Origin of the sequence: Arenibacter palladensis, from assembly GCF_900129275.1 — a bacterium.
Classification (GTDB): Bacteria; Bacteroidota; Bacteroidia; order Flavobacteriales; family Flavobacteriaceae; genus Arenibacter; species Arenibacter palladensis.
In genome coordinates, this window is sequence record NZ_FQUX01000004.1 from 288358 (window position 1) to 346028 (window position 57671).

Genomic DNA, 57671 nt, shown 5'->3' on the forward strand with positions numbered 1-57671 from the left:
CTTTAAAAATAGTAAATCTATATCAATCTATGGCAAATACTATACCTAATATTCGTTAAACGTGTTCGATTTGCCGAAATAAGCCATTATTTGCGAAAAAATTAACAATCAAATCGTTATCCGTAGCTCATATTTGAAGTGTTAATAAATTCTTCACAAAAGTATGTCTTAAGTACTTGTATAGTATCGATTTTACGTATATTGTCCTGCTTTTTTAACTAAAAATAAATAGAAGATTTTAAATGGCAGAAGGAGAAAAATTAATTCCGATTAACATTGAAGATGAAATGAAATCTGCCTACATTGATTATTCAATGTCGGTCATTGTGTCACGTGCCCTGCCAGATGTTAGGGATGGTTTAAAGCCAGTGCATAGAAGGGTTTTGTTCGGAATGCATGAGTTAGGTGTTAGATCTAATAGTGCCCATAAGAAATCCGCGCGTATAGTCGGGGAAGTATTAGGTAAGTATCATCCACACGGAGATACTTCTGTTTATGATTCCATGGTCCGTATGGCCCAGGAATGGAGTTTAAGGTATATGCTGGTCGATGGCCAGGGAAACTTTGGTTCCGTTGATGGTGACAGTCCTGCAGCGATGCGTTATACGGAGGCCCGTATGCGTAAAATTGCAGATGATATGTTGGCCGATATAGATAAGGATACTGTAGATCATCAGCTCAATTTTGATGATTCCTTGCAGGAGCCAACCGTACTGCCTACCAGGATACCTAATTTATTGATCAATGGGGCTTCCGGTATTGCGGTAGGTATGGCAACGAATATGCCGCCACATAACCTTTCTGAAGTAGTGGACGGTACCGTAGCCTATATTGACAATAACGATATTGAAATCGATGAGCTTATTACCCATATCAAGGCTCCTGATTTTCCAACAGGTGGTATAATCTATGGTTATGACGGGGTTAAGGAGGCTTTCCATACCGGACGTGGTCGTGTGGTAATGAGGGCAAAAGCCAGTTTTGAAGAGGTTCAGGGACGGGAGAGTATCGTTGTGACTGAAATTCCATATCAGATCAATAAGGCGGACATGATCAAGAAGACTGCCGATTTGATCAATGAGAAAAAGATAGATGGTATTTCTACCATTAGGGATGAGTCCGATAGGAACGGTATGCGTATCGTATATATCCTGAAAAGGGACGCTATTCCAAATATCGTCCTAAATACATTGTATAAATACACTTCGTTACAGTCTTCGTTTAGTGTCAATAATATAGCCTTGGTAAAAGGAAGGCCACAATTGTTGAACGTTAAGGAGATGATCCACTATTTTGTGGAGCACCGTCATGAAGTGGTTGTAAGGCGTACGGAGTTTGAGCTTAAGAAAGCCGAAGACAGGGCGCACATCCTAGAAGGACTTATAATAGCTTCGGATAATATAGACGAGGTAATTGCGATCATAAGAGCTTCTTCCAATGCAGATGAGGCAAGGGAAAAGCTTATGGAGCGCTTTAAACTTAGTGAAATTCAAGCCAAGGCCATTGTTGAAATGCGTTTACGCCAATTGACAGGTCTGGAGCAGGATAAATTAAGGTCGGAATACGAGGAAATAATCTTGACCATTGCCGATTTAAAGGATATCCTGGCCAAGAAAGAGCGAAGGATGCAGATCATTAAGGATGAGTTACTGGAGGTTAAGGACAAATACGGTGATAACCGGCGTTCCGAAATAAATTTTGCCGGTGGAGACCTAAGTATGGAGGATATGATTCCGGATGAGCAGGTGGTAATTACCATTTCCCATGCCGGTTATATCAAAAGAACACCACTTACCGAATATAAGACCCAAAACAGGGGAGGTGTGGGTCAAAAAGCATCTTCCACCAGAAATGAAGATTTCTTGGAACATCTATTCGTGGGTACCAACCACCAATATATGTTGTTCTTTACCCAGAAGGGTAAATGTTTCTGGATGCGTGTCTATGAAATTCCAGAGGGAACCAAAACTTCCAAAGGACGTGCTATCCAAAACTTGATCAATATTGAGAATGATGATATGGTGAAAGCCTTCATCTGTACCCAGGATCTAAAGGATGAGGAATATGTAAACAGCCATTATGTTATTATGGCCACTAAAAAGGGTATCGTTAAAAAGACCTCATTGGAGCAATACTCAAGACCAAGACAGAATGGTATCAATGCGATTAGTGTTCGTGAGGACGATGAACTTTTGGAAGCTAAACTTACCACTGGTTCAAGTCAGATATTCCTAGGTTTAAAATCTGGTAAGGCCATTAGGTTCGAAGAGGTGAAGACTAGACCAATGGGTAGAAATGCCTCCGGTGTTCGCGGCATTACTTTGGCGCATGATAAGGATGAGGTAATCGGTATGGTGGCCGTACATAATTTTGAAGAGGAAATATTGGTGGTCTCCGAGAATGGATATGGTAAACGTTCCAGTATTGAAGACTATAGAATTACCAATAGAGGAGGTAAAGGGGTGAAGACCATTTCCATTACCGACAAAACTGGTGGATTGGTAGCCATTAAAAATGTTTCGGACTCTGATGACTTAATGATAATCAATAAATCCGGTATTGCAATTAGGATGAGTGTTGAGGATTTAAGGGTAATGGGTAGGGCAACTCAGGGTGTTCGACTCATTAATATTAAAGGCAACGATTCTATTGCCGCAGTGGCCAAAGTGATGAAGGACGAGGATGAATTGGATGATATTAAAACCTTGGAGGTAGATGCCAAAGAAGAAGATGGCACGGCTCTTGATAATGATAGTGCGGAAACCAAAGAATAACATTTAAACACTAATAAGTAAATTTAATTTGAAATGAAAACAAATATTTTAATACTCTCGGCTATGTTCTTTTCGGTGGTCGGAATTGCTCAAAAGGATGAGATAAAAACGGCTGATAAGGCGTTAAAGTCGGGCGATGCCATGGCTGCTAAAACAGCATTGGACGGTGCGTCTTCACTAATTGCTAGTGCGGATGAAAAAATGCAGGCCCAATATTACTTTTTAAGGGGAAGTGCTTATGCCGAATTGGCTAAAAAAGGTACTGCCGGTGCTTTTGATGAAGCTATTTCTTCCTTTAAAAAAGTAAGTGAAGTAGAAGAGAAAAGTGGAAAGTCCAAATACGGACCGGATGCCAAGGAAAGACTTTCTGGTATGACTGCCGATCTTATCAACTCCGCTGTGGAAGATAACAACAACAAGAAATACGATGAAGCGGCCGATAAACTGTATATGGGTTATCAATTAAGTCCTCAGGATACTGTTTACCTTTATTACGCAGCCAGTAGTGCTGTAAATGGAGGGCATTATGAGAAAGCCCTTAAATTTTACAACGAGTTAAAGGATTTGGGTTATGATGGAGGCGGAATGGTCTACAAGGCCACCAATGTTTCTACCGGAGAGGTAGAGGAAATGGAGAAAACCCAAAGAGAGCTAATGGTTAAATCCGGAGCTTACAAAGATCCAGTAGACGAGAAGACACCTTCAAAAACTACAGAGATCGTTAAAAATATTGCTTTGATTTATACTCAATTGGGTCAGGATGATAAAGCCTTGGATGCCTATAAGGATGCTAGGGCAAAAGATCCAAAGGATGTGAACTTGATTCTGAACGAGGCCAATCTTTACTATAAGATGGGGGATAAGGAGAAATTCAAGGCTTTAATGGCAGAAGCTTCCGAGGTTGCTCCGGATAACCCCGATTTGTTCTACAATGTTGGTGTTATCAATATGGAACAAGGAAATATCGAAGATGCCAGAAAGGCTTATAAGAGAGCTATCGAAATTAACCCAGGCTATGTGAATGCGCAATTGAATCTTTCTACCACCTATGTTAATGAGGGTAATGGCTTGATAGATGAAATGAATTCGCTTGGGAATTCTAAAAAGGATATCGCAAGATATGATGAATTGAAGGAGAAAAAGGATAGTTTGTTCCGTGATGGGGCCATAATCTTGGAAGATGCCTTAAAACTGAACCCGGACAATCAAAGTATTCTTTCCCAATTAAAGAATATTTATGGTGCCTTAGGGGATAATGAAAACTTCTTGCGCCTTAAAAAGCTTAGTGGGGAGTAATACCATATTGCAACAAAATTCTAAAAGGGCTATCAAAATTGATAGCCCTTTTTTTATATGATTTTTTTGATTACCCTTAGTTTATGGGTGTAGGTATTTGTTTCGGTGTTGAAAATTCCAGTATGGTCTATCCGGTCTATTCTTACCTTGCCAAAGGAATGGATAACATAGTTGTTTTCCATGATTATCCCTACATGATCTATAATACCGTCATTATTGTCGAAAAAGGCCAGATCCCCGGGTTCACTTTCTTCAATAAAACTCAAAGCCTCACCTTGGGTAGATTGTTGTTGGGCTCCCCTGAGTAATCGATAACCATTTGTTTTGTAGGCCATTTGGGTAAATCCCGGACCGTCAATTCCAAAAGTGGTTTTTCCTCCCCATAGGTAAGGTGCGTTTAAATAGAGAAGGGCTTTGTTTAGGACTTGGTCTTTGTCTTGTTTTCCTATTGTAAATGAGCCGTCGAATTTGTGGTTTAAGGGGCAGTTTTGCGGTATGCTGGAACCTAAAACAATAGGGAGCAGTACGTTGTGTTCTGTTTCTATAAATGAAATTAGTTCGGAAGATACTTTTGTGGATTCCACACTTTCCATTTCCTTATATAGTTCTTCATCGATAAGGGTAAACTGCTGATTGCTGACCCAGCCTTCAAAATTATCAAAAGCATTGCGGATCTTGCTCCATTTTTTTCTTTGGTCCAATACCTTGAAATGTTCCCCGTACAAAAGCTGGGAAACCATTTCGCTGGTGTCGTCTGCAACGGAACGTATTGGGACAATACTAAGGTGGCAAATACCGTATTGCATGGGCTTGCTTTACAAGAACTTATTAATTTCTTTCTATAATTATTGCAGAAGCGCCACCGCCACCATTACATATGGCCGCTGCTCCTATTTTTGCTTTATTTTGATCCAGTACGTTGAGTAATGTAATAATGATTCTTGCTCCCGAACAACCCAAGGGGTGACCCAAAGAAACGGCACCGCCATTCACATTTACATTCTTATCGGTAAGGCCAAGGATTTTCATGTTGGCCAAGCCAACCACGGAAAAGGCTTCGTTAAATTCAAAATAATCCACATCTTCCATGTCTATGCCGGCTTTGGTCAGTGCTTTAGGAAGGGCTTTTGCCGGTGCCGTTGTGAACCATTTGGGTTCCTGGGCCGCATCTGCATAGCTTTTTATGGTGGCCAAAGGCTTCAACCCTAATTCTTTCGCTTTTTCACTGCTCATTAGTACCAAAGCCGCTGCACCATCATTAATAGTTGAAGCATTGGCTGCCGTTACCGTACCATCCTTGGAAAATGCGGGACGCAAACCTGGGATCTTGTCCAGTTTAACATTTTTAAATTCTTCATCTTCGGTTACCAGTATGGGTTCGCCTCTTCTTTGTGGAACTTCCACGGGTACAACTTCATTGGCAAATTTTCCACTTGCCCATGCATCTGCAGATCTCTGGTAGGATTGTATAGCAAATCGATCTTGGTCTTCCCTGCTAAATTTGTATTCAGTGGCGCAGGCGTCCGCACATGTACCCATAGCCTGTTGGTCATAAGCGTCCACAAGCCCATCTTTTTGCATGCCGTCGATCATTGTGGCAGGACCAAATTTTTGGCCACTCCTTAAATGAATATAATGGGGTATTAGGCTCATATTTTCCATACCCCCGGCAACAACGATATGGTTGTCTCCCAAGGCTATGGACTGGGCTGCCATCATTACCGATTTCATTCCCGAGGCACAGACCTTGTTGACTGTGGTACAGGGGACCGTATTGGGTATGCCGGCATAAATGGCTGCTTGTCTTGCTGGTGCCTGACCGGTTCCTGCCTGAACAACATTACCCATGAGAACCTCCTCCACTTTGGAAGGGTCCAATTTAATTTTACGCAATGCACCCTTAATGGCAATAGCGCCAAGTTCAGGTGCCGGAATGGTGGACAATGCTCCCATAAAACTTCCTATGGGTGTTCTAACTGCGGAAACGATCACAACATCTTTCATCAAGTTCATTTTTATTATCTGCGAATTTAATAAATTAATGCGCAATGAGATGTGCAACGGTAGAATATTCCATGTTATTTATGAATTTACAATTGCATTTTAGGCATAGGTAGAAGGCGAAATATAGCCTATGCTTATTGGTGAAAATTGATAAGTTGGTTTCAAATATGGTGTTATTTGGGTAAAGTATCATTTTAAGTTTATATTTTTCTATTTTTGACTATATAACTTTCCGTATGCGCACTTTTTTGGACAGCCTTTATAAAAACCATTCCCTGGTTTATAAGTATCTCTTATATTTCTCTGCTGTTTTTTTTATTGTATTCTTTTTTCCACGCGGCGGAAAGTTTAAGTACGAATACCAAAAAGGAAAGCCTTGGCAATACAATAATTTCTATGCTCCTTTTGATTTTTCCATAAATAAGGGCGAGGAGGAAATAACTAAGGAAAAGGCGAAAATAGAAAGCAATCATATAGACTACTATTATTATGATTCCAGTATTGTAGCGGAAGTGGACAGTACCATTAGGAAGGAGTTGGGCAATGTTTTCAATTCCTCCAGTCTTGACAAAAATGAACAGGAAAGGATTCAAAGGGTTGCCAACGACGTTTTGGAGGAGCTGTATACCAATGGTATTCTATCTAAAATTGAAAGGAGGAGCACTAAGAATAGTCTATACGTTGTCAAGAATAATGAAGCCACAAAATTAAATTTTGATGATGTCTATAGTTTATCGGAGGTAGAGGGTGTTATTAGGAAAAAACTGGCCCAAAACAACTTGTCGGTTTATGAGCCTTCCTTTCAGGAAGTGTTCTTCAATTTTATAAAGCCCAATGTTAGTTTTGATGCCGATTTGTCCAATAAGGAGCTGGAGTCCGAATATTCAAAGATTTCCTATACGTTGGGGAATGTAGACGAGGGCAAGCTCATCATTGCCAAAGGGGAGGTAGTGGAGCAGGATGATGTTAGGGTGTTGGATTCGTTGAAAAGTGAGTTTGAGTCGGAATTATGGGAAGAAAATAATCAATATTATATACTGTTCGGCTATACCGTGTTGGTCGCCATGGTGTTGATGATGTTTTTTCTATTTCTTAAAAAATATCGACCGGAAATCTTTAGGGACAATACAAAGGTAACCTTCATTATTGTCAATATTCTCATCATGGTATTTTTGACCACCATGGTAGTGAAATATGATGTTGAGTATGTTTTTGTGGTTCCTTTATGTATTCTACCCTTGGTACTCAAGACATTTTTTGATGCACGTTTGGGGCTCTTTGTGCATGTTCTTACCGTCCTAATATTAGGTTTTGTGGTGCCCAACAGTTTTGAATACATTTTTCTCCAAACTTTGGCAGGAATTGTTACCATCTTGTCCGTATCCGAACTATATAAAAGGGCTAATTTGTTTATTTCCGTAGGCCAGATAACCCTGATCTATATAATTGGTTATTTTGCTTTTCATATGATTCATGAGGGTAACCTGGAAGATGTACACTGGATGGCATTTGGGTATTTTTTCTTGAATGGTATGATTACGCTGTTTGTTCAGCCATTGATTTATATTCATGAAAAAATATTTGGGTTGGTATCCGATGTTTCCTTGTTGGAATTGTCCGATACCAATTCCAAATTATTAAAGGAGTTGTCCAATAAGGCTCCGGGGACTTTTCATCATTCCCTTCAGGTAGCTAATTTGGCGGAAGCGGCAGCGAACGAAATAGGGGCTAATGCCATGCTGGTTAGGGTAGGGGCGCTGTACCATGATATTGGGAAAATGAACAATCCTACCTATTTCACGGAAAACCAGGTAACCAATGTAAACCCACACGATGACCTTGAGCCCATAGATGCCGCGGCAATAATTATTAACCATGTCATTGAAGGTATAGAAATAGCAAGGAAGAATAAGGTACCGGATCGTGTAATAGATTTTATTCGTACCCATCATGGAACTTCATTGGTCTTTTATTTTTACAAAAAACAGGAGGCCTTGGAAGGGGAGGTAAATGAAGAAGATTTTAGATATCCCGGACCGATTCCTTTTTCGAAGGAAACCGCTATTTTAATGATGGCCGATTCTGTGGAAGCAGCTTCCAAGAGTCTAAAGAATCCTACTTTTTTGATAATCGATGAATTCGTGGAAAGGATCATTGAAGGCCAAATCAAGGCCGGCCAGTTTTTAAATGCCAATATTACCTTCAAGGAAATAGAAGCTGTTAAGAAGATTTTAAAACAGAAATTGGTGAATATTTATCATTTACGGGTAGAATATCCAGAGTAGTTGGTTTTTTGGAATAGTTTGAAGCTTAATTAGATAAGTAGAATAAATGGCCAATTAGGAAGAACGTGTAAAAAAAAATTGAAAAATTGTTGCGTTCTTATGAATGAAAAAGTACATTTGCAACCGCATTTTTAATGCGTGAGCTTTAAAATTATTGGAGAGGTGCCGGAGTGGTAACGGAGCAGATTGCTAATCTGTCGACGGGTAACTGTCGCCAGGGTTCGAGTCCCTGTCTCTCCGCTTTTTTTTAGAGTGGTATTATTGAGGTGGTTTTAACCATTCTCGGGGTGTAGCGTAGCCCGGTTATCGCGCCGCGTTTGGGACGCGGAGGTCGCAGGTTCGAATCCTGCCACCCCGACCAAGAAAATCCGATCATGTAAATGATCGGATTTTTTGTTTTTAACGGTATAGTGCCAAGGGCACTTAAACCGAGAAAAACAAAAAAGACGTACAGGCGCCAGCCTGTCTCGGAATATCTTGAGCACCGCCCCCCAAACAGGATCACCGAACGCAGTGAGGTAATCTTGCATTGGGATTCTAATTTTTCCTTTTGCCACTGGGCACTTAAACCGAGAAAAACAAAAAAGACGTACAGCCACTGGGCTGCATCGGATTATCTTGAGTACTGCCCACCTAACAGGTTCACCGAGCACAGCGAGGTAATCCTGCAAGCAACTGGACGTATAGCTGTAATTCTTTTTGGTGAGATGGATATGAAATGTTGAAAAACCTATATGGTACGTTTTATTGTAGCATTTTACGATAGTAACAGTAAAACCACTTATATTCGCAGCTCGAAGATGAAATTCATAAGGACACATATCAACTTAAAATTGTTTTGGTTTTTGATGGCACTGCACATCTTGAACCTTAGTGTGGATGTGCAAGATCCTCAACCTGAAGGTGTTCCTGAAGATTTGAGTTACAACGATATGGAAAGTGTCGTAGAGATTATATTGGAACAAGTCTTGGGTATTGAAAATGCCATTCCTGAATATGAAGAAGATGATTCTGGTCACAATGTAATAGTCAAGAGCAATTTTCAACCTATATTTTATCAACAGCAACTAGCAATGGATTTTATGTTGGATAATGGCGATATTGCTATTAAGCACAACATGTTTTTATATTTCGACAATTATTCTGAACAATTTCATCCCGAAATAGTTCCTCCTCCGCCCAAGGCATAATTCTTCATTTTTATTGGTAAACTTAGGACTGATTCCTTAGGTGAATACTGTGTTTTACAGTTCTCGCCCTTAAGGTGATTACCGTTTGCCTATTCCTACATTTAGGAAAAACTTCCTGATTACATTTTATTTATTCCATAAAATCTATTAACAATGAAGAATTTTATATTGTTTTTGGGTATGGCTGCTATTGTAATATTGGCATCCTGCTCATCAAAAAACAAAGAAACCAGTAAAGAGCAAACGTTTTTAACAATAATGCCTTTAGTAAAGGATACTGTTTATACGCACGAACATATTGCGGAAATTAATGCCTTTCAAAATGTGGCACTACGCTCACGCGTTGGCGGGATTATCGAATCCCTACAGGTAGACGAAGGGCATACGGTGAATAAAGGACAAATACTTTTTACTATTAACAACAGGCAATTTTTGCAAGACTTGCAAAGGGCAAAAGCGATCGTAAAAAAGGTGCAATCAGAGCTCAATGCTTCAGAAATAGAGTTGAAAGGCTCTGCGAAGTTATTGGAAAAGGATTACATTTCGCAGCCGGAATATGACCTTGCAGTTGCTAAAGTTGATGCCCTAAAAGCTGAATTGGAAGAAACACAATCAGAGGAGGCACAAGCACAGCTCAACTTCTCTTTTACTCAGATAAAAGCTCCCTTTGATGGCATTATTAACCGCATTCCCAACAGAGAGGGCAGTGTTTTGGATGAAGGTACTTTGCTGACAACAATATCCAATAACAAGAATGTCTTTGCTTATTTCAATGTTTCAGAAATTGATTATTTGAAATACATAATGTCTAAAGACAATGGGGAAACTAAAGAAGTTTCTTTGATATTAGCTGACGGAACTCCATATCCTTATACAGGAATCATCGAAACTATCGAAAGTGAATTTAACAAAAATACGGGAACCATTGCATTTAGAGCTATATTTCCAAATCCAGATAATATCCTAAAACACGGTGCGACAGGAAAAGTACAAATAAACAGCAGCCTTAAGAATGCACTACTTATTCCACAGAAAGCTACTTTCAACCGTCAGGATGAACTTTGCGTTTTTGTGGTAGATGATACGAATACAATTCAAGTTCGAAAAATTACTCCCTCGCTTCGGTTACCAAATCTTTTTGCCATTAAAAAGGGCTTGTCTCCCAAAGACAAAATCCTTTTTGAAGGCATCCAGCACGTCAAAGAAGGAGACAAGGTAATTCCAGAAGTGGTTTCATTTTCAAACATAGTAACTAACCTATAAAATTTAAAACTATGAAAATGAATATCATAAATCGCCCCATACTGGCGATAGTCATCTCATTGATTATACTTTTTCTGGGCATACTATCGCTTTTCCAATTACCTATGGCACTATATCCCTCGGTGGCTCCGCCAGAAGTAAACGTTGAAGTAGAATACCAAGGTGCCAATGCCGAAACCGTAGCAAAGTCTGCCATAGAACCACTGGAACGAGCCATTAACGGTGTGCCCAATATGAAATATATGAGCAGTAATATTGGTAGTGACGGTGTAGGTATCGTTCAAATAATTTTTGAAACTGGAACCGACATCAATGATGCGGCCGTAAATGTTCAAAACCGAATAACGGACGTAATGGGGGAACTTCCGCCAGAAGTCATAGAACGAGGTGTTTTGATCGGGAAAGAAACCAATGCCATTTTAATGTACATCAACATATTTAGTGAGGACACTGAAATGACGGAAAAATTCATCCATAATTTTGCCGATTTAAATATTCTAACAGAATTAAAACGAGTTAAAGGCGTTGGTTTTGCCAATATTTTGGGAGCAAAGGAATACGCTATGCGTATTTGGGTAAAACCTGATAGAATGCTGGCCTATAACATTACTACAGACGACATATTGGATGCCTTGGAGGAGCAAAATTTAGAAGCATCTCCTGGTAAAATTGGTGAGAATTCCGATAAATCAGAAGATTCTGACCTTCAGTATATCTTACGTTACTCAGGGAGATTCAACTCTGAAGAACAATATGAGAACATTCCGATAAAATCAACCGAAGAAGGTGAAATTTTACGAATGAAAGATGTTGCGGACATAGAGTTCGGTACAGAATATTTTGATGTTGAAGCCAAATTCAATGGCAAACCAGCGGCCTCGATTATTCTTAAACAATTACCGGGAACCAATGCTAGGGAAGTTATAGACGATGTCAAAAAACGTATGGAAGAACTAAAGGAAACCATGTTTCTTGAAAAGATGGACTATGAAGTAAGTTACGACATATCCCGATTTATGGATGCTTCGATACATGAAGTTATTAAAACCTTCATTGAAGCCTTGCTTCTTGTTACCCTAGTCGTTTTTCTTTTTCTACAAAATTGGAGAGCAACTTTAATTCCTATTCTTGCCGTACCCGTTTCCATTGTCGGTACTTTTTTCTTTATGCAATTTTTCGGTTTTTCCCTTAACCTGATTACGCTCTTTGCTTTGGTTATGGTAATTGGTATTGTGGTGGATGATTCAATTGTAGTAGTAGAAGCCGTGCACGCCAAAATGGAACGCTATAAGGTGAGTGCCAAGGATGCTACTAAATCTGCTATGAAAGAAATTAGCGGGGCTATTATATCTATAACTTTGGTAATGTCGGCCGTATTTGTTCCCGTAGCTTTTATGAGTGGGCCTACAGGTGTTTTCTTCCGTCAGTTTTCGCTGACTATGGCCATTGCGATTGTGTTATCCGGTATTGTAGCACTTACATTGGCTCCTGCCCTGTGCTCTCTATTGTTGAAACATCCGAGCGCAGAAAAGAAAACACTTTTTAGTAATTTCTTTTTAAAATTCAACCACTTATATGAAAGTTTGGAAGTTAAATACAAAAACCTTCTGAATAGAATTATCAATAGGAAAGTAATGACTTGGGGTATTTTGGTGGCCTTTGTTATAGGCACGGGTATTTTTGGAAACATTCTTCGAACTGGGTTTATTCCGAATGAAGACCAAGGAATGTTTTATGTAAATATTTTAACACCCCCCGGTTCTACCTTGGAACGCACAAAAAAGGTGGTTAACGAATTTGCTGCAGAAGTCGAAAACATTGAAGAAATAGAGAGTATTTCTTCTTTGGCCGGTGTCAACATACTCTCTGATGGTACAGGTGCAACTTATGGCAGTTTCCTCATCAACTTAAAAGAATGGAGTGAACGCAATGCTACGGTTACGGTGATAATAGCCCATCTTAAAGAAAAAACAGCCCACATTAAAGACGCTGAGATAGAGTTTTTTCCACCTCCTCCTGTCCCAGGATATGGAAATGCTAGTGGTTTTGAGGTAAAACTGCTTGATAAAGCAGGTAGAAACGACCTGAAAGCTATGAAAACTGTTACACAACAGTTTATTGAAGACCTGAACAATCGACCTGAAATAGGCAATAGTTTTACTATTTTCAATGCAAACATACCTCATTACGACTTAAATGTTGATTATGATAAAGCCGCCCAAAAAGGAGTTACGGTCAACAATGCTATGAGTACGCTTTCGACTCTTGTAGGAAGTGAATACGCTTCTAACTTTGTTAAATTTGGTAAGACCTACAAGGTAATGGTCCAAGCTCTACCGGAATATCGGGCAAACCCTGAAGACATTTTAAATTTCAGAGTCAAGAATGATAGAGATGAAATGGTACCGCTTTCAAATTTTATAACACTTGAAAAATCCTTTGGTGTAGATCAAATAAATCGTCACAATATGTATTTTGCGGCTGCGCTAAATGGCGAGGAAGCTCCTGGATATAGTAGTGGTGATGCTTTAAAGGCCATACAAGAGGTTGCCGATGAAAAATTGCCAAGAGGTTATGATATTGCTTGGTCAGGAATTTCTTATGACGAGGCCAATGCAGGAAACCAAGGCCTTGTAATTTTCTTTATCTGTTTGTTCTTTATATACCTGATTTTGTCAGGACAATATGAAAGTTTTTTGCTTCCATTACCTGTAATTCTATCGCTACCAACGGGAATTTTCGGAGCATTTTTTATGCTCACCATATTAGGGTTGGAAAACAATATCTATGCTCAAATCGCCATGGTTATGCTCATAGGTCTATTGGGTAAAAACGCCATTTTAATTGTGGAGTTTGCAGCTCAAAAACACAGTGAAGGATCAACAGCACTACAGGCCGCCATTGAAGGTGCTAAACTGCGGTTACGCCCTATTTTAATGACATCACTTGCTTTCATGGCTGGGTTACTGCCTTTGGTACTGGCCTCTGGAGCAGGAGCCATTGGTAATAGAACCATTGGAACAGCTGCTTTTGGAGGTATGTTGTTCGGTACCGTTTTCGGAGTAATCGTCATACCGGGGCTGTTTTTCGTTTTTGCCAAAATATCCGAAAAATTCAACGGAAACAGAAAGGATGGAAATCCTATTAAGGAAACATTATAAAAATAAAAAAATGAAACTATTTAAAATAATATATTTTGGGTTACTACTGATAGTTTGCAGTTGTAAAACTCTTAACACTAACTTGTCCATTCCGGAGAGGGAAGCGCCAACAAGTTTCAGTAAAACTTCAACCGATACTACCAGTATTGCAAAAATAAACTGGAAAGATTACTTTGCCGACGAACATTTGATCAGTTTGATCGACACGGCATTGGTAAATAATTATGATTTACAAATGGCCTTACAGCGCATCGAAATTGCACGTTCAGGGGTTCGGTTTTCTAGCGGTGAATTATTTCCGAAAATTGACGGAAACATTGCTGCCGGCTCCACCAAATATGCCAAATACACCGAAAGCTTTGCAGGTAACTCCACCACCGAGTTTGAAGGCAAAGGTATTCCCAATCCTGTTGAAGATTATTTTTTAGGACTTACAGCCACTTGGGAAGTTGATATTTGGGGGAAATTGAGAAACAGCCGTAAAGCGGCCATATCCAATTATTTGGCAAGTATTGAGGGAAATCGTTTTGTCATGTCGAACCTAATAGCAGCTACAGCCATTGCTTACTATGACCTACTCGCCTTGGACAATGAATTGGAAACCCTTGAGCAAACCATAAAAATGCAACATGAAGCTTTGGAAGTGGTACAATTGCAAAAAGAAGTGGGCAAAGCCAATGAATTGGCCGTTCAACAATTTCAAGCCCAACTGCTCAATACCCAGGCCCTTAAAAAGAATACTCTTCAGCAAATAGTGGAAACGGAAAATAGAGTAAACTTTTTATTGGGAAGGTATCCACAACCCATTGAAAGAACAAAAGAAAAATTATTTCGGGAAGTACCCCAACAAATTGCATTTGGAGTGCCATCACAATTGCTATTAAACCGCCCTGATATTCGCGAGGCAGAATTTCAAGTGCAGGCCAGCAAGTTTGATTTGAAAGCTGCTAAAGCTGCCTTTTTTCCAAGCTTTAATATTGGTGCTGCAATTGGTTTTCAGGCGTTTAACCTAAAGTATATATTTCAATCCCGGGCATCTATTGGTTATGCAGCCTCCGGCGGATTGATTGCTCCCTTGGTGAATAGAAATGCCTTAAAAGCAGAATTCAATAGGGCAAAAGCTAACCAATTGACAGTAATGTACAATTATCAAAAAACGATTTTGAACGGCTATGTAGAAGTAGCCAACGAACTTTCGAACATTCAGCAATTAAGGGACATTATTTCTCTTAAAAGCCAAGAAAACGAAGTACTTGAAAATGCTATTGTGGCCTCAAAAGAATTTTACCGAATGGCAAAAGCCAATTACTTAGAAGTTTTAATGGCTCAACAAAACTCATTACAAACCAAATTGGAATTGATCGATGTGAATAAGCAACAACAAATCGCAACTGTAAATATTTACAAAGTATTGGGGGGAGGTTGGTAAAATACCCAAAAATAAAGGCGTACACTTAGTAAGTCTATCCGAATCCGGATAAATTATGACTTAGTAATGTGTATGCCTTTTCTAAAGCAATGACTTGTTCATATCGAGAATATATCTTTGGCAATGTATTTACAGCAGGTATGAGCGGTTGCTTTGCCGGTAGAATAATTATTGCTCCTTATCTATCTCGATCAAAGAAAGATAATAAGAGGTGAAAGTGCAATAATGAAGACTCCTATAAGAAATGATTAATCTGTACCTGAAGTTCTTGTAACAGGATTGAAAGAAAATTATTTTATTTAAGGGAGTAGGTGTTTTTCTAGGTATGGCTATGAAAGGGTATTACTATTTATACGGTTCAAAAACTTTACTGGCTACCTGAAAATATAAAAAGCTTACGGGTGTTAATTGTTTAAATTGGAATTGTAGTATCCTAATGGCAATAACCGTTTAGAATTCCGTTTAGTTTTTACTGTTAATAGATCATATATACGCATAGGTATGTATTTTCAGGAAAACTATTTCTTGTTCAAAATAGCAGGTGTTAGTTAACTATATGTTGCAATTTTAGTCCCCAAGTTAGAAAGTAGTGGGCTCATTTCAATTGATAAATAGCTGACTTTGCTATTTAATATTAATTCTTTAAATTAAATTCATTCAAACTAAGCATGAATTGAACTTTAAAGAATCACATATTCTAATACTTAATAATGTCGCAAGGTTTATTGATTTAACCGAGCTTGAAAAACAGAAGTATATTTCTTTGCTTGCAGAAGTAAAAGTGAAAAAGAAAGCATATTTAATGCAAGCAGGTGAAATTGCTCAATATGAGTATTTTATAGCTAAAGGCTGCTTAAAAGTATATACTTTGGATGAAGATGGTGCACCTCACATATCCATGTTTGCAATAGAGGATTATTGGACTGGTGATATGGCAAGTTTTATGACCAAGGAACCAACTCGTTATTTTATTAAGGCTACTGAAGATTCGGAATTATTAGGTATCTCTAGGGCCAATTATGATTTGCTTTTTCAAGAAATACCAAAATTCGAAAGGTTTTATCGCAAATTATATCAAAGGTCGCTCATAAGTTACATAAGGCGTTCCAATCATGGCATATCCTTAGACGCTGTGGAAAGATATATTGCCTTCAAAAAGAAATACCCAAAAATTGTCAATAGAATTACCCAAAGAGACTTAGCGGCTTATATTGGCATTACGCCAGAATTTATGAGCAAAATTATTTCGAAGGTCAACAGAATGTAAAAGTCTTAAACTAGTTCATTTTTTTTCATGTGTTCCTATCGGAATTTTGAAGCATGAAAAAAATAATAATCATTACATCTTTTTTAACAATTGGATTTGCAAACTATTTGCAAGCGCAATTTACCCAAGTGGAACTGTTTTCTGGTTTTGATAAAACAGATTTTACATTATACTCAAGTTATACTCTTAACAAGAGCAAGACTTTAAGCATCAATAACTTGGCCTTCTTTCAAAAATTCAAAGATACAGATAGCCAAGTCTTTGATGAAGCAGGTGTACAACCAGCGTTATTCTGGAATCTTAATAAGCATATTGCTATTGGTCCATCTTTATATTACAACAGTGTTGCTGGGTATTCTGAACGCTTTTCAGCAAAATTCACTCTAAAAAATTCACGAGTATTATTTGTAATTATTCCTACTGTTGCCCATACTGAGCAAACGGGCGCTAGCTATGCTGAAGCCTTTGCTCAGTTTCAGTTTAACACAGCAATAAATGAAAAAGTTTCTCTTTGGTTAAACGGACAGTTCTTAACTATATGGGATGCATTCGAGAAGCAATCAAGAAGTTTTCAGCAACTACGTGCAGGTGTGTCATACAACGGACATCAGTTTGGCGTTGGTGTAGACTTTGACCAGTACGGGCAGAAACCTATAGAAAAATCATCTTTCGGCTTGTATATCCGAAAAACTTTATAGACAACTTTAAATCTTAAACATTATGAAACATTTAGTACAAAAACTTTTAAGAACGCATCCAAGTATTGGATTTAGCATTGCACGATTAACCCTTGGTTTGGTGATATTTCCGCATGGCGCACAAAAATTATTAGGACTCTTTGGTGGGTATGGTTATGCAGCAACTATGGAATCATTTACAAGTCAAATGGGATTGCCGAGTATTGTACCCTTTTCCGTAATAATGATTGAATTTTTCGGCTCTATTTGCTTAATTCTAGGACTCTTCAGTAGGTTTTGGGCACTATCGCTTACGGGAATGTTTGTGGGTATCATTTTTACTACCCAGTTAGAACATGGCTTTTTTATGAATTGGTTTGGAAATCAAACGGGTGAAGGTTATGAATATTCACTTCTTGTTATCGGCCTAGCATTAACCACAATAGTTAATGGTAGTGGAAAATGGTCAATAGATCAACTAATCTCTAAAAAACAGTAATCATGAAAAAAATAATCACAATAGCAGGGAGCAATAGTCAAAAATCTATCAATGCAAGTTTAATAACCTATACCAATAATTTATTGGAAAATGTTGATATTGTTTCTATCGACTTAAACGATTATGTTTTACCAATTTATGGTGCTGATTTTGAAGCTGAAAATGGTATTCCCACTGCAGTTAAAAGACTAGACGAGTTATTCAATACTGCGGATGGATTTATAGTATCTCTTGCCGAACATAATGGGTCTTATGCAGCTGTATTCAAAAATACTATAGACTGGTTATCCCGTGTAAACACTAAAATATGGAGAGAGAAGCCTATGCTGTTAATGGCAACCTCGCCAGGTGGTAGAGGCGGAGCTACTGTATTACAATCAGCTAGTGCCTACTTCCCGTTTATGGGAGCCAACATCACGGATACTTTTTCATTGCCCTCATTCCATAATAATTTCAAAAACGGAGAAATTAATGATGAGTATTTGAAAGAGGACATTCATTCCAAGGTAAATAAATTTCAAATAATAATTAATTAAATACAATTATGCCACATTTTATAATAGACTGTTCAAAACAAATTGTAGAAAAGAAGTTGCCAGAAAATATCATGCAAAAAGTATATGATGCCGCAGAATCGATCAAATTATTTCAGCTAGAAGAAATAAAAGTACGTATTAGTCCCTTTCAATATTACAATACAGGAAACACAAACGACGACTTCATCCATGTTTTTGCCAATATAATGGAAGAAATTCGGTACAAAAAGCTAATCTGTCTAAACAAATTATAGCAGAGCTAAAAGAAATGTTTCCAAAAGTTCCCAGTATTTCCATAAACATTGGAGATTTTGATAAAGCTGCGTATTGTAACAGGGAAATGTATTAAATCCTAATTCAGTATTAATGAAAAAATAATATTCTTAGCTATTGTTTTACTTCTATGCAATGAGAACATATTGGCCTATGTCAGTACCATAGGAAATCTTCCAGGAATTAAAAAAAATGTTATTATGGAAGTGTTGCCAAGAAGCAGCGTTGTATAGCAAGCAAATTGCAATCTGCAAGTGCCTAAGTCTTGTTTGCAGGAGCCAGCATCTTTTAAATACTTTTTAGAAAATTTTTATTCTATCGGCGCTCTTTCATAAGAGGTTGCGATTTAATTGTAATTTAACTTGAAAGTAATTAATTCTGAGTATTTACCGTAAGGGGAATGGATGGTGTTGGAGGGTAGTGTTACCTTTTAAAGTTTATTGTATTGGTCTGTTTATTAGTGGTTTGGTTTAATTTCAACCAAGATAATATTGTCATTATGTTAATTGTATTGGCGCAAAATTCCTTACCTTTAAAGGACTTGTTTGCCACTTACCATTTAAATTTTAATGTTTAAAGCAATTATATTATGAAACAGATAAAAGGACTTAAGTACTTCACTTTGGTAATGCTCTTGTTTATTTTTATTGCAGTGAGTTCTTTAGGCTCGTGCAGGGAGCAGAAAAAGCAAGAAAACACTGAACAGCAGGGAGAACACCCAGAAAGCGATGAAAAATCCGCTAAGGAAGAGCATCCAACCAATGCCAGCGATGAACACCCTACCAACACGGGAGATGAGCATCCTGCAAAAGAGGAGGAGCATCCTACAAAAGAGGAATAGAGATATTTCAAGGCCACACTATAACGGTGGCTTTACTGGATTTCATAGGGTTTGTTTACCTGATTTTCTTTGAAATGAAAAAAATGTTTTTGGAAACGCGGGATTATTCCCAATTTCCATAACGGGGTATGCCAGAAAGTTGATAGGACCGGAATTAGGTCCGGGTTCTATTTGAAGGTCCCGTCCTCTTGTGAATTCAATACGATTTGCTGGATGTCTACCAAAGTAATAGGTTGCCAAAGCGGTGTACTTATTGGCCTCGCTAATATCTACGGGCCACCATTTACCTTCGGCATAAAATTCTGCCCAACAGTGATAACCATCTATGCCGCCATCATCCCGTTCTGACGGAATTGCGGCCCCTACAGCAAAGCGTGCAGGTATTCCGGCAGATCTAGCCAGGGAAATAAATAGGGAATGGAATTCGGTGCAATTACCGGTAAGGGCGTCACATGCGTAAACCGCATCTCCCGTTCCATATTTGCCCGCCTTTATGTAACGCATATTGTCTATGACATAGTCGTATAGTGCCCTTGCCCCCATAATGGTACTTTCGCTGCCTTTAGATCCTATAATGGAGTCGGCAAGTATCTTAAATCGATCGCTTACAGGGAGTAATATATTGGCATCCAGATAGACTGTTGGCGACGAATTTTCTTCATATGGCTCCTTCTCCTGTCGCTCAACATCGAATATAAGTTGCACTTTCTTACCACTATGCTCCGGTGACAGTTCCATATACAATATAGTGTTACCGTATTTTTTTTCTTTTAGTATTTGATGCTCAACTGGGGCTTCAAGTGCTTTCATTTGGACGGTTTGAAAGCGATCGCTCTGTGGCACGGGAATCCATATTTTTGCAGATTCATTTATTTCCGGAAGGGTTACCTCGTACTTAAATTCAAAACTGTCCTCCCCTTCAATGACACCAAGCAAGTCGGATGTGGCATTTTGGACAGGCAGCCTATACCACGTCTTGTCCTTACGTTGTTTCCAAGTATAAAAGGGTTTGCCATTAAGCTTGTGCAGGGTGGTTTCTGTAACGCTCATGTTGCCCGGATCTCCGTCCAGGAAAAAATCCACATCGTATACATCGCCATTTACATCGGCCAGATCAACACAGGCAAAATGGCGGTTGGGACCTAAATTGGAAAGGTATTCCGTATGTACGCGTACCAATTGCAGGCGCAGATCTTTTTCGTCAGTACTCATATTGAAATACCCGCCTCCTTCCTCTACTTTTTTTGCAATATTGGCTTTAATACCAGTTTCTATATCGGCGGTAACTACCTTTGGGATATTCTTGCTGCCGAGCATTTTTTCTTTTTCTTTCTGCTTTGTGTTTGTATTACAGGCCGAGATCAGAGCAAGCATTAAAACATAAATAAGCCGAAAGTCTTTCATTTATATGCGGGATTATTGGTTGTCTTAATTTACAATAATTCTTTCGTTATCCCAACAGGAATATTGTATACGGTAGTTGATGATATATCCGAAACCTCATTTATCCAACCTAAACCTTTTTTTTCAAAAACACTATGGCATTAAAACATGGAAGCGGGTGAAGGTTTTAGGCTTGATGTTGATCTTTGTTTCCATTTTATTTGGATCTACAAATTGGAAAGGTATGGGAGGTTATTCTTGGTTCTGTTTCAATGCCAACTTGTAGGATCTTGGTTTTTCATGGACCAGTTACCATATGTGAAGATTATATGTGACTTTTTTCAATATCTAAACTATAGGGGATTTTGGTTAACCTATGGCCCACAAATGTTGTGTATGCCTGATGATCTGTAAAATAAATGGAAATCACAGGGCTATAATAATAAGTAAGTCTGAGGTTTTCATACCTTAGCAGCTTTAGGTCAATGGATATTACCGTTGGAGAAACAACAACGCTGTTTTGTTAGATATTAAATGGAGTAAATCTTCCGGATTGGATTTTAAAAAAGCGGTGCTTTTTATGACCATCAGCACCTTTTCATTTGCGTTGATGAATGTTTCCGTAAAATATTTGGACCGAATCCCAACTTTTCAAATTGTATTTTTTAGATGTTTTGGTTCCTTGGTACTGGCAACTACCTATATTTTGCTCAAGGGGATCCCAATATTTGGTATTAAGAGAAGACTTATGTTGTTGAGGGCTGTCTTGGGCTTAACGGCTATGAGTCTGTTCTTTTTCTCCTTAAAATACTTGAACGTAGGTACGGCAGTTTCATTAAGGTATATTGCTCCTATTTTTGCAGCGGTTTTTGCAGTTTTCTTTTTAAGGGAGAAGTTGAAAAAAATTCAATGGCTTTTCTTTCTAACAGCATTTGCTGGGGTACTGGTTTTAAAGGGATTTGATGGTAATATTAATACCGTTGGCCTGGCCCTCATCTTAACGGCCTCTGTTTTTAGTGGTATGGTCTATGTGGTTATTAGAAAAATAGGGGTTTCAGATCATCCTGCCGTTGTAGTCAATTATTTTATGTTCGTAGGTACTGTAATTGGTGGACTTTTGGCCATTTCTGTTTGGGTAAGACCTCTCGGTTTCGAATGGATGTTTTTACTGCTGTTGGGCGTCTTTGGTTTTATGGGACAATTATATATGACCAAGGCGTTTCAAATTGCCAAAACAAACCTTGTGGCCCCGTTAAAATACATTGAGGTCATTTTTACCATTTCCATTGGTGTTATATGGTTCCAAGAAGCCTATACTATCTACAGTTTTATAGGACTGTTAATGATTATTTCTGCCTTGGTTTTAAATACTTTGGTTAAAAAGGATTGAAACCTTTATAACTTCACTTCAGTACAAATTTGGGATATGAATACTGAACCTTTTTATGAAATTCGAATATCCATTGTGGGTTTTATTAGTGAAACTCAATTTTGAGAAGTCAGTAAGACGCACTGAAAATTGCAAGTTGAACTAATCCCGCCTTTTTCGGCGGGATCTAGGTTCAATACCTCGACCCTTGGGTCGATTCCTATGATTGGGTGCAGGGCTTGCCCTGAGGTTTAATACTTTTTATTTTTTAAAATTGTCTAAAATTCAACATCAAATCACAAAATAGTTTTAGCTTTGTTTTTGAAATGGGGTGCTTGCCATTTAAGGCAGGCTGAGATGATACCCAAGAGTTTTAGCTCTGAACCTGATCCGGATAATGCCGGCGTAGGGATTTTGGTTCGATGTTGCACCATTGCATGTCGTTACTTTCTTCATCTTCCCATTTCATAAATATAATTAGGGAATAGATGGAGAATTTTTTTACACACCTTACATGGTTGCAGGCAATGGGAACAGTCCTTGGGGTAGCACAAGTGCTTTTGGCAAGGAACAATAATATCCACAACTATTTGTTTGGAATCGTTTCTATCCTGATTGGCATGTGGGTACTGTACCAGACAAAACTGTATGCGGATATTGTACTCCATCTATACTATTTGTTTATGAGTATCTACGGCTGGATTTTTTGGAAGTATGGTAAACATAAAGAAGAAACCCCTATTACCTATTCGGATAAATCGGAACATATAAAGGCTCTAGGTATTGTGATAGCCTGTTTTACGCTGATGGTCTACTGGCTAAGGTTTTATACAAATTCAGATGTCCCAATCTGGGATGCGGCAGTAAGTGCCTTTGCTTGGGCCGGAATGTGGCTCATGGCCAAAAGAAAAATGGAAAATTGGATCTACCTTAATATTAGTAATGTTATTTCCATTCCCTTACTCTTTTACAAAGAACTGTACATATATGCGGGCTTGACCATTTTCTTGTTTATAGTGGGAACCTCGGGATATTTTAAATGGAAAAAAATAATTTTGGATGACACTAGTAGACAACCTGTACAAGCTTAGAAAACTACAATTGGGAGCCGACGTATTTACACAAGATGTTTTGGATTGGATCAACAATGAAAACCTCTGGAACCTATGGGTCCCTAAAACTTATGGAGGATTGGAATTATCCCTAACCGGGGGTTTGTCCAAGCTTAGGGAATTGGCCAAGGTTGATGCCAGCCTGGGATGGACCATAACCCTGTGCAGTGGAGCCAACTATTTTATAGGCAATTTACAACCAAGTAAGGCCCATGAAATTTTTAGAATGGCCGGATCCGCCCCTTGTTTAGGAGGAAGTGGTGGGGTGTTCGGTAGGGCGGAAATTATTGATGATAGCTACAGGATTTCGGGAAAATGGCGCTATGCTACCGGTGCTCCCTACCTCACACATTTTACTTTAAATGCGGAAATTTGGGAGAATGGGGTTCATTTGCTAAATGATGATGGGGAGCCAAGGGTGCAGTCTTTTGTAATTCCAAAAGAGGCGGTACAAGTAATTCAAGACTGGAATACTATGGGCCTTAAGGCTACCGCTACCCATTCTTTTGCTGTTCATGGTTATATGGCCCATGAGAGCTGTAGCTTCAGTTATAATGATTGCCATCTGCCTCACTCTATTTTTAAAATTCCTTTTGCCCTTTTTGCCGATTTAACACTATGGATAAATTATATTGGTATAGCCGAACATTTGTTGGAAGAGGCCGGTGTTGTTTTAGGGGAAGGAAGGTTGGACGCTTTGGAAAATGCAATTCTAGAGTCGGATCGTAAAATATTCCTATACGCTAATGAAATTGAGAAAAGGATCCAGGAAAACAAAGCTTTTGATGCTGATTATATGAAAGAAATACATGAAGGGGCTGTGCAATCCGTGAAGGGAATTTCTAGGAACATCATAGAAATTTACCCAAGTTTGGGAGTTAAGGCGAGTACCAAGGGCCATACCTTAAACCAAATTTTCAGTGATTATTTTACGGCTACCCAACATCATATTTTTACAAGAAAATAATAGAAACCGTAAACAGGAAGCTTAAAGATTTATCCAATAGGTAAGTTTAAATACCAAAGCCCTATTCTTGCTCGTAAAATTGGAAGGAAAATAATTTTCAGTATAAACAATGTAGAAATCGGAAGCGGGTTTATACCGCCATTGAAACCTAGCATTCAAGTTCATGTTGTCCGTTAAATTATTGTACTGGTAATAACCAGTAAAGAACAGCTTATCCGTAAAGGTAACATCCAATTTTGGTCCTAGAAGAAATAACTCTGCCTCACCGTAATCTTCATCCAATTTGAGATTGTTATAGTCAAAACGCATGGCAATATTTACGTAGGGTTGAAAGCGCATATCCAGCTGCCCCGATATATTTAGATTGGTGCCATTGTAAAATCCGCCATAAGTGGAATTTAATAGAAAGTTCATTTTCTTGACCGTATTACTTTGATAAGATGCGGAAACGGTATTCCAACGATATTCCTCGCCTATCAAAAATTTTCTAGAATCCCTATTGTTTACTGGATTAAAGTCAAAGGTCAATTCTTGAAAAATATGGGCCAAATCGAAGGTTAGGTTTGCAGAATTTTTAAAATCGAATACGTATCCTATGGCAAATTCCCTATCTACCAAGTTACCGTTAGGTAAATAGGTGTCATTTATTCTAGCTTGGGGCCCAGAATACAGTAAACTGTTGTTCTCCGGGTAAATTTTGTAGGCCACTTCTGAATAATAGCCCATTTGTCCAGGGTAGACCATACTTCCAGGTACATAACCAACTTCGGCATTAAAGTTTTTGTCAACGAAGAAGGTTCCCAAATTGGCCAAAAGACTACGGTCCGAATACTGAAAAAAGGCTGAACCGGACATTGTCTTTGCATTGTTTCTTTTGTCGAAGGATTTAGCAAGGAATGAACTGTGGTACCACCTGTTATCCTTACTTCTCAGTACTAAATCGGCATCAAGGACCCTGTTGTAAGTGTTTGGTTTAATGCGATCTTCCAAAGTAGGTCTTCCAAAAATACTGGGGTGGTAATATTTCAAGGAATCACTTTCCGCAACCCCCAAACTCTCTTTGTTTACAAAGGTTATGGAAAAACTGGATTGTTCATGAAACATTCTTTGAACCGTTGCCACGGTATAGTTTTGGGCAGGTAATCCCAATTCCAACATTTTCTTTGTGTGCATATTCATGACTCCCAGGCGCCATTTTTCGTTAATAGTGCCACTAAGTCTAGCCCCGTACATTATAGGTACTTTCTGGGGGATTCCGGTAGAATCCTGGATAATACCGATACGTCTGGAGAAAAACGGCCTGGCCGAATCAAAACCGGCATTGTCAAAAAGGTCACTATTTTCGAGAAAAAATTGTCTTCGTTCCGGAAACCTAAATTCAAACCTTGATAAATTTAGTATTTGCTCATCAACTTCTATTTGGGAGAAATCCGGATTTACCGTGAGGTCTAAATTCATGGAAGGGCTTATGCTTACTTTGGCATCGAATCCGGTCTGTAGTTCTGTTGAGGATTCTTTGGGATCCACCTCCCGATCTTCGAATGCACCTCCAGAAATATATGGGATAAGTGAAATGTTGGAACTTGCTTCTGGAATGGGACCCTCCCAAACAAGTTGCCCCGCATACGCAAAGGTACCAGTGTAGAATTGTCTTGGTGTACGCACCCAAGCGGACTTTATATTCCGTTTTTTGTCCAGACGATCAAAAGTGACATTCCATTCTTTTACATCGCTCTTGTATTTGAAACTCTTAAAGGGGATAGCTAATTCGGCAATCCATTTGTCCTTGTATCTAACTACTTTGGAGTACCATTTATTATCCCAATATATATTGAAGGCATTTTCTCCATTTCCGCCACTGGACACCGTTCCCTCTCTTTGCGCTCCTATGGCAGTTACATTAAAGAAATAACCGTTCAAACGGTCATTGTACGGTCCAAATATAAAGGAAACATTATCGTTGATGGCATAACTAAAATCCCTTCTAAGGGTGCTCACTACATCTGGGGTGTCATCGTCATAACACACAAAAGATACATAAAGAAACTCGTCGTTGTAAGTCATCCGGGCCTCAGTTTGAAAAGGGGACGGCAAGCTGTCTACTGGAAAGTTTTGGTACCAATTGTCGGCTACGTCGGCCTCTTTCCAGGCACTTTCGTCCAGAACTCCGTCCAGCACAATGTCACCTTGGAATTTTTTAATCTTCAATTTAGTGCCAGGTAGATTTTGGGCATAGACGATTGAGGATAAATAAAGTAAGGTCAAATGTAAGTAACACTTCATTTGTTCCCGTTTTCATGGTTGGTTTTGGTCTATAATGTATTAAAGATAAACTATTTATGGCTATTATTTCTATAGATGTCCTATCCAATTTAAATTGGATCTACCTTGATAAGTTGGGAAATGCACGGATATTTTTAGGACTATGTGAGTTTTATTGGAAGGAATAATCTTAATTGTTCTTTTGCGATTGTAGAAATTCATATTTACCCTGGAAATATGAAAACTTATTCCGGAAATAGGCAATCTAAAACTGGTTTATAGTATTATAATCAAAAATGGGTTGAAGTCCCATTGGCGAATGTTCAAGGTATGGAAGCTAATTACCGGAAGGAAGATATTATGAGTTCCGCAAAGTAGAGTATTCACATGCTTTAAAGTCGAGGAGAAGATAGCTGGCGAATAATTCTACCCGCTATGTTGGAATTGAATGCGCTGGCGCCTGCCCGCATTACCGGAACGGGAAGAGGTATCATTTAGAAAAGCTGGGTCCTGAAATGTCACCAGCAGTTATCTTCCAGTGCCCACGGAGCTGCCTTGGTTTGCAGACAGGCTTGCACTATGGTGATTTTTAATTCTTTTGCAAGGCTACGAGTTCCTCTAAGACTTCCTGTGCCTCGGCATATTTTTCGTCGCTTTTAGATCTATTGATGCTGGAAAGTGTATGCCACTCCTTCATCAGTCCGTTGTATTTTTCTTGGAGTTTTTCTTCCTTGGATTTGTTTTTGAATATTCCGAACATAACTATATTTTTAAGTGTTGGGTTATTTTGGAACTCATGGGATTGGTGTTGGAAAAGTAATAATCCACTAATTCTCCTTTACCGTCCACGAGATATTTTTGAAAATTCCATTTTACAGTTGAACTTTTAAGACCATTTACGGCTTTGTTTGTAAGCCATCTGTATAGAGGATGTTGGTTTTTTCCTTTAACATTGATCTTTTCGGTTATTAGAAATTTTACACCATAATTAACTTCACAAAATGTTTCAATCTCCGAGGCACTACCAGGTTCTTGACCTCCAAATTGATTACAGGGTAATCCTATGACCACTACACTGTTTTTGTAAGAATCTTGGAGTTCTTGCAATTGCTTGTATTGGGGGGTAAAGCCGCATTTTGAAGCCACATTTACAAATAGGATATGTTTGCCCTCAAAGTCTTTCAAATTAATGGGAGTATCGCTTAGACTATTTATTTTAATATCATATAAGGATTGTAATTCCATCTTTTCCTTGGGATGTGAACTAGTAAATATGGTTGCGGCAAACGTTTTGAAGGGATTCATACATTAAATTTTAAAAGTTACAATTCCATAGTCCATTTCAAATATTTGGCCCGAGATGGAGGCTGCTTTTTCAGACAATAGAAATTGGGCCATTTCCGCTACTTCCTTGGGATTGAGGAATTTTTTTAATGGATGGCGCTCTTTTATATTGTCGATCATTTTTTCATTGCGCAGAAGTTTAGAAGCCAATTGGGTATCTGTCACCGTGGGTGCAATGGCATTAATACGTATGGTGGGCGCCAATTCGGCGCCAAGGGATTTTACCAAACCTTCTACACCGGATTTGGCCGAGGCAATACTGGCATGGTAGGGCATTCCCAATTTTGAGGCCACTGTGCTAAAAAGTAAAATAGAGGGGCTTTCGGCCTTTTTAAGCGGATCCAAATACTTTTGGACGGCCTTAACGGCACCAATAAGGTTAATTTCAAAATCTTCCCTAAAGTCCTCCAAACTTAAACGCGCAAAAGGTTTTAAATTGATACTTCCGGGACAATAGACCAATGCATCCACAATTGTTATATCGGGTAATTCATCCTTTAAAATGTCGCAACCCATATGCGTCAAATTGGGATGGGTTTCCTCCGGGGAAGACCTACTTATATTGATTACCTTGTGGGTATCCAGAAAAGTTTTTACAATAGCCTTTCCTATACCCTTACTACCTCCAATAACAACTATTGTTTTCATTCTTCTGTGATTTATATACCGGAAGCCAAATGCCTGCCCTTTAATCTTTTTTCTACTTTCCTTTTAATGGCGGTAAGGCGTTTCATGGTATCCATAATCTTTTCATCCTTCTTACTTTTATAAATTTCATTCAAGCCCAAGATCAGTTCTTTTGCCTTTCTGGAAATTTCAATTCTGTCACTGGTGGAAAGCGATTTTAGTTTTCTTTGTTCAAATTCCAATGCTTCGTTTATGAGGTCCATAATATTAATTTTTAATATAGTTTTGTAATTCTGTTATTTTAGATGGCGTATTGAATTTTCCTCCGTAATAGGAGGTTACGGTTGCCGAGGATTCATCCTTGATCCCTCTTGAGGAAACACATAAATGCTTGGCATCAATAATGACCGCCACGTTTTCCGTACCCAAAATTCTTTTAAGATCTTCCGCAATTTGGTTGGTAAGTCGTTCCTGTACCTGAGGTCTCTTTGCATAATATTGTACAATTCTATTCAGCTTGGACAAGCCTATTACTTTTCCGGAAGAGATATAGGCCACATGGGCTTTCCCTATGATTGGCACAAAATGGTGTTCGCAGTTGGAATAAAAGGTAATATTCTTTTCCACCAACATTTGATTATATTGGTATTTGTTGTCGAACAAGGCAATCTTTGGCTTGTTTGCCGGATTTAATCCGGAGAAAATTTCATCAATGTACATCTTGGCAACACGCTCTGGAGTACCTTTAAGCGAATCGTCCGTTAGGTCCAAGCCCATTACGTCCATAATTTCCTGAAACAATAGGGCAATACGTTGTTTTTTCTGCGTATCCGAAAGTTCGAATGCGTCCGATTTCATTGGTGTTTCCAAACCCGTATATAGGTGGTCGTCGCCAATATCCTCATGGGTAAAACCATTTAATTTATGGCCATTTATTTTGTTTAGGGTTAAGGTTTCTGTATTCATATTATCTTTTTATTGTGCTGTACTTATGTACTCATCCCATAAGTCAAAGCACTGTTAGCGTTTTGAAATTGAGTTATTTGTAATCTGTTTTTGTCTAGAACATTTAAAGCGCCCTTGAGCAAACGTTCTTAATTTTTGGTGCTTGGTGGCGCGACCTTGCACACGTTGGCGCCACATTTTAAAGCTACTTGGTGTCATTTCCCGGCGCATGAGCTTAATGACTTCTTGTTCGGGCATGGAGAACTGATACGTTATGGCTTCAAATGGGGTTCTATCCTCCCATGCCATTTCAATAATACGGTCAATATCCCTTTCAGTTAAGTTCATTTAAAATTCAAAAAATCATATTTAGATTCATATCTCGCTTTAAGTTTCATCAACTTAAGAAGAAAAGATTTACTATTTTCAAAGCTTCCATCTTTTCTAAACCTAATAAATCGTCCTTGTGCATATAGACTGTTATAGTCACCTTTATACATCACCAATTGATAATATGGAATTACCCAAGTGAAATTGGTAAGACCTTTAATTATTCTCACTAGTATTCCCAGTGGACGCAATTCTATATTGGCATAGGTAGCATCAAAAATATTGTTGAGATAATCTTTCATATTGTCACTAGATTCCTCTATAACCATTTTTTTAGAAACTGTTCCTTTCATTTTAACGGTTTTTAAAAAGCTGAAAGGTTTCCCTACCAGATCATTTATAAGTAGGGAAGTATCGTTATTTCTATGTGTGGTGTCTAAAATCATCTTACTAGAGGTCTCTTCCCAAAGTTACATAATGTTTAAGAGTTTTTAAAATAAGTTAAACAGAATTGGATTCTATTTTCTTATGGTGGTATAGGCTATTCCTATATAAAGGAGTTCTAATTGGCCACTAATTTATTGATCAGCCCATTGAAGATTAATCCATGAAAGGGATACACGCTGTACCAATATAAACGGCCTGCAAGTCCACGGGGCCTGAAGGTTGCAGTTTGTTTTAGAAGTCCATTATCAATTTTAAATTCTAGCCAAGCCTCTCCGGGAAGCTTCATTTCTGCGTATAGCAGTAGTTTTTTTTCTTTTTTATCGCTGAAAATAACCCTCCAAAAATCTAAAGCGTCCCCTGCATCCAATTCGGAAACGTGGGTTCTTCCCCTACGTAGTCCAATACCGCCGACCAATTTGTCCAGATATCCTCTTATTTTCCACAGAAAATTTCCGTAGTACCAGCCGGTAGTACCTCCAATAGACCAAATTTTGTTAATGGTAGCTGGCTCATTTTGGACTTTACGTTCCTTATAATCCTTAAAGCAACCGTATTTGGGAACATTAATATATTTGTGAAGGTTATTTTTTAGGCGGCCACTGCTTACCATGGAATCTTTCCAACTGGATACAATACTGTTCTGTTCAATCTTTTCGAAAGCCAATTGAACGGCCTCTTTATAGGTTATAGGGTGTACGTCCAGGAGTTGATTTATATTACTGGGTTTTCCAACAATTTGGACGCCCATGCTATCCACCAATGTTGTTGCCAACTTGTAGGAGGTGGAGGTAACAAAATATAGCCAATAAGAAGAAAGTTTAGGAGTCATGACTGGAACGGTTAAAATATATCGTTTTAACCCCCTGGTCTCTGCAAACTCCAGGAGCATTTGTTTATAGGTCAAAATTTCGGGACCAAAAATGTCAAATGAGGTATTATAGAGATCTTTCCTTCCTTTTGCCCTTGATAAAAAGGCCAATACATCCCGTACCGCTAGGGGTTGTGTTTTGGTATTGAGCCATTTTGGCGCTACCATTACGGGTAGTTTTTCTACTAGATCCCTGATAATTTCAAAGGATGAGCTTCCCGATCCAACAATGATACCCGCCTTAAAAACGGTAAGTCCGTAGGATTCCGAGGCCAAAATTTCTTCCACATTTTTTCTGGACTGTAAATGTTTGGAAAGTTGCTCTTCGTTGGTTATGCCACTTAAATAGATAACCTGCTTTAGCTTGGTAGTGGAGAAATAGGCTTTAAAATTGGCTGCACAAGCTGCTTCCAAGCGCTCAAAATTGTTCGAAGAGTTAGACATGGAGTGTATTAAATAATACGCCACATCTATATCTTTAGGGATACCTTTTAGGGTTTCCGGTTTTAAAAAATCGGCCTCTACAATACTGATATTTTCATCGTCAAGGTATGTTTTATCAGCTCTTAATGTATCCCGTACAGCGCAGACCACATGATGCCCTTCATTGGTCAAAATAGGAATCAATCGTTTACCGATATACCCTGTGGCGCCTGTAACGAGAATTTTCATTTGTTATATTGTTAGGGATAAATTGTTCAACTTCAATAAGACCTTAAAATCCATTGAAGTTGTTGATCTTAATGTTGTCGGCTTTTAAATCGAACATTAGATTATAAAGTCCAAAAAAGGTTCTATTAATATAAATAAAATGTTTGGAACCTCTATTGCCGTTCATTTTTCGCAGTTCGGTACTTTTGGAATAGCGCTGCCCCAATTCTGTGATTTTCCCAAAGAATTCACCATCCGAAAAGTTGAAGGTTTCCACCTGAAACGGTTGGGTGAAAAGGGTTAACAATTCATGGAACATCTCGGTGAAGAATTGGGTTTCCTCAACGGAATCGTCTTCACGTAAAATTTCCAGTTCGTATAATTTGGAAACGAAGAATTTCTGATTTTTAATATTCTCCGGTTTGGCCAATTCAAAATAAGGGACGTAGAATTCATTAGGTATAATTTTCATGCAGCCAAAATCAAGTGCTACCAATTTACCTTCCTTTGATACCAAGAAATTTCCGGGATGTGGATCTGCATGTACTTTTCTCAACTTGTGTATTTGAAACATATAAAAATCCCACAAAGCCTGCCCTAGCGTATTGGATTTTTCTTGATCCGTGTTGTGGGCCGTAAATTCTGAAAGGTGTTCACCTTGCATATAGTCCATGGTAATAATTCTGTCCGAGGACAGTTCTTCATAATATTGAGGAAACAAAAGGTTGGGAATGCCTGAGCAGGCCTTGGCAATTTCCTTGCTCTGTTCCATTTCCAAAACATAATTTGTTTCCTCTATTAACTTTCCTTCAACTTCCTTGAAGTACTTGTCCGAATCTTTGCCTTTAATGTTAAACATTTTAATTGCAATAGGTTTAACAAGTGCAAGGTCGGAGGCTATACTCTCGGCAACTCCAGGATATTGGATTTTCACAGCAAGTTTTTTCCCATATTTTGCCGCCTCATGGACTTGTCCAATACTGGCAGCGTTTACTGAAGTTGTGTTGAAGGAATCAAATAGTTCATTGGGCAGTTTGCCAAAATAATTTTTAAAGGTTTTGATTACCAGTGGAGGCGATAATGGGGGAACGGAAAATTGGGCCAAAGAAAACTTTTCCACATACGCTTGAGGCATTATGCTTTTTTCCATGCTCAACATTTGAGCTACTTTAAGAGCACTTCCTTTAAGTTGTTTAAGGCTGTCATATATATCCTCCGCATTGTTCTCGTTGAGCCGAGATCTTGCCTCAACCTCCGTTTTTGTAAGTTTATCACCATAGTACTTGAGATAGTTGACCCCAACTCTGGCACCCGTAGAAACTAATTTTGAGGCACGATGTATTTTGGAAATAGGTATATTGTCTATTGTTTTCATAGAATGGTTTTAATTCGTGGGCATTTTTTCCTTGAAAAGGAATTTCCCAAAGTCGATCACACTTTTAAGAGGAGCAATGTTTAGGACATCAAAACTAGTGTTGACCGATTTCTCTATAAATATATCGGTCTTCTCAAAGGCCGCCGAGGTGTCTTCCATCCAGAATTTCATGGTCAATAACAATTGTAACCAAGCCGATTCCTGAAGTGCGCGACGTTGAATTTTTTCTATTTGTTCCTGTTTAATGTCCAAGGTTTCAATGTTCAATTCGGCGATGTAGGAGGTAAAATTCCTTTTTAGCCCAGATAAAAGTGTTAATCCCTTGAGTCCGTTTTTATGATTATGTAGTGAGTGTAGTACATAACTTCTATTGGCCGTTAAGTTTTCAAAAAAGGTGAAGTAAAAACTTAAGAGTTTATTGCGGGCATCGAAGGATTTATAGTCTTCGCTTTTGTCCAAAACGGAAACGGTGTTGTTAAAAAAAGCTTCGAAAATATGCTTTTCAATGGCTTCGAACGAGCCAAAAAAAGCATAGAATTTAGACTCTTCAAAGTTGTTGGCTTTTGCAAAGGCGTAAACCGATTTAGGGTTTTCATTATGTTCAAGGACATAATCCATATACGATGAGATAATGTCGTTTTCTGTTATTGTTTTCTTTTTAGCCATGATTTTCTGTTGTATGGTACAAGATACAAAATGTTTAACGTTTATGTTTAAATATTAAACAAAATTTAACTTGCTTTATGGGTGTTGAAGCCTTCCAAGCCTAGAAAAGGCTTTGCATAAAGTTTTATGATTCAAGAAAATATCCACTGACTTGGGAGGTGGGATAACACCCTTGGTTATAAATAGGGGTTACAGCAAATACTGGCCAAACTGGTTTGTGGAATAATGGTGGAGGAAAGCTTTGATTGAAGATTTAAAATTTATATCAACCTTGTTTTGTCATAGATTTTGTACCATTTGATCTATTTGGGAGAAAGGAACAATAGTTTTTGGCAAATCTTTTTCATTTATTTCTTGGAGCATTTTTCCCGATATCCAAAGTTGGGAAGTAGAATCTTTTAGCAGCAATTCATGAAAATCATTTAGATACGCCATAATATTTTCTTTTTCCGGCCTTACTGTGAAATAGGAAACGAATACAATATTATCATATAATGGCAATAAATCCTTTAAACTGAATGTAGGGATGCTTTGTCCAAGAAAAATGGCTTGATAGCCTTTTGATAGGATTTCATAATTAAGGAACATTAACCCTAATTCATGTATTTCGTTGTCCGGAAGATACAGTACAAAAGTTTTGGAGGTGTTGGTAGGTGTGCTTAACTGCAGTTTTTCGGTATTTACCAAAATCTTTTGTTTGATCAGGGCGCAAATAAAATGTTCATGTGACGGCGTTATGGTATCGGTTTGCCAAAGCAGTCCCACTTCGTTTAAAAAAGGGATAAAGTCCTCATAGAAAATTTCCCTAAATGATTTTTCCTTTAAAAGGGAATTATAGGTTTTAAAAAATAGTGCCTGGTCAAAGTTCATCATGGACATTTTAAAGGAATTTAAAACATGTCCGTTATCGCTTTGCTCAGAAACCAAATTTCTTACAACGCTCGGTATTTTATCCTCCCCTAGCTGTGAAATCTTTGAAATCTTATAACCGTTGTTGTAAAGAAAGGTAACATTGAGAAGTTTCTGTAGGTTCTCTATATCATAGCATCTTATGTTGGTGTCCGTTCTGTTGGGTTGAAAAAGATTGTAGCGCTTTTCCCATATTCTAATGGTATGGGCTTTAATGCCAGACAGATTCTCCAGGTCCTTGATGCTAAAGTTACTCTTAACGTTGTTCATTAATTTTTAAAAAAGATTAAACAAAAATATTGCTTTTAAAGTTTATTTCAAAGTTTCCACAAGTCTTTAATTTATGGGGGTACTTGCATGTGATTAAATCTTGGGCCAGTTTTTTTAGGGAATATTTGGCAAAAACAGACCATTGCAATATTTGCCATAGCCATGGCAAATCGTATCTTTATGGCTGAACAATTATGAGTTGAAATCATACAGCCAAATTATTTTCAATAATTTCAGGGAACTGCTTCACTTCTTGAAAAGCACCAATTTCTCTAAGGCCATATTGATTGCCATAGCAGTTACGGTGCCAATTTTACTTTCCATTAGATGGGGTCATTTAGAAATTGGTCTTGCGCTTTGCTTCGGGGCCTTTTGGAGTTCTCCCAGTGATGTGAGCGGCAATTTTCGCCACAAAAAGTATGGGATCTTGTTTTCTGCGGTCTTGGTAATGTTGGTAAGTTTCATTGGAGGGTATTTAAAGTTCGAAACTTGGCTGCTGATTCCTGTTTTGGGACTTTTAACTTTTGCCATCGCCTTTATTTCGGTCTATGGGTTTAGAGCTTCACTAATCAGTTTTTCTGGCCTGTTGGCCCTAGTATTGAGTTTCGCCCATGAATCGAAGGAATTGGAAATTTATGAATATGCACTTTTAATAGGTGCCGGTGGACTCTGGTATTTGTTCTTGGCAGTACTTTGGTACCGAATAAACCCCAAAGCGCAAACCGAAGAACTCCTTGGGGAGACCTATAGGCTGACGGCCGAATTTTTGGAAACCAGGGGCAAACTGGTAGGTCCCAAGAAGGATCGATTGGAACTGCAATCCCATTTGTATGAAATACAAAGTAAGTTAATTGAGCATCATGAAACTTTAAGGGAAATTTTACTTCTTTCCAGGAAGAGCTCGGGAAGATCTAGTTATCAGGCCAAGAGACTGTTAATCTTTGTGGAATTGATAGATATGCTGGAAACTGCAATCGCCAATCCGGTCAACTATGACAAAATGGATGCCCTATTTGGGGACCACCCCGAGTTTATAGAAAGCTTTCAGAATCTGATATTCGAAATGGCCAGTCAATTAAGGACAATTGCCGAAGTGGGAACCGACCATAGTAAATTTCCAAAAAATTCTAAATTGGGCCTATGTTTTGAAAAGGTTCAACTAGAAATAGCCAACTTTAGGAAGGAGACGGGTACCGAAGACTATGAAGGATTCCTCATGCTTCAAAACCTTTTACAATATCTGGAAAAACAATTTGAAAAACTCAAAAAGATAAAATGGCTTTTGGGGAATCCGGATATGGGTACGGTAGATTTGGTAGATCAGACTTCAGCCAAACGTTTTATAGTTGCCCAGGATTATGACCCCAAATTATTGCTGAGCAACTTTAGTTTTAGGTCTACCATATTTAGACATTCGTTAAGGTTGTCTGTAACAGTAATGATAGGGTATGCCCTAGGTAATTTCTTCGATTTTCAAAATCCCTATTGGATACTCTTGACTATTATCGTAATAATGCGGCCCAGTTATGGTCTTACCAAATCCCGTACAAAAGATAGAATTATAGGAACGCTTTTAGGTGGTGCCATTGCAACCGGTTTTGTTTTTTTAATACAGAATCCCTATGTATTCGGGGCCTTGGGCGTGGTTTCCTTGGTTATTGCATTTTCAATGGTCCAGAAAAATTATAGGGCAGGGGCAACATTCATAACTCTTACCGTGGTATTCGTTTATGCCATTATCCGTCCAGATGTAATAACCGTTATACAGTTCAGGGTATTGGATACGCTTATTGGAGCAGGTCTGTCCTTTGTGGCCATGTTATGGATTTTGCCGGCTTGGGGATTTATGGAGATCAGGGAGCAAATAGAAAATAGCGTCAAGGCCAATAAAGGCTTTCTTGCCCAAATTGCCCGATATTACGAACAAAAGGGCAAGGTTACAACGACCTATAAGGTGTCGCGTAAAGAGGCTTTCGTGGAAACTTCCAACCTTAGTTCGGCCTTTCAAAGAATGGCACAAGAACCTGTATCCAAACAAAAAAATCTTGATAAAATATATGAATTGGTAGTGCTGAACCATACCTTTCTTTCGTCCTTGGCATCATTTAGTACTTATATACAGAACAATCCTACCACAGAGGCTTCCTTAAAATTTAAAAATTTTATTGCCGAAATTGATAAAAACCTGGAGCAAGTACTTTTTGCACTTAAGGAGTCATCTTCCGACCAAGGGCCTAGCCCCAGAGAAAGCGGGCAATTCTCCAAGGAACAGCTCCCCACCTTTGTCCCCAAGAATATTGAACTCTCTTCCAAGGTAGACGTAAAATTGGAGCGCCAACTTCAGGAAGCCCATTTGGTCACTGAACAATTGCACTGGCTATTTTCCTTAAGTGGGAAAATGTTAAGACTGGTCTCAAAAATTGAGTTTGAATAGAAGGTTAAAAGTAGGCTTTTAGGGGTTGTTGGTTGATCGGATAGCATAATATGGGGCTAAATTGCTCCTAACTTTATGCTGATAGTCATATTATGGAATTGACCTTTACTTTTGGAGGTCTCCATTTCATTAATGGACAAGGACCTGGAACAATTTCTTGTCCTGCTCAATTCGAAGCATTTCCGTATTTTTACGTTTCTGTCATTTTTTTCAATCACATTTAAATTTTATGATCAAAAGAATTATTCTTACACCCTTTCAAAAATTTGTAAAAATTGAGAGTTTAAGTGGTATCCTCTTGTTTAGTGCCACTCTTATTGCCATGATTTGGGCTAATTCCGGATTTAGTGAATCCTATAATTCCTTATGGCAATATAAAATAGGCTTCGGATCCGAAACTTTCCAGCTTACAAAACCGCTTATCCTTTGGATTAATGACGGACTCATGGCTTTATTTTTCTTTTTGATCGGATTGGAAATAAAAAGGGAACTTCTGATTGGGGAACTAAATGGACTTAGGAAAGCAATGTTTCCATTGTTTGCGGCAATCGGGGGAATGATAGTTCCTTTGTGCTTGTTTCTTTTCTTAAATGATTCGCCCCAAACGGCGCAAGGCTGGGGGATTCCTATGGCAACCGATATTGCCTTTTCGTTGGCAATCTTGAAACTATTAGGGGATAGGGTTCCCCTGAGCCTTAAAATATTCCTTACAGCATTTGCCATAGTGGACGATTTGGGAGCCGTAATGGTCATAGCCATTTTCTACAGTGGCGGGGTGGATTGGCTTTTAATTTTATATTCACTGATTCCTTTGTTGATACTCTCTTTCTTGGGGATTAAGGGTATTTATTCCAAATACTGGACAATAATTCTTGGAGTTATAATTTGGGTGCTTTTTTTAAATTCGGGTATACATCCAACCATAGCCGGTGTACTAGTTGCCTTTACCGTGCCCATTCGGCAAAAGATCGATATGCATTATTTTAAGGAGAACCTGTCAAAAATTATGACAGGTATTGCCAAATCCAATAACGAGAATGTCCCGGTGTTATCTAATGAACAAATAGGATATATGGACGATCTGGAAGATTTGACAGATAAATTTACATCACCATTACAAAAATTGGAGCATCGACTTCATGGGTGGGTGGCTTATTTTATAATGCCCATTTTTGCCTTGGCCAATGCAGGAGTCGTCTTTGGTGCCAGTATGGAATTGAATACCTCATTGATGCTGAACATAGGCATAGCTTTATTTTTTGGGAAATTGGTGGGGGTTACATTATTATCCTGGATAGGGGTTAAATTAAAGATTGCTGTATTGCCAGAGGACATTAATTTTCTCCAGATTTCAGGCATAGCTATATTGGCGGGAGTTGGTTTTACCATGTCCATTTTTATAGCCAACCTGGCATTTGCGAATAATTTAATTTTTATTGATTCCGCCAAGGTGGGTATTTTAATAGGCTCCATTGTTTCAGGTTTGGTAGGATATCTTGTATTGCGTTTAAGTGGCGGAAAAGAAAAGGGCCAATAAAGGCCCTATCATAATTAAAACATGTATTAACCTCAAGGTATGAGGTTTAGACAAATGCAGGTTGCTTCTTTTTTGACTTCTTTATTTTCAGTTTGTTGATCCAGATAAGGGTTCCTGTAATAGGTAAACTAGTTGCGATAAGGCAGGCAAAGAAGTAGATAATTTTTGAAAAGCTGCCGTAAATGGTACCAATGTGTATAGGTTTGATCAAGGAGGCTATCTGAACGTTCAAGGGCTTATCGGCAAAGAGCTCCTTATGAAGTAGGGTACCATCCCTATCCAACACAAGCTTATCGGTGATTACAGGTGAAAATCTGGAATTGTTATTTTTGGTTATGGTGTACACTTCATTGTCCGTAGCCGGTATGGTAATGGTGGTCTCACCTTCAAAGGCCAATTCCGTTGACGTAAGCTGTAGTATCTCTTCAAAGGTTTTTTTGGTGGTGCCGGGCTTTAGTGACGATTCAAATTGAGGCCCACCACCGCGATTTCCGAAAACCTTGGTGCCCAATACCTTGCTACCAGCATCGCGATACCATTCAAAGGACCAGAATAATCCGGTCAGCGACATGATGACCAAAAAGATGCAGGCATAAAATCCAAGTGTATTGTGCAGGTCATGGTTGATCCGCTTCCAGTTTGCTTTAAATTTGATCTTGAAGCCCGGTTTAAAATTATTCCATTTCATTTTCTTGGGAAACCACAAGATAATACCACTGATTGCCAAGAATAGGAAGATCAGGGTGGCCACACCAACGATGGGCCTTCCTACTTCGGTTTCCAGCAGTAACCATCTGTGCATTTTGAACATGGTCGAAAAGAATCCATCCAAATCGGATTTTTGAACTTTTTGGTATTCTCCTGAATAAGGGTCAACGAAAAAGGTGGTACCCCTTCTTTCCTTTGGAGAAGTTTTTACACTGAATTTTAGGGCTTCGTCCCTTACTGCTGGGATGGTGACATTGGTTACTATGCCTTCCTTGGACAAGGTTTCCTTTAGTTCCACCATGGAAAGAGGGCTTCCAGAAGCATCTGCAACCACAAACTCCTTGGCGAAAAGGTCTTTTATTTCTTCCTCAAAGGTTAATACGGTACCGCTAAAACAGACGAGGAACAGAATAATTCCACTGCCTATCCCCAACCAAAGATGCGCATCGTTTATAAATTTTCGTAAGGTATATTTTGTAGCTTTTTTGGACATTTTTGGACTATTTTTTGGTTGTTAGAGTGTATATCGTAATATCCCTGCAAAGGATCTGGGATCGGTCTGGTTAATATAGCTGGTACGATAGGCATTGTAACCAATTTGATCAAAAACATTGTTCACCATTAGCCTAACATCCCAATGATGGTTAAACTTATATCCAGCTTGAAAATTGGTCAAAGTATAAGCCTCTACATTGAATGGTTTTTCATTGGGAACTATACCTTCATGGGTAACTGCCCCGGACGACCAATCATTGATGGGTCTTTCTCCGGTGTAATATACACCACCACCCAAAGAAAGTCCTTGGAGTGGACCTTGGAAGGTATAATCCAGATATACGTTGGCGGTATGCTTGGGGGTGTTAAGTGGTGCCGAACCATAAACATAAGAGGTATGTTCTTTGTACTGCGCATCAATGTAAGAGTAGCCTGCAACCGCGGTCAGGTTTTCCAGAATTCGTCCTGTAAGTTCCACTTCAACTCCCTGTCTTTGGTCATTACCACCTTTTTGGTAATAGCCCGTGGCTACCCAGTTTTCATCGTACACAGGTAAGTTAATGTTCTTATTGTTGATTTTAAAAAGGGTAAGGTTAAATCGTAAACGGTCCGCAAGCCAACTAGTTTTTACACCAGCTTCCAATTGGTCGTACCTTTCATTCCCCAGTGCTTCTCCATTTACACCAAGGCGTGCGGCAGTTCTGGGATAGGCACTATTGGTGTAGGATGTAAAAACGTTGATATTTTTAAAGGGACTAACTATAATTCCCCCGAGTGGGCTAAAGGCGTCACTTTTGTCATTTTCTACATCCGTAACGGTTTCCGTAGTACTATATCTAATTCCCATAAATGTTTTGAACCATTCCGTCCAAGAAACCACGTCCTGCGCTACGAAGCCTAGGGATTTGCTTTCGGCAGCTCCAGGATCTCCAGGGTTAAGTGTTACATTGGGCAAGGTATTGGTATTGTCCTCAAAAACATTAATCGTATCTATAACGCTAAGCGATTGGCTACTGGTACTGTATTTTGAAGTTCTATAGTCGAACCCAACCTGAAAGGTGTGTTTAATACTTCCGGTTTTAAAATCATCACCAATCAGATCAATCTGTAGTACACCGTTATTATCGTTTCGGGTAGAAGTAGAATAGCCCCTGGTACGTAGGTTGTATTGTTCCACATCATCTACGGCAACTACACTGCCCAAACTGGCTCCTTTGTCGTCCAATTTTAAATGGGATTTATAAAAGGCGGTCTTCAATGTAAGTTTATCGTTCAATTGTCTGTCGAACCGCAGTGAATAGGTTGTGTTTTTAGTGAGTGAACGGTCGTTTTCAAATCCTAGAAATTGATCGGCAGGAAGATCGTATATGGCACTTACATCGTTGGAGGCCAAATTTACGGTACCTAGATCTGGGGTTCTGCTATCGTCAAAATGATCAAACTCCAAGGTTACCTTTGTCTTGTTGTCTATTTTCCATTGTAGTGAAGGATTAATATAGATACGCTCGGAACTAACACCGGTTCTAAAACTGTCTGCCCGTTCCAAAGCACCATTGATACGGAAGGCTACAGACTGGTTATCGTCTATTGGGCCATAAATATCGAAGGTAGGCCTTACGTGCCCAAAACTACCAAAGCGTTGGGTAACCGCACCTCCAAATTGGTAGATCGGGGTTTTGGTAACGATATTGATAACCCCTCCCGGGCTTCCCAAATCGGTAGCTACCCCTTGTGTAATGGAAGCTGCACCTTTTAGAACTTGTATATTGTCCACTCCTTGCATATCTGTTAAAATACCTACACCCCTAAAATCTGAATGTACCCTAACTCCATTTTTTAGTATGGGAATACCTCTAAAACCACGGGAGGACATACTCTCCCTTTTGTTGCCATAGGTGGCAAAAGTGTACACGCCAGGAACATTTTTAGTAGCTTCGGAAATGGTAAGGGCACCTTGATTTGCGATTAATTTTTCCGAAATGACCGATATGCTCTGAATCTGTTCGTAAGGCTCCAAGGGTAGACGTGTAAGTGCCTCAATTTTATCGGGATGGGATAACCTTCTACCAAATACTTCTACTTCACTTAAAGGGTTGTCCAAGCTAAGTTTTATTATCTGATTGTCGATGTAGGCCGAAGATACGGTCACTGGAATTTTTTTAGTCCCAAATCCTACAGAACTAACTTTAATTTGCCAGTCCCCATAGGGTACTTCAGGTAGGATATATTTGCCAAATTCATCGGCCAGCCCACCTTTTTTAAGTTCCTCTATAAAGATATTGGCGAATGGGACAGGATTGTTCTCATTGTCCAGTATAGTTCCACTAATTGTCCCATAATTTTGGGCAAAAATGGAGGTGGTTATCAACATATTGATAATTGGAAATAAATTCCTCATTTTATTTTAAATTAGACTGGTTATAAATAAGGCGCTAAAATAGAATGGAAATTTTTATTGCGCAAAACTATTTAGAATAATTTTAAATAATAATGTGTAAAAGATTATTAAGCCCCTGTTTTAGGGGTTGGGCAACCGTTATGTGGTGTAAGGAAGTACCCCAATCCATCCACTTAAACCAAATTTTTAAGCAAATCTAAAGGTGCTTACCATAATTAACTCCTAGAAAAGTCCAGGGAAGTCAAATTAAATAAAAAGGAAAAGGGAAATGGTGGGATCAAGGTCTATGGTACAATTTATTGATTTGATTCTGCCAAGGGGATTATGAGGTGTATACCGGGCTGAAATGGAGTTTATAATCCCCCAACGTTGAAACTAATGAGGGGTATGGTAGTATCCGATATCATTTTCTTTACCTTATCAGTTTTTAGGAATCTTTGGTAAAAGGAGCTATCCTTCCGCTCTAGCATCGCGAACAATCTTGCATTGGATTTTTCCAAATACCTATTTAGGCCTACAAAAATGTCTTCCTCCAGGATTAGATCGAATTCCATTTTGCCATGAACCACTTTTTGTTTTAGCATTTCTTTAAACCATTCCATTTGCTGGTCTCCCGCGTATTCCCCAGGGGTAGAAATATGAACGATCCGAAGAAGCGCATTGAATTTCTTGGCAATCCTTACAAGCTTATTGATGGCAAAAATATCGGCCTGTTCAAAATCGGTGGCATAAACCATGGTTTTAAAATCCTCTAGTGGGGACATGGCAGGAACTGCCAATAGAGCACATGGCGCCTTTTTGATTATGGCTGTGGTTGCACTGCCAAAAAGAAAATCCTTAACAGCACTTGTGCCCTTGGTCCCAACAACAATGAGATCAACCTCAAGTTTCGTAGCGTTTTCCAAGATGCCTTGTACCACTGATGCGTTTTCTTCAACTATAAAATCAATACTACAGCCTTCCCAAGTTTCTCCCAGATGTTTAGCACAAAATTCTTTCAACCTATTGTGGTTTTCGATCAAAAGTCTCTTTTCCTTTTTAATGTGGCTTATAGAAACAGTGCTTAGTGTAATTGGGATATCAAAAACATGCATTACAAACAATTTTGCATCAAATTTTTTCGTCATTAGGTGGGCCAATCGTAAGGCCGCGACCGAATTTTGGGAATAGTCCGTTGCGTAGAGAATGTTTTTCATCTTTTACCGATTAGGATTTCTTTTCCTAAACTACAGTATATATTTTTTATTCAAAATGACCGTTGTCATGCATTGCTTTTGGGGTACCTGATATATGTCATTTTCAAAGACCCTTAACTAAACTAATTTTAATGCCGTAATCATTAATATTTGGCATCATGGGAAATACTGAAGACAATAAGGATATTCAATTTGTTAAGGACGGACCCTGGTCCGAGTTGTACGCTTTAACGGAGCATTGGAAATCCGATTTGGAGTTTTATAAGGACGACCTCCGCTTTTTACATCATTTAATAGAAAAATACTTTATGTGGATTACCAAGCCGGAAAATTTGGATATGGTAAAAGAACTTAAAGTTGGATTGTTCGACCTAAAGACCAATTGCCGGGATTTATTGGAGAAAGTAGGAAGACACAGGACACATTTGGGCCAAATGGTTGAGGATTACAATAAGGCCGACGCCAGTATAATTAGGACCGAGCATGAACATCTTGAAGAAGAGGTGGCAAATTTCGTAACACTGTTCCGTAGCAATAGGAAAGAGGTCTTTGCCATAACGGAATTTATAATTGATAGTGAGTCCCTTGCAAGTTTGATGGACCAGTGAAATAAATAACTTCGTCCACCCTAGTGGTATTATAGTGCGATATGTTTGAAGCAGTACTTTTTCTACCCTTGTAAAGGGATTGTAAACAGTTGATCAACATATCCTGACAACAACCGATAAAAGAGGAAGAACAAATGAGCAAACGCTTCGTAAATTCAACTAAACTTATGAATTATAAGCTGATTAATTTATTGATAATTTTAAAGAGGTAGGATATGCGCATTGTGTTGGTGTTATTGATAATCCTGCACGGCCTTATCCATTTGATGGGTTTTGCAAAAGCTTTCCAATTTGGGGAGATGGCACAATTCACCAAAGAAATTTCAAGGCCAATGGGAATACTTTGGCTTTTAGCCGCCTTACTTTTTCTAGTGACGGCAATTGCATTTTTTTTAAGAAAGGACTGGTGGCCAATACTGGGAATTATTATGGTGGTTCTTTCACAGGGTTTAATTTTCAACACTTGGGCATATGCCAAATATGGGACAATTGCGAATGCTATTATTTTGGTCGCAGCTATAATTGGCCAATCCAATTTAACATTTGAAAATAGTTTTAAAGAGGATGTTGCTGCTGCCATGAGCTTAGTGGCCCCAACACCTGAGATTCTAAATGAAAAAGATCTGGAACCTTTGCCAGAATGCGTCCAGAACTATCTGCGTTATGTGGGGGCGGTGGGAAAACCCAAGGTTTACAATATGAAAATTGTGTTCACCGGAGAAATGCGCGATAAGGGCAAGGATTGGTTTCATTTTACCTCGGAACAATACAATTTTATGGATTCCCCAACGCGTTTGTTTTTTATGAAGGCCAAGATAATGGGGCTGCCAACTAATGGCTATCATAAGTATACCAACGAAACAGCAAGCATGCGGATAAAGCTCCTTTCTCTTTTTTCGGTGGTGGACTTGTCAGAACCGGAATTGTATCCTACGGAAACGGTCACCTTTTTTAACGATCTATGTTTATTTGCCCCGGCAGCCCTAATAGATGATAGAATAACATGGGAGACCTTGGATGCTTTGAGCGCAAAAGCCACCTTTAATAACAAGGGAACCTTTATATCTGCCAATTTATATTTTAATGAAAAGGGACAACTAATAAATTTTGTTTCCAAGGATCGCTATTCCGTTTCCGAAATGAAGGCATTTCCTTTTTCAACTCCTGCAAGCAATTATCAGGAAGTTAACGGCTATAAATTGCCTAACTATGGCGAGGCCATATGGCACTATCCTGATGGGGATTTTGTCTATGGGAAATTCCGGGTCACGGATGTGGTTTACAATGTTTTGAGCCCTTAGGTATTTGGTAATGAAATCCAATAAATAATGGCACATGGTCTATAGATTGCCTTAAAAAGCCAATTTGGATTACAGAATACAATGACATTTGGAATAATTATAAAACTGCCAATACAGAACAAATATTCCCCAAGAATTTATAGTTGAAATGCAGTAAGGGGAATACAAATAAAGTGAAAGAATGAAGGCAATGATATTGAATCGCGTTAGCGATTTAACAGTTAATGAACATCCTTTGGATTTGGTGGATATTCCAATCCCTGAACCTGAAGCAAATGAAGTTTTGATAAAGATATCCGTTTGTGGGGTATGCCACACAGAATTGGATGAAATAGAGGGGAGGATAAGCCCCATGTCATTTCCTGTGGTGCCAGGGCATCAAGTGGTTGGTAGGGTGCATAAGTTGGGAACAGCTGCGTCCAAATTCAAGATTGGGGATAGGGTAGGGGTTGCCTGGATATATTCGGCCTGTGGCAAATGCAATTTTTGTTTGGACGGCACTGAGAATCTCTGCGATAATTTTCTGGCGACGGGAAAAGATGTGAATGGTGGATATTCCGAATATATGACAGTTCCTGAAAAATACGCCCATTTAATTCCTGCATTTTATTCGGATACCGAGGCCGCTCCACTTTTATGTGCTGGGGCCATTGGTTACCGTTCAATAGTACTTTCACAATTGACAGACGGGGATAGTTTGGGTCTTACCGGTTTCGGAGGGTCGGCGCACTTGGTGCTAAAAATGGTAAAATACTGTTACCCCAATACCAAAATCTATGTTTTTGCCAGAAAGAAGGAGGAACAGCGTTTTGCCCTGGATTTGGGAGCGGACTGGGCAGGAGATACCTCCAGTACCCCACCGGTAAAATTGGACAGTATTATAGATACAACCCCGGCATGGAAACCTATAGTGGAAGCACTTCAATTTCTAAATAAGGGTGGCAGATTGGTAATCAATGCCATTAGGAAGGAGGAAACCGATCAAAATTACCTCCAAAACCTGAATTATAAAGATCATCTTTGGATGGAGAAAGAAATTAAGTCCGTCGCCAATGTTACGGCAAAGGACGTGGTGGATTTTTTGAATCTGGCAGCGAAAGCGGGCATTAAACCTAAAGTACAGGTGTATCCTTTGGAAGATGCCAATTTGGCCCTTTTGGAATTAAAGCAAAAACATATTATTGGAGCCAAGGTTTTAAAAATTTCATGAGCTGCAACGTGAAAGCCAACTGTTTCCATGACAGATTACCATCCTTATTCCTATTCCTTGTTCCCTTAATTAAAGTTTCCCGTACATTTTGTACTTGATATTCAACTTAATTTGTAGTTGGGTGTTGTTGACCATTGAAAAAAATAATAGTGTTTAAAATGTTTAGAAAACAAATACCTTTGCGCCAACATTGTAGGTATTTGTTTGTACCTGGTTTTGTGTTAAGGGCATCGGGGTTATGCCCACGGTGGTGAGGTTTGTTATGCCCTGCTGTTTAGTCTAAGGTAATATTGAAATTAATATGAAAGTAAGATTTGATGGGTTTGTCCTATCTATAATAGCTGTTATAGGAATAGCTTATATTTTTCCACAATGGGGTGCGGCAGACAGTCGCGTTCCTATCGATACTATTAGTGCAATAGGAATTTCATTGATTTTCTTCTTTTATGGATTAAAATTGAGTCCCTCCAAATTAAAGGCAGGACTCAAGAACTGGAAGTTGCATTTGCTGGTACAGGCCTCCACGTTTTTGATTTTCCCCCTAATTGTTTTGGCATTTTATCCGCTAATGCAAAATGCAGAGCAGCAGACCCTATGGTTGGCCTTCTTTTTTTTGGCGGCACTACCGTCCACGGTATCTTCCTCGGTGGTAATGGTCTCCATGGCCAAGGGCAATATCCCGGCTGCAATATTTAATGCCAGTATTTCGGGGATTATTGGCATTTTGATAACGCCATTGTGGATGGGGCCCTTTGTACAGGAGACAGGAACAGATTTTGATTTTGCAGTCATCTATTCAAAACTCATCCTGCAAATTATTCTACCCGTAATATTGGGATTGTTTTTACAGCGATTTCTTGGGATATTGGCACAAAAATATAATAGCTACTTAAGCCTTTTCGATAAGTCCATTATTCTACTTATCATCTATAAAAGTTTTGCGGAATCGTTTGAAGAAAACATTTTTGGTGTGGTATCCTTTTTGGATTTGGGGATACTTTTTGTAGCTGTATTGGGATTGTTTTACATGGCATTCTTTATAACAGGATTTGTAGCCAAAAAATTAAAATTCAATACGGAGGACCAAATTACGGCCCAGTTTTGTGGCACCAAAAAATCCTTGGTTCACGGGACCGTTTTCTCCAAAATTCTATTTGGAAATATGGCTTCTATAGGCATAATTTTACTGCCCCTTATGATATTCCATGCCACCCAAATCTTAATTTTGAGCATAATTGCCGGAATACGGGCCACCAGACCAGAAAAGGGGAAACCCATAGTAGAGGCTTAGCCTAAAATTCCATAGACCTAGTTTCTACGGAACTTTAGGGCTGTTTTCTTATAATTGTTTATTCAATATCCACCAGTTGGTCTTTACCTTTTACTAAATTGGACTGGTGCTCCTTGACCATAAGATCAATTTCGGCAAGAATTTCTGGGTGATTTGCCCCTAAATCAAAGTTTTCGGATGGGTCCACACTTAGATTGTAAAGGATTGGTGGATTATGTATTTCCTTTTCACCAAATTGCCCATAGGAACCTTCGGTAATATAATGCGCCTTGTAATCTCCAAGTCGGGCCGCATATAATTGTGTTCCCCTATAATAGAAAACCCCCTTTCTTGGAGTGGGATCGCCTTTCAATAAGGTGGAACTTAGGTCAAACCCATCCATAATCCTGTCCTTAGGCATTGGAACACCGGCCAAGGCACTAAAAGTAGGGAAAAGGTCCATGGTAGTACCCAAATCGGAAATCACTGCTGGCTTAATATTGGTTGGCGACCAAAATATACATGGTTCGCGCATGCCACCTTCCCAGGTCATTCCTTTTCCGGCCTTTAATAAGCCTGCACTTCCTCCATTAACCCCATAGGAAAGCCAAGGGCCGTTATCCGAGGTAAATACCACAATGGTATTCTTATCCAATCCTTCTTCCTTTAGCGTTGCTATAATTTGTCCTATGCCATGATCAATTTCCTCCAATACATCTCCATAAATACCCCTTTTACTTTTGCCCAAAAAGTCCTCTGAGGCAAATAGGGGTATGTGGGGCAGATTGTGCGCCAAGTAAATAAAGAAAGGATTGTCCTTATTTTTTTTGATGAAAGAAATGGTTTCCTCCGCATATCTTTTGGTAATGGTATTTTGATTGGCAGGCCTTTCTATTATTTCCGTATTCCGCATCAAGGGCACATTGAAATTTTCTGTAGGTAAATTTCCTTTAGTTTCCTTAAACGCCTTGTAATCACCCACAAAATCCATGTCGTTGGAGTAGGGGATGCCAAAATAATAATCAAAACCATTGTTGGTGGGCAGGTATTCTTTCTTATGGCCTAGATGCCACTTACCAACACAAGCCGTGCTATAGCCTACTTTTTTTAATTGTTCTGCCAAGGTTATTTCCGAACTTGGCAAACCATATTTAGAGTTTGGGAACAACACCCTTTTTGTATCACTTGCCATTCCGCTTCTTACGGGTAACCGACCGGTTAATAATGCTGCCCTACTAGGGGTACATACACTGGCCCCCACATAAAAATTGGTCCATTTTTGGCCTTCGGCCGCCATTTTATCCAAATGCGGTGTTTTAATGGTGGGATGACCATAAACACCCAGGTCGCCATAACCCAGATCGTCCGCAAAAATGATGATGAAATTAGGGGTTTTGCCTAAATTTTCCTGGCTGTAGCTAATACTGAAATAAAAAGATAATAGTACTAGAGTGAATAAGGTTTTAAAAGTTAAGCCTGTTTTAAGCCAATGTTTGATCATTTTTTTTGGTTGTTGTTATTTCGGATTTGAAGATAACAAAAAATGATCATAATAAAATCCCTAAAGCCAAAAGAGGTATCTCAATTTAAAATTAGGTTAAAGATACCTCCTTGTAGCTCAATTGTAAACCACTGCAATCTTTGCCAATTGACCTACAATTTTGATGGAATCTTTCATGGATAGTTTGGATCCGTCCGCATGTATCCAGCGTTTTAGGGGTTGTTCGCAGATCATATTCGTGGCCTCCTTTTTACCGTAATGCTTACGCATGCGCATAAATATTTCTACATCGAACAACCATTTGGTAATGAATTTCTTTTGGAACATACTTGATGCAATTTCCCTATTCATCACTTTGGCGCCACATTGGGTGTCCTTGAAGGGCATTCCAAGAATCTTTTGGATAATTATATTTATGGTTTTACTAATAATCTTTCTGGCGGATTCCTTGGTAATGTCAGCCCCCATTCTACTAATACGTGAGCCGCTCACAATTTTGAATTTAGAGGTTTCCATGGTTTTGACCAGGTCGTCAAAATCCCTGAAATCTGTGGAGAGATCTGCGTCCAAATACCCTATATAATCCAATTGTTCATCCTGCATCAAATATTGAATTCCTTGCCTGACCGCTTCTGCCTTCCCACCATTTTTTTCACAGTTATATATACTAATGTTGGACTCGTTTCCTTTTCTAAGTTCCTCCAACACTTTCATAGTATTGTCTGTACTCCCATCGTTTACAAAACAAAGGTGGTAACCGAGGTTTTGGTAAGCAAAATTCCTGAATTGGTCACTGGAAAGTCTGTCCTCCTCATTATAACATGGGATTACTACGCCAACGCAATTTTTTTGTAGCATTCTGGTATTGGCCATTGGCAATGTATCCACGGAGAGTTTAGGACTTCCGACTATTCTTTTGATCCTAGCGGTCATTTCATCTAAACTCACAGGTTTCTTCATATAATCGTCTATACCGAGGGTAAAGCCGTCTAGGATAATGGATTCATCCGTATTTCCGGACATGACCAGAATAGGTGTTTTGGAATCCTTGAAAAACCTAATATGTTTAACCACCTCCATGCCGGACATGTCCGGCATGTTCATATCTACCAATACTAGGTCCGGCTTGTAGCTGTCGTATAGTTTAATTCCTTTAGCTCCATTATCTGCTGTTTTTACTTCATATCCGAGCTCGGATAGTCTTTTTTCTACAGATAGGAGAATTAGTTGTTGATCGTCAATGGCTAAAATTTTCATAGGTTAAGATTTAAGTTTATTTATTTAAATAGCTGGGTTTGTCGTGATTTCTGAAGCAAATGTAGCAACAAGCTGCCCTTTTAAATGATGGTCAAAAGTTCAGTGGCAGTTTTCTATAGATGAATGGATTTTTTGCTGCGATGGCTGATATGTAGTCTCTTATACAATAATGCTACCTTTAAATTGTTATAATTCTGTTACAATCCATTAATGAAAAACACCAATAGTTTACTGGTCTTGGCCCTGTTTTTTGGACTTACATTTCATGGTGCCAGCATATTTTTTACATTGGAATCTACCTATGATGCTCTGATCCATCTTTTTTTTGCCGATCATTATGCCAATAGTTGGTTTGAGCCATGGGATTATAGGTGGTACACTGGGTTCACAGTTCAGGGCTATCCACCCTTGGTGCATCAGTCCATTGCTCTTTTGTCCTACATAGGTGGCCTAAAATTTGGAATGTTTACAGTAGCCCTCTTGGGGATTGTTCTATTTATTACAGGTACTTACCGTTTTGGGCTTTTAATGACGGGGAATCAAAAAGTAGCGGGCTATACTGCCTTGTTGGCGGTGTTTTCTACCACCTTTATAGAAACCTTGCATATTTTTGGGCAGTTGCCCAGTATTATTGGACTTTCAGTTCTTTTGCACTCCTTACCCGAGATATATTTATGGATCAAAACTGGGAGATACCGTTATTTACTGACCTCTTTGTCCTTGATAGCCGTAACGGTAACCTCACATCATGTTACCCCTATTTTTGGAATGGTATTCTTTGTCTTTCCACTTATTGGAATGGTGGTTATGGATGTATCCCGTGATAAGGTATCTACTAATAGGGAGCTCACTTTTAAGGTGTTCTTTAAATCTTTTAGACAGCTATTTTGGCGTATAGTTGGATTTGGTTTTTCCTCTTTGGTATTAATAGTGGTCTGTATTTTGCCCTATTGGATCAATTCCAAAAAGAATCCCATTACCCAAATCCCTATTCCACATGGTTCCAGGGATAATTTTCTGGAAGTAACCTCTTCGGGTCTGGTCTTCTTTATAGTACCTTGGGGAATTTTGCTTTTCTTTCTGCCCTATATTTTTTACCGGTTTTATAGTAAACGATATTTGTTCTTTGGTTTGTCCATATCGGCACTTACTATTTTGGGCACTGGGGGAACAACCCCAATTCCACTTAAGGTATTGGGCGAAACTGCGTTTAATATCCTGACCTTGGACCGTTTTACCCTTTGGGCAACCATAATGGCGTTGCCTATTTTTGGTGAGTTTATTTATAGATTGGCCGAAGGTGATTTAAAACAACAACTTCAACTACGTTTTGGGGCAATCTACCATAGGGTGTTAAGTATTTTAATTGGAGGGAGCATACTTTTAATGGTCATTTTTACAATGAGTTTAGGGTATTTTAGACCCTCCCAGCCCCAAAAAATAAAAATGCTGCCCATCGTTAATTTTTTAAATCAGGACCAACATGACCAGTGGCGGTATTTGCCCTTGGGTTTTGGGGATCAAATGGCTTGGCTCTCAGCACAGACAAATGCCATGACTGTTGATGGCAATTATCATTCTGCAAGACGATTGCCAGAATTGACCACCAGGGCTATTGAGCGTTTGGAGAATTCCAAATTTAGAGGGGTAGAGGGCATTGGTTCCCTACAGCAGTTTTTGACCGTTCCGGAAAAGTACAACCTTAAGTACATTTTTAGTAATGATAAGTTCTATGACCCCATTCTTTATTTCTGTGGATGGCAACGTCTACAGCATTTGGAAAATGGCATTATGGTTTGGGAAAAATTAAACGTACCTCCGGTGCCCTCCATACTTCCCAAAGAGGATGTGGCCCAATGGCTGAAGTTAATGTGGGGCATTGTTCCTATTCTCACTATCTTGATAGCCTTTGTTATCAATATTCAATTGCTTTGGATTCGCATACTTAATTCAAGAATAATCCGGCAACCGGACTATATGAAGTATGGGGTTGATTATAGGAAATTCCCATCATTGCTTATCAGTATTAATCATCTTTGGGCATTTTTGATTTTATTGTTGTTAGGATTTGGAATCTACCAGTTTTATATACACAACACAGCACAACGGTCTCCACAAAATGTGGTTAAGGCCTATTATAATGCGTTGGATTTTAAGGAGTTTGAGACGGCGCACTCATTTTTGGATGTAGAAAAGGAAATTTCCATTGCCCAATATATGCAAGAGGTATCTGTAACCGACGGTATCTTAAGCTCGTATGCCAAATTGGATGCAATGGAAATAAAGTTATCCAATGAGACGGACCTAAATGCCAGGGCAGAGGTAGCAACCTTTTGGGTAACCCCTTTGGAACGAATACAAAAAACTTATAATAATGATTTGGTTAAACGTCAAGGAAAATGGTATATAGTTCCTTCCCTTTTGGATAGCGACATTCCCACGGATCAATTGTTTACATCCAACAATACTACTTTTTATAACCATGGTCGACGCAGAATAACCACGGAACAGACCCATCATGAAGATGTACTAAAACAACCTGTACTGGAGGTGCTTAGCGCCAAATTGGTAAAAATGGATGGAAGTTACTCGGTTATCGGGGAATTGCAAAATGTTGACAATGTTCCTGCCGATGTGGTTCTAAAGGCTACATTGTACAATGATGAGGATAAGGAGTTGGCCAGTTATAACGCCAAGTTTCATATGAAGCATAAGTTAATGCCAATGGAAACTACCACCTTCAAAATCAATTTTGAAGGTATTGCATGGTCACAGACCAAAGATACCATTCCCCCTACTTTTAATCCCGATGAATTTACCCCTGTGACATTTTCGGAGCAACCTACCAAATTCAATCTTCAATGTGCCGGAAATGTAGCCAATACCGATCTTTATAAGGGTTTGGTACTTCAGGAAATACAATTGTTGCCAGAAGGGATTAAGGGGCAACTGTACAATTCAGGGATTCAGGAAGTAACCATTCCCTTACTGTTGATTTCCTATTACGATGCGGACAAAAATCTCCTTTGGGTAGACCATAAATTTGTTAGGGACGGGGTCCGGGTGCAGCGCAAACAGTCGTTTCGCTATGACATCAAGGAATTGGATGGGTTGAAAATCCTCAACAGTAGTTTAGAAAACTGTTATGTAAATGGACTGCCCAACGCTGAAATTGCCGGAAAAGTAATCGGGGAGCGGAATAAGCAGCATTCCTATGACCAACTGCAGCCATTTAAGGGGCTTGGTTATGATTTTATAAAGTTGGAACTGAACAGCTATATAGGAAATCCAAGGTAATATGAAATGGAAGCTCTACATTTTGGTTATGTTGACAGGCCTCGGTTGTAGGGAGAAAGAGGAGGTGCCCAATACCAACCTGAAGGCGGAAATAGTAGCTATTTCACATCCGTCATCTGTTGGGAACGGGTTGGAATTCCAATTCCACCTTCAAGGAAAGGGAAACGCTTTGCTATTGTTGGAAAATAGTTTTGGTCCCCTGTTTTTTCAACCTAAAATAATCAATGATAAGGCCATGTTCAATATTCCCCCAGAATTCACGGAAGAGGTTGGGGAATTCCACTGGAAGCTCGTTTCCAATTCCAAAGTACTGTTATCGGATAAATTTTATCTTGGTCCGCGGATTGGGAATCTCTCCAAAATAGAAACCTATTTTGGGCCAAGAAGTATTAGGGCTGGAGGCCAGGATTATTCCATGCTTACGGTTATCCCAACCGATGATTATGACAATCCACTGCCGGATAGTACTCTTGTCGCTATTAGCCAACAAATTAATTCCAAAACCAATGTATTTGAAGTTCGCCTCAAGGATGGTCTTGCCTATAGGCTACTATATGGGGAAGAAAAATCGGGACGTATGTTGGTTACAGCGGCCGTTAACGGGATACCTTCCAAGGAGCTTACAAGCATTGTATCACCCGCCAATAGTACTGATTTCAAAATTGGATTTGAACGTGTACATGATTTTGCGGATGGTAATCAAGTAATTAGATTTATGACCTCACCAATAACGGATAGGTTTGGGAATACGGTTAACGATGGAACCTTGGTTAATTTCATAGTTAAAAATAAGAGGGGAGAATTGCTCAAATCTGCAGGGACTACCTTGGCCGGAATTGCAACTGCCAATATGTTACATCCCAATGAGGAGGAAGAATGGGAGGTTAATGCATATATTACAGGTGAGGCAAAGAGCAATGGGCTTCAGCTGAATTTTAAAAGTGCCATAAAAGATTTTGAAGTGAAATTGTCCAAAAATAATCGAAAAATCATAGTGGGGCCAATTCTTGGATTTATGGGGCAGTTGGTGCCGGAAGGATTGGTTATCGAATTAAAAATTTACGACAGTAACGGCGATTTTATTGAGGCCCAACAAACCCATTCCAGATCTGGGATGGGGTCATTTGAACTGGAGAAGGGATTTTATCCTAGAGGGGATTATCAAATTACCGTGGAATGTGCAGGTGTTAAAAAAAAATGCGTTTAAAATTGACTCAAAATGAAGTGGAATAAGAACATCTTAAGGGTCCTTTTGATAGGTTCGTTCCTAGCCATAAATGCTTTGGTGCTTTTTGGGATAAGTTCGGTTTGGTCCTATCTGAATACTGGTGCGGATCGCTCTACCCTCCTTCACATAGGTGGGGAAGGAGCTACCGTTTATTTGCCCAAGGTGGTGTGGGACACAACTTCAGTGGAAGGCCGCCCAATTGAGAAACAAACATTGGCGAAAATTGAACGGGATTATCTTAATGGTTGGTACGTGAGAAATACCGCGCTGTCTACAAACAATAACTACGGTATTGGCGACTACTTTACCGAAAGTGCCAGGACCAAACTGTATAAAATACTGGATACAAACAAGGAAAAGGGCGCCACCTTTGTTCAGACCACTTTGGAACATGGGCCCAAATTAAATTTCTATAGCGCCGATGGAACCCAAATCTCTTTTCTCGATAAGAATGTATCACTTTACAAGAAGGGCTTTTTAAACGGCAATCCAGTTTTGGAATATCATGAAACTGCAACATTCCAGGTAGTAATGCTTCTAGAGGACGGTTTTTGGAGGGTACGTCATTTTGTGAGGGTAGCATCAGAACCTGTAAAGGTGAAGAAGGAGCCCAGAATTAGTGCTGTTGATAAAGAAGCGTTACGAAATATTAAAGGACTCAATTATTATCCTAAGGACAGTCCTTGGGATACCTTTGGAAATCGGTTTCAGGATAGTATTATTTCAGGAGATTTTAGAACTATAAGGGACATGGGATTCAACACCGTCCGTATTTTTATTCCGTATATGGACTTTGGGGCGGCCCAGGTAAACCAGGACAGACTTGCCAAAGTCAGGGCCCTTTTGGATATCGCGGGTAAGCAAAACATAAAGGTGGTCATCACCCTATTTGATTTTTATGGAGATTATAGCGTGCCCAATTGGACGGAGACCTTTACACATGCAGAAAAGTTGGTAACCACATTAAAGGATCATCCAAGTTTGCTTGCATGGGATTTAAAGAATGAACCCGATTTGGATTTTGAAGCAAGGGGAAAGGAAGATGTGCTGGGCTGGTTGAGGGAGCTTTGTTTAAGGATAAAGAAATGGGACGGACTGCATCCCGCAACAGTAGGATGGTCCAGTCCCGAGGCCGCGGTAAATATGGCCAAGGAAGTGGATTTTGTTTCTTTTCACTATTACAGGGAAATTCAGGATTTTATGCCTTCTTATCAAAAATTGAGAAACGCGATTCCCAAAGATAAAATTACGATACTTCAGGAATATGGCAAGTCTTCCTATAGTGGAATGTGGAATGCTTTTCTAAACTCGGAGGAGAAACAGGCGGCCTATTATGAGGAAATTCAACCCATTTTGGAAGAAGCCCAAATACCATTTCTATTATGGACTTTATACGATTTTGAAAAGGTACCGTCCGCTGTGGTTGGCAACCGGCCTTGGAGAAGGGAACCCCAAAAATATTTTGGTTGTCTTGATATGGAAGGTAAACCAAAGAAAGCATTTTACTTTCTAAACCGTATTTCCAAAAAATAGGAAGGAGAACGATTAGCCAAACCGTTCCCCTATCCTCACTTAACCTGAAACTTAATTCTAATTTTCCAGTTCTGCCACTCTTTTAGGTAGTTTTAAAGAAAAGCCTTCGGATTTTGCCAATTGAATCGCCTTAAAATAATTCACGTACATTTTGGCGATTTCCGACATGGGTAAAGAGCAGGCTGCTTTATAATTGTTCGTTCCCAATTGGATACGATAGAAATCATCCTTCAAAATATTTTCTATGGCATTGGCCAATGACTCGGCACTATCGGGTTTGAAAAATTCTCCTTTATACCCTTCCTCCTTTACCAAAATACTCAGATCTCCCAAGTCTGGAAGGGCAACAGCCTTTCCATAACTACCGGCCTGGTGCAATACCCCAGAACTACCTGTGGTGGAAGTATAGGGAAACACAGCAACGGCACTCTCCGCGAAAATCACAGGGACATCTTCCTCGGCAACATATCCCGTAAACCTAATTTGCGGTATATGTTGATAACGTTTCTTTATTCCCGCAAGATATCCGGGAGTATTGGGACTGTCTGTGCCCGCAATTACGATTTCCAAATCCATATTGCTGCGGTTCCTGATAATTTCTACGGCCTCTATGAGTATCTCTACTTTTTTATAGGTGCCAAATTTACCGAAGGCCATTATCTGTTTTGGCCCCTCAGG

At 39.1% G+C, this 57671-nt stretch carries 46 protein-coding genes, 2 tRNA genes and 1 riboswitch (1 of these 49 running past the window's edge); of the genes, 27 read left to right on the forward strand and 21 right to left on the reverse strand.

Annotated features, from left to right (window positions below; genetic code table 11):
• The first annotated feature begins 242 nt into the window (after positions 1-242).
• Together gyrA and BUA60_RS13535 are read left to right on the forward strand one after the other, a co-directional pair.
• Positions 243-2774 carry a DNA gyrase subunit A gene (gyrA, locus tag BUA60_RS13530; protein WP_072862485.1) on the forward strand — a complete coding sequence of 844 codons (2532 nt, stop codon included), beginning with the start codon at positions 243-245 and terminating at the stop codon, positions 2772-2774.
• Positions 2775-2807: 33 nt separating this feature from the next.
• Positions 2808-4070: a tetratricopeptide repeat protein gene (locus tag BUA60_RS13535; RefSeq protein ID WP_072862487.1), complete on the forward strand. Its 1263-nt coding sequence runs from the start codon at positions 2808-2810 to the stop codon at positions 4068-4070.
• A 53-nt stretch (positions 4071-4123) separates the two neighbouring features.
• Here BUA60_RS13535 and BUA60_RS13540 read toward each other — a convergent pair whose 3' ends face one another.
• On the reverse strand, positions 4124-4876 hold the full coding sequence (locus BUA60_RS13540; protein ID WP_072862489.1) for a C40 family peptidase: 753 nt from the start codon (positions 4874-4876) through the stop codon (positions 4124-4126).
• Between the two features lie 22 nt (positions 4877-4898).
• Entirely contained in the window at positions 4899-6074 is a 1176-nt protein-coding gene (locus tag BUA60_RS13545) for an acetyl-CoA C-acyltransferase (protein WP_072862743.1), read from the reverse strand.
• Positions 6075-6310: 236 nt separating this feature from the next.
• On the opposite strand from BUA60_RS13545, the gene BUA60_RS13550 reads away from it, so the two are divergent.
• From BUA60_RS13550 to BUA60_RS13610, 13 genes are all read left to right on the forward strand, one after another.
• On the forward strand, positions 6311-8359 hold the full coding sequence (locus BUA60_RS13550; protein ID WP_072862491.1) for an HD family phosphohydrolase: 2049 nt from the start codon (positions 6311-6313) through the stop codon (positions 8357-8359).
• Between the two features lie 156 nt (positions 8360-8515).
• Positions 8516-8599, forward strand: a tRNA-Ser gene (locus BUA60_RS13555).
• Between the two features lie 43 nt (positions 8600-8642).
• Positions 8643-8720: transfer RNA gene (locus tag BUA60_RS13560), tRNA-Pro, on the forward strand.
• Positions 8721-9093: 373 nt separating this feature from the next.
• A complete protein-coding gene (locus BUA60_RS13565; RefSeq protein WP_072862493.1) occupies positions 9094-9549 on the forward strand; it encodes a hypothetical protein in 456 nt (151 codons plus the stop codon).
• Positions 9550-9702: 153 nt separating this feature from the next.
• Positions 9703-10812, forward strand: a complete 1110-nt coding sequence (locus tag BUA60_RS13570; protein WP_072862494.1) for an efflux RND transporter periplasmic adaptor subunit — start codon at positions 9703-9705, stop codon at positions 10810-10812.
• 11 nt (positions 10813-10823) lie between these two features.
• On the forward strand, positions 10824-13973 hold the full coding sequence (locus BUA60_RS13575; protein ID WP_072862496.1) for an efflux RND transporter permease subunit: 3150 nt from the start codon (positions 10824-10826) through the stop codon (positions 13971-13973).
• Positions 13974-13983: 10 nt separating this feature from the next.
• Positions 13984-15402: a TolC family protein gene (locus tag BUA60_RS13580; protein WP_072862745.1), complete on the forward strand. Its 1419-nt coding sequence runs from the start codon at positions 13984-13986 to the stop codon at positions 15400-15402.
• Between the two features lie 673 nt (positions 15403-16075).
• Entirely contained in the window at positions 16076-16669 is a 594-nt protein-coding gene (locus BUA60_RS13585) for a Crp/Fnr family transcriptional regulator (RefSeq protein WP_072862498.1), read from the forward strand.
• A 53-nt stretch (positions 16670-16722) separates the two neighbouring features.
• Positions 16723-17367 (forward strand): hypothetical protein, encoded by a 645-nt coding sequence (locus BUA60_RS13590; protein WP_072862500.1) that lies wholly within the window; start codon positions 16723-16725, stop codon positions 17365-17367.
• A 22-nt stretch (positions 17368-17389) separates the two neighbouring features.
• Positions 17390-17845: a DoxX family protein gene (locus BUA60_RS13595; protein WP_072862502.1), complete on the forward strand. Its 456-nt coding sequence runs from the start codon at positions 17390-17392 to the stop codon at positions 17843-17845.
• Between the two features lie 2 nt (positions 17846-17847).
• On the forward strand, positions 17848-18381 hold the full coding sequence (locus BUA60_RS13600) for an NADPH-dependent FMN reductase (protein WP_072862504.1): 534 nt from the start codon (positions 17848-17850) through the stop codon (positions 18379-18381).
• An 8-nt stretch (positions 18382-18389) separates the two neighbouring features.
• A complete protein-coding gene (locus BUA60_RS13605) occupies positions 18390-18635 on the forward strand; it encodes a tautomerase family protein (protein WP_317043200.1) in 246 nt (81 codons plus the stop codon).
• Positions 18636-19243: 608 nt separating this feature from the next.
• Positions 19244-19495 (forward strand): hypothetical protein, encoded by a 252-nt coding sequence (locus BUA60_RS13610; protein WP_072862506.1) that lies wholly within the window; start codon positions 19244-19246, stop codon positions 19493-19495.
• 42 nt (positions 19496-19537) lie between these two features.
• On the opposite strand, the gene BUA60_RS13615 is transcribed toward BUA60_RS13610, so the two are convergent.
• On the reverse strand, positions 19538-20899 hold the full coding sequence (locus tag BUA60_RS13615; RefSeq protein ID WP_072862508.1) for a transglutaminase-like domain-containing protein: 1362 nt from the start codon (positions 20897-20899) through the stop codon (positions 19538-19540).
• Positions 20900-21398: 499 nt separating this feature from the next.
• On the opposite strand from BUA60_RS13615, the gene BUA60_RS13625 reads away from it, so the two are divergent.
• From BUA60_RS13625 to BUA60_RS13635, 3 genes are all read left to right on the forward strand, one after another.
• Positions 21399-22268 (forward strand): DMT family transporter, encoded by an 870-nt coding sequence (locus BUA60_RS13625; RefSeq protein WP_262483033.1) that lies wholly within the window; start codon positions 21399-21401, stop codon positions 22266-22268.
• A 296-nt stretch (positions 22269-22564) separates the two neighbouring features.
• Positions 22565-22676: riboswitch (TPP riboswitch) on the forward strand.
• A 59-nt stretch (positions 22677-22735) separates the two neighbouring features.
• Positions 22736-23338 (forward strand): nicotinamide riboside transporter PnuC, encoded by a 603-nt coding sequence (gene pnuC, locus BUA60_RS13630; protein WP_072862511.1) that lies wholly within the window; start codon positions 22736-22738, stop codon positions 23336-23338.
• A complete protein-coding gene (locus BUA60_RS13635) occupies positions 23307-24326 on the forward strand; it encodes an acyl-CoA dehydrogenase family protein (RefSeq protein WP_084532600.1) in 1020 nt (339 codons plus the stop codon). Before pnuC ends, BUA60_RS13635 begins: the two co-directional genes overlap by 32 nt.
• A gap of 21 nt (positions 24327-24347) precedes the next feature.
• Here the strand turns inward: BUA60_RS13635 and BUA60_RS13640 are convergent, their stop codons facing one another.
• The 12 genes from BUA60_RS13640 to BUA60_RS13690 all read right to left on the reverse strand — a co-directional run bounded on the left by BUA60_RS13640 (position 24348) and on the right by BUA60_RS13690 (position 35020).
• Positions 24348-26609, reverse strand: a complete 2262-nt coding sequence (locus tag BUA60_RS13640) for a carbohydrate binding family 9 domain-containing protein (RefSeq protein WP_072862513.1) — start codon at positions 26607-26609, stop codon at positions 24348-24350.
• Positions 26610-27177: 568 nt separating this feature from the next.
• On the reverse strand, positions 27178-27348 hold the full coding sequence (locus BUA60_RS22865; RefSeq protein WP_111622020.1) for a Lacal_2735 family protein: 171 nt from the start codon (positions 27346-27348) through the stop codon (positions 27178-27180).
• A 2-nt stretch (positions 27349-27350) separates the two neighbouring features.
• Positions 27351-27893, reverse strand: coding sequence for a glutathione peroxidase (locus tag BUA60_RS13645; RefSeq protein ID WP_072862515.1), 543 nt, complete (start codon positions 27891-27893; stop codon positions 27351-27353).
• Positions 27894-27896: 3 nt separating this feature from the next.
• Positions 27897-28580 (reverse strand): SDR family NAD(P)-dependent oxidoreductase, encoded by a 684-nt coding sequence (locus BUA60_RS13650; RefSeq protein WP_072862516.1) that lies wholly within the window; start codon positions 28578-28580, stop codon positions 27897-27899.
• A gap of 11 nt (positions 28581-28591) precedes the next feature.
• Complete coding sequence (locus BUA60_RS13655) at positions 28592-28822, reverse strand: hypothetical protein (RefSeq protein WP_072862518.1); 231 nt, start codon at positions 28820-28822, stop codon at positions 28592-28594.
• 4 nt (positions 28823-28826) lie between these two features.
• A complete protein-coding gene (gene folE, locus BUA60_RS13660) occupies positions 28827-29525 on the reverse strand; it encodes a GTP cyclohydrolase I FolE (protein WP_072862520.1) in 699 nt (232 codons plus the stop codon).
• Between the two features lie 54 nt (positions 29526-29579).
• Positions 29580-29852: a TIGR03643 family protein gene (locus BUA60_RS13665; protein ID WP_072862522.1), complete on the reverse strand. Its 273-nt coding sequence runs from the start codon at positions 29850-29852 to the stop codon at positions 29580-29582.
• Positions 29849-30280 carry a hypothetical protein gene (locus tag BUA60_RS13670; protein WP_072862524.1) on the reverse strand — a complete coding sequence of 144 codons (432 nt, stop codon included), beginning with the start codon at positions 30278-30280 and terminating at the stop codon, positions 29849-29851. Before BUA60_RS13670 ends, BUA60_RS13665 begins: the two co-directional genes overlap by 4 nt.
• Positions 30281-30396: 116 nt before the next feature.
• Entirely contained in the window at positions 30397-31821 is a 1425-nt protein-coding gene (locus BUA60_RS13675; protein WP_072862526.1) for an SDR family oxidoreductase, read from the reverse strand.
• Between the two features lie 43 nt (positions 31822-31864).
• Positions 31865-33175 (reverse strand): ABC1 kinase family protein, encoded by a 1311-nt coding sequence (locus tag BUA60_RS13680; RefSeq protein WP_072862527.1) that lies wholly within the window; start codon positions 33173-33175, stop codon positions 31865-31867.
• A 9-nt stretch (positions 33176-33184) separates the two neighbouring features.
• The gene (locus tag BUA60_RS13685; protein ID WP_072862529.1) at positions 33185-33841 is read right to left on the reverse strand and encodes a TetR family transcriptional regulator C-terminal domain-containing protein; all 657 of its coding nucleotides are present in this window, start codon (positions 33839-33841) and stop codon (positions 33185-33187) included.
• A 279-nt stretch (positions 33842-34120) separates the two neighbouring features.
• Positions 34121-35020 carry a MerR family transcriptional regulator gene (locus BUA60_RS13690; protein ID WP_072862531.1) on the reverse strand — a complete coding sequence of 300 codons (900 nt, stop codon included), beginning with the start codon at positions 35018-35020 and terminating at the stop codon, positions 34121-34123.
• Between the two features lie 199 nt (positions 35021-35219).
• Between BUA60_RS13690 and BUA60_RS13695 the strand changes: the two genes are divergently transcribed.
• Complete coding sequence (locus BUA60_RS13695; RefSeq protein WP_072862533.1) at positions 35220-37454, forward strand: FUSC family protein; 2235 nt, start codon at positions 35220-35222, stop codon at positions 37452-37454.
• 229 nt (positions 37455-37683) lie between these two features.
• Positions 37684-38991 carry a Na+/H+ antiporter NhaA gene (gene nhaA / locus BUA60_RS13700; RefSeq protein ID WP_072862540.1) on the forward strand — a complete coding sequence of 436 codons (1308 nt, stop codon included), beginning with the start codon at positions 37684-37686 and terminating at the stop codon, positions 38989-38991.
• Between the two features lie 46 nt (positions 38992-39037).
• Here nhaA and BUA60_RS13705 read toward each other — a convergent pair whose 3' ends face one another.
• From BUA60_RS13705 to BUA60_RS13715, 3 genes are all read right to left on the reverse strand, one after another.
• Positions 39038-40192 (reverse strand): PepSY-associated TM helix domain-containing protein, encoded by a 1155-nt coding sequence (locus tag BUA60_RS13705; RefSeq protein ID WP_072862542.1) that lies wholly within the window; start codon positions 40190-40192, stop codon positions 39038-39040.
• Positions 40193-40213: 21 nt separating this feature from the next.
• Entirely contained in the window at positions 40214-42592 is a 2379-nt protein-coding gene (locus BUA60_RS13710; RefSeq protein WP_072862544.1) for a TonB-dependent receptor, read from the reverse strand.
• Positions 42593-42945: 353 nt separating this feature from the next.
• Entirely contained in the window at positions 42946-43788 is an 843-nt protein-coding gene (locus tag BUA60_RS13715; RefSeq protein ID WP_072862546.1) for a universal stress protein, read from the reverse strand.
• Positions 43789-43946: 158 nt separating this feature from the next.
• Here BUA60_RS13715 and BUA60_RS13720 point away from each other — a divergent pair, with 158 nt between their 5' ends.
• The 4 genes from BUA60_RS13720 to BUA60_RS13735 all read left to right on the forward strand — a co-directional run bounded on the left by BUA60_RS13720 (position 43947) and on the right by BUA60_RS13735 (position 48198).
• Positions 43947-44396 carry a hypothetical protein gene (locus tag BUA60_RS13720; RefSeq protein WP_072862548.1) on the forward strand — a complete coding sequence of 150 codons (450 nt, stop codon included), beginning with the start codon at positions 43947-43949 and terminating at the stop codon, positions 44394-44396.
• 215 nt (positions 44397-44611) lie between these two features.
• Entirely contained in the window at positions 44612-45697 is a 1086-nt protein-coding gene (locus BUA60_RS13725; protein WP_072862550.1) for a DUF6544 family protein, read from the forward strand.
• Between the two features lie 181 nt (positions 45698-45878).
• On the forward strand, positions 45879-46907 hold the full coding sequence (locus tag BUA60_RS13730) for a zinc-dependent alcohol dehydrogenase family protein (protein ID WP_072862552.1): 1029 nt from the start codon (positions 45879-45881) through the stop codon (positions 46905-46907).
• A 301-nt stretch (positions 46908-47208) separates the two neighbouring features.
• Positions 47209-48198: a bile acid:sodium symporter family protein gene (locus tag BUA60_RS13735; protein WP_072862554.1), complete on the forward strand. Its 990-nt coding sequence runs from the start codon at positions 47209-47211 to the stop codon at positions 48196-48198.
• Positions 48199-48256: 58 nt separating this feature from the next.
• Here the strand turns inward: BUA60_RS13735 and BUA60_RS13740 are convergent, their stop codons facing one another.
• Both BUA60_RS13740 and BUA60_RS13745 read right to left on the reverse strand, forming a co-directional pair.
• Positions 48257-49678 (reverse strand): sulfatase family protein, encoded by a 1422-nt coding sequence (locus tag BUA60_RS13740; RefSeq protein WP_072862556.1) that lies wholly within the window; start codon positions 49676-49678, stop codon positions 48257-48259.
• 117 nt (positions 49679-49795) lie between these two features.
• Positions 49796-50935: a response regulator gene (locus BUA60_RS13745; protein ID WP_072862558.1), complete on the reverse strand. Its 1140-nt coding sequence runs from the start codon at positions 50933-50935 to the stop codon at positions 49796-49798.
• A gap of 210 nt (positions 50936-51145) precedes the next feature.
• Between BUA60_RS13745 and BUA60_RS13750 the strand changes: the two genes are divergently transcribed.
• Genes BUA60_RS13750 through BUA60_RS13760 form a run of 3 tightly spaced genes read left to right on the forward strand, consistent with a single transcriptional unit; the run spans position 51146 to position 56993 of the window.
• Positions 51146-54232 carry a hypothetical protein gene (locus tag BUA60_RS13750; RefSeq protein WP_072862560.1) on the forward strand — a complete coding sequence of 1029 codons (3087 nt, stop codon included), beginning with the start codon at positions 51146-51148 and terminating at the stop codon, positions 54230-54232.
• Between the two features lies 1 nt (position 54233).
• Complete coding sequence (locus BUA60_RS13755; RefSeq protein ID WP_072862562.1) at positions 54234-55439, forward strand: Ig-like domain-containing protein; 1206 nt, start codon at positions 54234-54236, stop codon at positions 55437-55439.
• A gap of 12 nt (positions 55440-55451) precedes the next feature.
• Entirely contained in the window at positions 55452-56993 is a 1542-nt protein-coding gene (locus BUA60_RS13760) for a cellulase family glycosylhydrolase (protein WP_072862564.1), read from the forward strand.
• A gap of 57 nt (positions 56994-57050) precedes the next feature.
• On the opposite strand, the gene BUA60_RS13765 is transcribed toward BUA60_RS13760, so the two are convergent.
• Positions 57051-57671 carry the 3' portion of a glycosyltransferase gene (locus BUA60_RS13765; protein WP_072862566.1) on the reverse strand. Its footprint extends 609 nt past the window's final position, so the window shows 621 of its 1230 coding nt (coding positions 610-1230); its start codon lies off the right edge, out of view — the gene reads right to left on this strand; it ends in the stop codon at positions 57051-57053.

Bases quoted from the DNA above. Each gene is read 5' to 3' on its own strand.
- BUA60_RS13575 (WP_072862496.1), top strand. From the start codon at position 10,824: ATGAAAATGAATATCATAAATCGCCCCATACTGGCGATAGTCATCTCA.
- BUA60_RS13725 (WP_072862550.1), top strand. From the start codon at position 44,612: ATGCGCATTGTGTTGGTGTTATTGATAATCCTGCACGGCCTTATCCAT.
- pnuC (WP_072862511.1), top strand. From the start codon at position 22,736: ATGGAGAATTTTTTTACACACCTTACATGGTTGCAGGCAATGGGAACA.
- BUA60_RS13745 (WP_072862558.1), bottom strand. From the start codon at position 50,935: ATGAAAATTTTAGCCATTGACGATCAACAACTAATTCTCCTATCTGTA.
- BUA60_RS13675 (WP_072862526.1), bottom strand. From the start codon at position 31,821: ATGAAAATTCTCGTTACAGGCGCCACAGGGTATATCGGTAAACGATTG.
- BUA60_RS13720 (WP_072862548.1), top strand. From the start codon at position 43,947: ATGGGAAATACTGAAGACAATAAGGATATTCAATTTGTTAAGGACGGA.
- BUA60_RS13665 (WP_072862522.1), bottom strand. From the start codon at position 29,852: ATGAACTTAACTGAAAGGGATATTGACCGTATTATTGAAATGGCATGG.
- BUA60_RS13705 (WP_072862542.1), bottom strand. From the start codon at position 40,192: ATGTCCAAAAAAGCTACAAAATATACCTTACGAAAATTTATAAACGAT.
- BUA60_RS13670 (WP_072862524.1), bottom strand. From the start codon at position 30,280: ATGATTTTAGACACCACACATAGAAATAACGATACTTCCCTACTTATA.
- BUA60_RS13680 (WP_072862527.1), bottom strand. From the start codon at position 33,175: ATGAAAACAATAGACAATATACCTATTTCCAAAATACATCGTGCCTCA.
- BUA60_RS13730 (WP_072862552.1), top strand. From the start codon at position 45,879: ATGAAGGCAATGATATTGAATCGCGTTAGCGATTTAACAGTTAATGAA.
- BUA60_RS13655 (WP_072862518.1), bottom strand. From the start codon at position 28,822: ATGGACCTCATAAACGAAGCATTGGAATTTGAACAAAGAAAACTAAAA.
- BUA60_RS13580 (WP_072862745.1), top strand. From the start codon at position 13,984: ATGAAACTATTTAAAATAATATATTTTGGGTTACTACTGATAGTTTGC.
- BUA60_RS13595 (WP_072862502.1), top strand. From the start codon at position 17,390: ATGAAACATTTAGTACAAAAACTTTTAAGAACGCATCCAAGTATTGGA.
- BUA60_RS13605 (WP_317043200.1), top strand. From the start codon at position 18,390: ATGCCACATTTTATAATAGACTGTTCAAAACAAATTGTAGAAAAGAAG.
- BUA60_RS13610 (WP_072862506.1), top strand. From the start codon at position 19,244: ATGAAACAGATAAAAGGACTTAAGTACTTCACTTTGGTAATGCTCTTG.
- BUA60_RS13545 (WP_072862743.1), bottom strand. From the start codon at position 6,074: ATGAAAGATGTTGTGATCGTTTCCGCAGTTAGAACACCCATAGGAAGT.
- BUA60_RS13590 (WP_072862500.1), top strand. From the start codon at position 16,723: ATGAAAAAAATAATAATCATTACATCTTTTTTAACAATTGGATTTGCA.
- BUA60_RS13760 (WP_072862564.1), top strand. From the start codon at position 55,452: ATGAAGTGGAATAAGAACATCTTAAGGGTCCTTTTGATAGGTTCGTTC.
- BUA60_RS13600 (WP_072862504.1), top strand. From the start codon at position 17,848: ATGAAAAAAATAATCACAATAGCAGGGAGCAATAGTCAAAAATCTATC.
- BUA60_RS22865 (WP_111622020.1), bottom strand. From the start codon at position 27,348: ATGTTCGGAATATTCAAAAACAAATCCAAGGAAGAAAAACTCCAAGAA.
- BUA60_RS13650 (WP_072862516.1), bottom strand. From the start codon at position 28,580: ATGAAAACAATAGTTGTTATTGGAGGTAGTAAGGGTATAGGAAAGGCT.
- nhaA (WP_072862540.1), top strand. From the start codon at position 37,684: ATGATCAAAAGAATTATTCTTACACCCTTTCAAAAATTTGTAAAAATT.
- BUA60_RS13710 (WP_072862544.1), bottom strand. From the start codon at position 42,592: ATGAGGAATTTATTTCCAATTATCAATATGTTGATAACCACCTCCATT.
- BUA60_RS13690 (WP_072862531.1), bottom strand. From the start codon at position 35,020: ATGAACAACGTTAAGAGTAACTTTAGCATCAAGGACCTGGAGAATCTG.
- BUA60_RS13645 (WP_072862515.1), bottom strand. From the start codon at position 27,893: ATGAATCCCTTCAAAACGTTTGCCGCAACCATATTTACTAGTTCACAT.
- folE (WP_072862520.1), bottom strand. From the start codon at position 29,525: ATGAATACAGAAACCTTAACCCTAAACAAAATAAATGGCCATAAATTA.
- BUA60_RS13735 (WP_072862554.1), top strand. From the start codon at position 47,209: ATGAAAGTAAGATTTGATGGGTTTGTCCTATCTATAATAGCTGTTATA.
- gyrA (WP_072862485.1), top strand. From the start codon at position 243: ATGGCAGAAGGAGAAAAATTAATTCCGATTAACATTGAAGATGAAATG.
- BUA60_RS13570 (WP_072862494.1), top strand. From the start codon at position 9,703: ATGAAGAATTTTATATTGTTTTTGGGTATGGCTGCTATTGTAATATTG.
- BUA60_RS13635 (WP_084532600.1), top strand. From the start codon at position 23,307: ATGACACTAGTAGACAACCTGTACAAGCTTAGAAAACTACAATTGGGA.
- BUA60_RS13740 (WP_072862556.1), bottom strand. From the start codon at position 49,678: ATGATCAAACATTGGCTTAAAACAGGCTTAACTTTTAAAACCTTATTC.
- BUA60_RS13685 (WP_072862529.1), bottom strand. From the start codon at position 33,841: ATGGCTAAAAAGAAAACAATAACAGAAAACGACATTATCTCATCGTAT.
- BUA60_RS13535 (WP_072862487.1), top strand. From the start codon at position 2,808: ATGAAAACAAATATTTTAATACTCTCGGCTATGTTCTTTTCGGTGGTC.
- BUA60_RS13715 (WP_072862546.1), bottom strand. From the start codon at position 43,788: ATGAAAAACATTCTCTACGCAACGGACTATTCCCAAAATTCGGTCGCG.
- BUA60_RS13565 (WP_072862493.1), top strand. From the start codon at position 9,094: ATGGTACGTTTTATTGTAGCATTTTACGATAGTAACAGTAAAACCACT.
- BUA60_RS13615 (WP_072862508.1), bottom strand. From the start codon at position 20,899: ATGAAAGACTTTCGGCTTATTTATGTTTTAATGCTTGCTCTGATCTCG.
- BUA60_RS13755 (WP_072862562.1), top strand. From the start codon at position 54,234: ATGAAATGGAAGCTCTACATTTTGGTTATGTTGACAGGCCTCGGTTGT.
- BUA60_RS13540 (WP_072862489.1), bottom strand. From the start codon at position 4,876: ATGCAATACGGTATTTGCCACCTTAGTATTGTCCCAATACGTTCCGTT.
- BUA60_RS13550 (WP_072862491.1), top strand. From the start codon at position 6,311: ATGCGCACTTTTTTGGACAGCCTTTATAAAAACCATTCCCTGGTTTAT.
- BUA60_RS13750 (WP_072862560.1), top strand. From the start codon at position 51,146: ATGAAAAACACCAATAGTTTACTGGTCTTGGCCCTGTTTTTTGGACTT.
- BUA60_RS13640 (WP_072862513.1), bottom strand. From the start codon at position 26,609: ATGAAGTGTTACTTACATTTGACCTTACTTTATTTATCCTCAATCGTC.